The sequence below is a fragment of the Streptomyces sp. NPDC017979 genome (assembly GCF_044328175.1).
Classification (GTDB): Bacteria; Actinomycetota; Actinomycetes; order Streptomycetales; family Streptomycetaceae; genus Streptomyces.
The window spans coordinates 56,097-113,767 of sequence record NZ_JBIRGU010000015.1 but is presented as its reverse complement, the minus strand read 5'-3'; the positions used below and the strand labels follow the sequence as shown (position 1 = coordinate 113,767).

At 72.4% G+C, this 57,671-nt stretch carries 48 protein-coding genes (2 of these 48 cut by a window edge); 19 read left to right on the top strand and 29 right to left on the bottom strand.

Features of this window, described 5'->3' with window-relative positions; genetic code table 11:
• The 6 genes from ACH4E8_RS30115 to ACH4E8_RS30090 all read left to right on the top strand — a co-directional run.
• A protein-coding gene (locus tag ACH4E8_RS30115; RefSeq protein WP_398454179.1) for a cytochrome P450 crosses the window boundary here: on the top strand, window positions 1-1,248 show its 3' portion. 135 nt of this gene lie to the left of the window's left edge; 1,248 of the gene's 1,383 nt are visible here — the last part of the coding sequence; its start codon lies beyond the left edge, outside the window; it ends in the stop codon at window positions 1,246-1,248.
• Window positions 1,245-2,345: a hypothetical protein gene (locus tag ACH4E8_RS30110; RefSeq protein WP_398454176.1), complete on the top strand. Its 1,101-nt coding sequence runs from the start codon at window positions 1,245-1,247 to the stop codon at window positions 2,343-2,345. Before ACH4E8_RS30115 ends, ACH4E8_RS30110 begins: the two co-directional genes overlap by 4 nt.
• A 245-nt stretch (window positions 2,346-2,590) precedes the next feature.
• Window positions 2,591-4,456: a hypothetical protein gene (locus ACH4E8_RS30105; protein ID WP_398454173.1), complete on the top strand. Its 1,866-nt coding sequence runs from the start codon at window positions 2,591-2,593 to the stop codon at window positions 4,454-4,456.
• A complete protein-coding gene (locus tag ACH4E8_RS30100) occupies window positions 4,443-4,868 on the top strand; it encodes a hypothetical protein (protein ID WP_398454171.1) in 426 nt (141 codons plus the stop codon). Before ACH4E8_RS30105 ends, ACH4E8_RS30100 begins: the two co-directional genes overlap by 14 nt.
• A gap of 1 nt (window position 4,869) precedes the next feature.
• Window positions 4,870-5,706: a hypothetical protein gene (locus ACH4E8_RS30095; RefSeq protein ID WP_398454169.1), complete on the top strand. Its 837-nt coding sequence runs from the start codon at window positions 4,870-4,872 to the stop codon at window positions 5,704-5,706.
• 85 nt (window positions 5,707-5,791) lie between these two features.
• Window positions 5,792-7,561 (top strand): serine/threonine-protein kinase, encoded by a 1,770-nt coding sequence (locus ACH4E8_RS30090; protein WP_398454167.1) that lies wholly within the window; start codon window positions 5,792-5,794, stop codon window positions 7,559-7,561.
• Window positions 7,562-7,610: 49 nt separating this feature from the next.
• Here ACH4E8_RS30090 and ACH4E8_RS30085 read toward each other — a convergent pair whose 3' ends face one another.
• The gene (locus tag ACH4E8_RS30085) at window positions 7,611-8,276 is read right to left on the bottom strand and encodes a hypothetical protein (protein WP_398454165.1); all 666 of its coding nucleotides are present in this window, start codon (window positions 8,274-8,276) and stop codon (window positions 7,611-7,613) included.
• 23 nt (window positions 8,277-8,299) lie between these two features.
• Complete coding sequence (locus ACH4E8_RS30080; RefSeq protein ID WP_398454162.1) at window positions 8,300-9,424, bottom strand: MerR family transcriptional regulator; 1,125 nt, start codon at window positions 9,422-9,424, stop codon at window positions 8,300-8,302.
• A gap of 128 nt (window positions 9,425-9,552) precedes the next feature.
• On the opposite strand from ACH4E8_RS30080, the gene bla reads away from it, so the two are divergent.
• Window positions 9,553-10,533 (top strand): class A beta-lactamase, encoded by a 981-nt coding sequence (gene bla, locus ACH4E8_RS30075; protein WP_398454160.1) that lies wholly within the window; start codon window positions 9,553-9,555, stop codon window positions 10,531-10,533.
• On the opposite strand, the gene ACH4E8_RS30070 is transcribed toward bla, so the two are convergent.
• The 5 genes from ACH4E8_RS30070 to ACH4E8_RS30050 form a co-directional block, all read right to left on the bottom strand.
• A complete protein-coding gene (locus tag ACH4E8_RS30070) occupies window positions 10,526-11,716 on the bottom strand; it encodes a sulfite oxidase (RefSeq protein ID WP_398454158.1) in 1,191 nt (396 codons plus the stop codon). The two genes, bla and ACH4E8_RS30070, sit on opposite strands and share 8 nt — an antisense overlap.
• Before the next feature lie 116 nt (window positions 11,717-11,832).
• Entirely contained in the window at window positions 11,833-13,737 is a 1,905-nt protein-coding gene (locus tag ACH4E8_RS30065; RefSeq protein ID WP_398454155.1) for a hypothetical protein, read from the bottom strand.
• 57 nt (window positions 13,738-13,794) lie between these two features.
• Window positions 13,795-14,073 carry a hypothetical protein gene (locus ACH4E8_RS30060; protein WP_398454153.1) on the bottom strand — a complete coding sequence of 93 codons (279 nt, stop codon included), beginning with the start codon at window positions 14,071-14,073 and terminating at the stop codon, window positions 13,795-13,797.
• The gene (locus ACH4E8_RS30055; protein WP_398454150.1) at window positions 14,057-14,326 is read right to left on the bottom strand and encodes a DUF6400 family protein; all 270 of its coding nucleotides are present in this window, start codon (window positions 14,324-14,326) and stop codon (window positions 14,057-14,059) included. Before ACH4E8_RS30055 ends, ACH4E8_RS30060 begins: the two co-directional genes overlap by 17 nt.
• Before the next feature lie 132 nt (window positions 14,327-14,458).
• Window positions 14,459-15,661, bottom strand: a complete 1,203-nt coding sequence (locus ACH4E8_RS30050) for a TetR/AcrR family transcriptional regulator (RefSeq protein WP_398454148.1) — start codon at window positions 15,659-15,661, stop codon at window positions 14,459-14,461.
• A 494-nt stretch (window positions 15,662-16,155) separates the two neighbouring features.
• Here ACH4E8_RS30050 and ACH4E8_RS30045 point away from each other — a divergent pair, with 494 nt between their 5' ends.
• The 8 genes from ACH4E8_RS30045 to ACH4E8_RS30010 all read left to right on the top strand — a co-directional run bounded on the left by ACH4E8_RS30045 (window position 16,156) and on the right by ACH4E8_RS30010 (window position 21,944).
• A complete protein-coding gene (locus ACH4E8_RS30045) occupies window positions 16,156-17,343 on the top strand; it encodes a lipid-transfer protein (RefSeq protein ID WP_398454146.1) in 1,188 nt (395 codons plus the stop codon).
• Between the two features lie 3 nt (window positions 17,344-17,346).
• Window positions 17,347-17,841, top strand: coding sequence for a MaoC family dehydratase N-terminal domain-containing protein (locus ACH4E8_RS30040; protein WP_398454143.1), 495 nt, complete (start codon window positions 17,347-17,349; stop codon window positions 17,839-17,841).
• Window positions 17,838-18,230: a MaoC/PaaZ C-terminal domain-containing protein gene (locus ACH4E8_RS30035; RefSeq protein ID WP_398454140.1), complete on the top strand. Its 393-nt coding sequence runs from the start codon at window positions 17,838-17,840 to the stop codon at window positions 18,228-18,230. The genes ACH4E8_RS30040 and ACH4E8_RS30035 overlap by 4 nt, the downstream gene beginning before the upstream one ends.
• Before the next feature lie 44 nt (window positions 18,231-18,274).
• Window positions 18,275-19,432, top strand: a complete 1,158-nt coding sequence (locus ACH4E8_RS30030) for an acyl-CoA dehydrogenase family protein (RefSeq protein WP_398454137.1) — start codon at window positions 18,275-18,277, stop codon at window positions 19,430-19,432.
• 251 nt (window positions 19,433-19,683) lie between these two features.
• Complete coding sequence (locus ACH4E8_RS30025) at window positions 19,684-19,926, top strand: hypothetical protein (RefSeq protein ID WP_398454134.1); 243 nt, start codon at window positions 19,684-19,686, stop codon at window positions 19,924-19,926.
• Between the two features lie 20 nt (window positions 19,927-19,946).
• Window positions 19,947-20,165 (top strand): hypothetical protein, encoded by a 219-nt coding sequence (locus ACH4E8_RS30020; protein ID WP_398454131.1) that lies wholly within the window; start codon window positions 19,947-19,949, stop codon window positions 20,163-20,165.
• Entirely contained in the window at window positions 20,162-21,073 is a 912-nt protein-coding gene (locus tag ACH4E8_RS30015) for a DUF6895 family protein (RefSeq protein WP_398454128.1), read from the top strand. The genes ACH4E8_RS30020 and ACH4E8_RS30015 overlap by 4 nt, the downstream gene beginning before the upstream one ends.
• A 13-nt stretch (window positions 21,074-21,086) precedes the next feature.
• The gene (locus tag ACH4E8_RS30010; RefSeq protein WP_398454125.1) at window positions 21,087-21,944 is read left to right on the top strand and encodes a hypothetical protein; all 858 of its coding nucleotides are present in this window, start codon (window positions 21,087-21,089) and stop codon (window positions 21,942-21,944) included.
• 293 nt (window positions 21,945-22,237) lie between these two features.
• On the opposite strand, the gene ACH4E8_RS30005 is transcribed toward ACH4E8_RS30010, so the two are convergent.
• The 4 genes from ACH4E8_RS30005 to ACH4E8_RS29990 form a co-directional block, all read right to left on the bottom strand.
• Entirely contained in the window at window positions 22,238-23,314 is a 1,077-nt protein-coding gene (locus tag ACH4E8_RS30005) for a zinc-binding dehydrogenase (RefSeq protein WP_398454123.1), read from the bottom strand.
• 290 nt (window positions 23,315-23,604) lie between these two features.
• Window positions 23,605-25,074 carry an aldehyde dehydrogenase gene (locus tag ACH4E8_RS30000; protein ID WP_398454120.1) on the bottom strand — a complete coding sequence of 490 codons (1,470 nt, stop codon included), beginning with the start codon at window positions 25,072-25,074 and terminating at the stop codon, window positions 23,605-23,607.
• A gap of 111 nt (window positions 25,075-25,185) precedes the next feature.
• Complete coding sequence (locus tag ACH4E8_RS29995; protein ID WP_398454117.1) at window positions 25,186-26,886, bottom strand: class I adenylate-forming enzyme family protein; 1,701 nt, start codon at window positions 26,884-26,886, stop codon at window positions 25,186-25,188.
• A gap of 265 nt (window positions 26,887-27,151) precedes the next feature.
• Window positions 27,152-28,234 (bottom strand): esterase/lipase family protein, encoded by a 1,083-nt coding sequence (locus ACH4E8_RS29990; RefSeq protein ID WP_398454115.1) that lies wholly within the window; start codon window positions 28,232-28,234, stop codon window positions 27,152-27,154.
• A gap of 161 nt (window positions 28,235-28,395) precedes the next feature.
• Between ACH4E8_RS29990 and ACH4E8_RS29985 the strand changes: the two genes are divergently transcribed.
• A complete protein-coding gene (locus tag ACH4E8_RS29985; RefSeq protein WP_398454112.1) occupies window positions 28,396-28,839 on the top strand; it encodes a hypothetical protein in 444 nt (147 codons plus the stop codon).
• Window positions 28,840-29,267: 428 nt separating this feature from the next.
• On the opposite strand, the gene ACH4E8_RS29980 is transcribed toward ACH4E8_RS29985, so the two are convergent.
• Window positions 29,268-31,187: a hypothetical protein gene (locus tag ACH4E8_RS29980; protein WP_398454110.1), complete on the bottom strand. Its 1,920-nt coding sequence runs from the start codon at window positions 31,185-31,187 to the stop codon at window positions 29,268-29,270.
• Between the two features lie 307 nt (window positions 31,188-31,494).
• On the opposite strand from ACH4E8_RS29980, the gene ACH4E8_RS29975 reads away from it, so the two are divergent.
• Window positions 31,495-32,907 (top strand): cellulose binding domain-containing protein, encoded by a 1,413-nt coding sequence (locus tag ACH4E8_RS29975; RefSeq protein ID WP_398454107.1) that lies wholly within the window; start codon window positions 31,495-31,497, stop codon window positions 32,905-32,907.
• A 111-nt stretch (window positions 32,908-33,018) separates the two neighbouring features.
• Here ACH4E8_RS29975 and ACH4E8_RS29970 read toward each other — a convergent pair whose 3' ends face one another.
• From ACH4E8_RS29970 to ACH4E8_RS29915, 12 genes are all read right to left on the bottom strand, one after another.
• Window positions 33,019-33,828, bottom strand: coding sequence for an alpha/beta fold hydrolase (locus ACH4E8_RS29970; protein ID WP_398454105.1), 810 nt, complete (start codon window positions 33,826-33,828; stop codon window positions 33,019-33,021).
• A 113-nt stretch (window positions 33,829-33,941) separates the two neighbouring features.
• On the bottom strand, window positions 33,942-34,916 hold the full coding sequence (locus ACH4E8_RS29965) for an alpha-ketoacid dehydrogenase subunit beta (protein WP_398454102.1): 975 nt from the start codon (window positions 34,914-34,916) through the stop codon (window positions 33,942-33,944).
• Window positions 34,909-35,931, bottom strand: a complete 1,023-nt coding sequence (locus tag ACH4E8_RS29960; RefSeq protein WP_398454100.1) for a thiamine pyrophosphate-dependent dehydrogenase E1 component subunit alpha — start codon at window positions 35,929-35,931, stop codon at window positions 34,909-34,911. The genes ACH4E8_RS29965 and ACH4E8_RS29960 overlap by 8 nt, the downstream gene beginning before the upstream one ends.
• A gap of 190 nt (window positions 35,932-36,121) precedes the next feature.
• Entirely contained in the window at window positions 36,122-42,427 is a 6,306-nt protein-coding gene (locus ACH4E8_RS29955) for an amino acid adenylation domain-containing protein (RefSeq protein WP_398454098.1), read from the bottom strand.
• A gap of 55 nt (window positions 42,428-42,482) precedes the next feature.
• Window positions 42,483-43,418 (bottom strand): amidohydrolase family protein, encoded by a 936-nt coding sequence (locus tag ACH4E8_RS29950; RefSeq protein WP_398454095.1) that lies wholly within the window; start codon window positions 43,416-43,418, stop codon window positions 42,483-42,485.
• On the bottom strand, window positions 43,415-43,663 hold the full coding sequence (locus ACH4E8_RS29945) for a phosphopantetheine-binding protein (RefSeq protein WP_398454093.1): 249 nt from the start codon (window positions 43,661-43,663) through the stop codon (window positions 43,415-43,417). The genes ACH4E8_RS29950 and ACH4E8_RS29945 overlap by 4 nt, the downstream gene beginning before the upstream one ends.
• Window positions 43,660-44,697, bottom strand: a complete 1,038-nt coding sequence (locus tag ACH4E8_RS29940; protein WP_398454091.1) for an amidohydrolase family protein — start codon at window positions 44,695-44,697, stop codon at window positions 43,660-43,662. The genes ACH4E8_RS29945 and ACH4E8_RS29940 overlap by 4 nt, the downstream gene beginning before the upstream one ends.
• Entirely contained in the window at window positions 44,697-46,220 is a 1,524-nt protein-coding gene (locus ACH4E8_RS29935) for an AMP-binding protein (protein WP_398454389.1), read from the bottom strand. Before ACH4E8_RS29935 ends, ACH4E8_RS29940 begins: the two co-directional genes overlap by 1 nt.
• Window positions 46,221-46,222: 2 nt before the next feature.
• Window positions 46,223-48,037: an aspartate aminotransferase family protein gene (locus ACH4E8_RS29930; RefSeq protein ID WP_398454089.1), complete on the bottom strand. Its 1,815-nt coding sequence runs from the start codon at window positions 48,035-48,037 to the stop codon at window positions 46,223-46,225.
• Window positions 48,009-48,665: a GNAT family N-acetyltransferase gene (locus ACH4E8_RS29925; RefSeq protein ID WP_398454086.1), complete on the bottom strand. Its 657-nt coding sequence runs from the start codon at window positions 48,663-48,665 to the stop codon at window positions 48,009-48,011. Before ACH4E8_RS29925 ends, ACH4E8_RS29930 begins: the two co-directional genes overlap by 29 nt.
• Window positions 48,666-48,718: 53 nt before the next feature.
• Window positions 48,719-49,672: a fatty acid desaturase family protein gene (locus tag ACH4E8_RS29920; RefSeq protein WP_398454084.1), complete on the bottom strand. Its 954-nt coding sequence runs from the start codon at window positions 49,670-49,672 to the stop codon at window positions 48,719-48,721.
• 124 nt (window positions 49,673-49,796) lie between these two features.
• Complete coding sequence (locus ACH4E8_RS29915) at window positions 49,797-51,095, bottom strand: condensation domain-containing protein (protein WP_398454081.1); 1,299 nt, start codon at window positions 51,093-51,095, stop codon at window positions 49,797-49,799.
• Window positions 51,096-51,477: 382 nt separating this feature from the next.
• On the opposite strand from ACH4E8_RS29915, the gene ACH4E8_RS29910 reads away from it, so the two are divergent.
• Entirely contained in the window at window positions 51,478-52,704 is a 1,227-nt protein-coding gene (locus ACH4E8_RS29910) for an MFS transporter (RefSeq protein ID WP_398454078.1), read from the top strand.
• 104 nt (window positions 52,705-52,808) lie between these two features.
• Here the strand turns inward: ACH4E8_RS29910 and ACH4E8_RS29905 are convergent, their stop codons facing one another.
• Window positions 52,809-53,240, bottom strand: coding sequence for a PPOX class F420-dependent oxidoreductase (locus ACH4E8_RS29905; protein ID WP_398454075.1), 432 nt, complete (start codon window positions 53,238-53,240; stop codon window positions 52,809-52,811).
• A 154-nt stretch (window positions 53,241-53,394) separates the two neighbouring features.
• Here ACH4E8_RS29905 and ACH4E8_RS29900 point away from each other — a divergent pair, with 154 nt between their 5' ends.
• Window positions 53,395-54,528 (top strand): winged helix DNA-binding domain-containing protein, encoded by a 1,134-nt coding sequence (locus ACH4E8_RS29900; protein WP_398454072.1) that lies wholly within the window; start codon window positions 53,395-53,397, stop codon window positions 54,526-54,528.
• Between the two features lie 105 nt (window positions 54,529-54,633).
• On the opposite strand, the gene lysA is transcribed toward ACH4E8_RS29900, so the two are convergent.
• The 4 genes from lysA to ACH4E8_RS29880 all read right to left on the bottom strand — a co-directional run.
• Complete coding sequence (gene lysA / locus ACH4E8_RS29895) at window positions 54,634-55,977, bottom strand: diaminopimelate decarboxylase (RefSeq protein WP_398454069.1); 1,344 nt, start codon at window positions 55,975-55,977, stop codon at window positions 54,634-54,636.
• A 65-nt stretch (window positions 55,978-56,042) separates the two neighbouring features.
• Window positions 56,043-56,483 (bottom strand): SAV_915 family protein, encoded by a 441-nt coding sequence (locus ACH4E8_RS29890; protein WP_398454066.1) that lies wholly within the window; start codon window positions 56,481-56,483, stop codon window positions 56,043-56,045.
• Between the two features lie 171 nt (window positions 56,484-56,654).
• A complete protein-coding gene (locus tag ACH4E8_RS29885) occupies window positions 56,655-57,347 on the bottom strand; it encodes a LysE family translocator (RefSeq protein ID WP_398454064.1) in 693 nt (230 codons plus the stop codon).
• Window positions 57,348-57,509: 162 nt separating this feature from the next.
• On the bottom strand, window positions 57,510-57,671 hold the final stretch of the coding sequence (locus ACH4E8_RS29880) for a response regulator transcription factor (protein WP_398454061.1). Its footprint extends 663 nt past the window's final position; only the last 162 of its 825 coding nucleotides appear in the window; the start codon falls outside the window, past its right edge; the stop codon is at window positions 57,510-57,512.

The following is a 57,671-nucleotide window of genomic DNA, read 5'->3' as shown; positions in this document are numbered from 1 at the left end:
CCGAGCCTCCGCCACGAGGGGGACCTCGTCAAGGTCAGGGTCGGCGCCACCACGGCGTACTTCGCCTGCACCCACGACGTCGTGCAGGAAGTGCTGCACAACCCGCGGACGTTCGACAAGGGCGGCGAGTTCATCGACACGATGAAGCTGCTGCTCGGCGACGGCGTCGGGACCTGCGGCTCCGCGGCCCACAAGCGACAGCGGCGCTTCATCCAACCCGCCTTCCAGCGGGACCGACTCGTGCGCTACGCCAGCGTGATGCACGACGAGGTCGCCGCCCTCACCGACGCCTGGCGCCCCGGCCGGGTCGTAGACGTCGGCACCGAGATGAGCCGACTCACCACCCGCGTCACCGCCCAACTGATGTTCTCCTCCGGCATCGCCAGCGACGCCGTCGCGGAGGTCCAGCGCTCCTTCCCCGTGGTGTGGAAGGGCGTGTACCGCCGGATGGTGATCCCCTTCCCGCTGCTGCACGCCCTGCCGACCCCCGCCAACCGGCGGTTCACCCGGGCGATGGAGCGGCTGGACGCGGTCATCGCCACCATGGTCGACGCCTACCGCAGGGACACCGCGGACCGCGACGACATCCTCACCGTGCTGCTCGCCGCCCGCGACGAGCACACCGGCCTCGGCATGACCGACACCGAGATCCACGACGAGCTGATGACCGTGCTCGCGGCCGGCGTGGAGACCCCGGCGTCCGGGCTCACCTGGGCCTTCCACCTCATCGGCCAGCACCCCGAGGTGGAGCGGGAACTCCTCGGCGAGGTCGACCGGGTCCTCGGCGGACGCCCCGCGCGCTACGACGACCTGCCCGGGCTGCCCTACACCCAGCGCGTCGTCGCCGAAACCCTGCGGATGTACCCGCCCGTCTGGTTCATCACTCGGCGCGCCGCCGTTGACACCACCCTCGCCGGACACCCGGTGCCGGCCGGCGCCAGCATCATGTTCAGCCCCTACGCGCTCCACCGCGACCCGGACGTCTTCGCCGACGCCGACCGCTTCGACCCCGACCGCTGGCTGCCCGAGAACGCGGCGAAGCTGCCGCGGAACGCCACGATCACCTTCGGCGGCGGTTCCCGCAAGTGCCTCGGCGACGTGCTGGCCAACCACGAGAGCACCATCGCCCTCGCCTCCATCCTCTCCGCCTGGCGGTTGCGACCGGTACCCGGCCACCGGTTGCGTCCGGTGGCCAAGGCCGAACTGACCGCCGGTCCGCTGCCCATGACGACAGAGCCCCGGGCGTGACCGGGCCGCTCGCCCCGCAAGGCGGCACCAACGGAGCGTCACTCGACCTCTGGCCGAGCCCCGGCCACCCCCTGCTGGACCTCGAACCGCGCACCTCGCCGTGGGTCGACCACCTGGAGGACGCGGTCCTGCGCTGGGCCGACGACTACGACCTCCTCGACAGCGCGGCGGCCCGGGACCGATTGGCCCGCAGCCACCTCGGTGAACTCATCGCGCGCTCCTACCCCGCGATGGGCTTCCACCGGGCCGAGGCCATCGCCGGCTGGTTCACCTGGGCGTTCGTCATCGACGACTGCTACGACCGCCAGCCGGAAGGTTTCCTCGACTACGACTCGTCCGCGTTCCGGATGTTGCGACTGCTGACCCCCGACGCCACCGTGCGTCCCAGCCAGGCCAGCCGTCTCGACACCGTGCTCTCCCGGGTCTGGCGGGAACTCGCGCTGGCCCGGAGCGCCGCTTGGCGGATGCGCTTCACCCTGCACATGACGCACTTCCTCGCCGCGTTCAAGTACGAGTCGCTCAACCGCAGGCACCGCCACACCCCCCGACTGCTCGGCTACACCCAACTGCGCCGCGCCTCCGGGGGCATCACCCCCTCGCTCGACCTGCTGGAAGTGGCGTCCGACAGCGAGATCCCCCCGCTGCTCCACGAGACGGACCAGTTCCAGACGATGTTCAACCGCGCGTCGGACGTCGTCGTGTGGGTCAACGACATCGTGTCGCTGCGCAAGGAACTCGTCGCCGGCGAGACGACGAACGGCGTCCTCGTCCTCGCCCGCGAGCACGACTGCGGACTCCAGGACGCCATCGACGAGGTGTACGGCCGCGTCGGGCGGTGGATCGAGGAGTTCTGGCGGGCCCGCGAGGAGTTGCGCACCCTGTCGTACCAGTGGTTCGGGCTGACCACCGCGGAGCGCGAGGCAGTCGAGTCGTACGCCGACGGCATGGAGGCGTGGATGCGCGGCAACCTCGACTGGTCGGAGTCCTCCGACCGGTACCGCCGCGCCGACGGCGTCCGACTGGCCAGCGACACCTCGCTGTTGCGGGGCGCGCGCCACGACCGGCTCGGCCGCCACGAGCACACCGAGGCGTCCTGACCGGTCGCTGACGAGGGGCCGCCCGTGTCGGAGCGGCCCCCGAAAGTGGCGGCCCGTGCCCCTACGGGCCGTCACGACTTGCCCCGAAGGGCACCGGCGAGTTCCCCGGCAGGCACCCGATTGCTCCGGGTGGCCGCCCTCCGTCCGCAGCCGGCGACGTCTTCCGGCCGAGTCCGGCGAAAGCCGTCCGAAAGCCCTCTCGCATCGCCTACGCTCCTGGGCTCGACCTCATGAACGGAGGGCCTGTGACGGGGATCGCGGTACCGGGCCAGGCGGGCGCCGAGCCCGACCGAGGAGGGTCGGGCCGCCCCGCGGAGCCGGCCACGAGCGACGCATGCCGCCTGCTGTGCGTCGGAGCGCACGCCGATCCGCGCTATCGCGCCCAGGTCATCGACGAGTTGTACGTCCACCAGGAACGGTTCACCGCGCCCTCCTTCGGCTACGACGCGGCGCGCGTCCTCGCCCACGCCCTGCTGGCCCGGCGCACCGAACTGGCCTGGGCGCTGGGGATCCTGGCGCTGTGGGTGATCGCGGTGCCGCTCTCCGACGGCTACTTCTTCCTGCTGTTGCTGCCCAGCCTCGTGCTGGCGCTGGTCGGCAGGTTCAACGCGTCCGCCGCCGGTCCGCGCCCGCTGACCCGCGGCGTCGTCCTGCTGGCCCGCTGGTACGCCCGGTTGATGCTGGCCCTGATGTCGGCGAAGCTGGTGGTCGGCGGGGTCACCGGGCTCTTCATCGACCCGCCCAAGACCAAGGGCACCCCCCTGGACGAGGTGGCCATTCCGGACGCCAAACCGTCGTCCGACTCCGTCGACGTCACCGACGGCATCTGGCCCTTCGACGGCGGTGACATGGCCGACGAGTTCAACCCCGTCGGGCACTTCAACGGCTTCGACGGATTCAACGGCTTCGAGGACCCGGCCCCCGCACTGCTGGCCGTCTTCCTCTACGCACTGATCATCTTCCTGGTGGGGCTGCGACGGGCCCAGAGCGCCCGGGTGATCACGGGCCCGCTCTCCGCCGTGCGCTTCCCCGACGTCGCAGGTGACCCCGCGGAAGCCGCCGCCAGCCTGCGCGGCCAACGGATCATGGCCGAAATCCGCAGGGAACAGCACTCGCCGTTGACGATGTACCACTCGGCCAACCCCTTCCGCGGCGCCGGCACCGCCTTCAAGGCGTGGAGCCTCGCGGTCGAGCTGCGGCCCCGCGCCGACGCCGAGCCCGTGCCGCTGAACAACCAGGCCGTGTTGGAGCGCATCCGACCGCTCGTCGAGGCCCTGCGGACACCGGCCCCCGGCTCGGCGGAGACCGCCGAAACGGTTCGCGACCGGCTCCGGGAACTCCGCATCGACGAGTGCGTCTTCCTGCCCGCCGACGGCATCCCCGACCGCGACGGCGCACCGTACGAGGACGAACTGGCGGCGGAGCACCTGGCGGACGCCGTCGAGGAGGGCGGCGAGGCGCGCCGGCACTTCCTGCGGGTGCGGGTCGGCGGCTGGGAGGAGGACGTCGTCGTCACCGTCTTCGTCCGGGTTCACACCCAGGGCGGGATCCTGATGCTGGAGGTCGCCCCGCACGTACTGGCCCCGGTCAAGGAGGGGTTCCGGGAGGCGGAGCGCGACGCGCACCGCTACGCGTACAGCAGCACCGCGGGAAAGCTCGCCTGGGCCGTCACCAACACCCCCGCATCGGTCGGCACGGCCGTCTTCACCCTCTACAGCTCCTGGCTCGGACTGTGGGAGCAGGCCATGGGCGGACACGGAGACGGCCTGCCCGAGGGGCCCGTCCTGTCGGTGCGGGAGCGCGGCTCCAAGAACGACGGCTCGCCCCTCCAAGGGGAGAAGGCGTCCCTCTTCCAGGAGATGGACGTCTCCCGGTACCTGAAGAGCATCCAGGACCGGATCACCGACGGTGTCTCCCAGGCGCTGCGGGAAGCCGGCTGGCAGACCGAGGAGTTCGAGCAGAAGATCGTGCACGTCAGCGGCGGGGTCTACATCGACTCCGCGAGTCACAGCGCCTTCGGCTTCGGCGACCAGAGCACCGCGACGGTGACCAACGTGAGCAAGACCCAGGGCAAGGGCAGGGAACTGGTGGCAGACCATGACAGGGACTGACGGCCTTCCGACACCGGGCGACCCGACGGCCGACCAGCCGGGCACGGGCGGCGGCGAGGGCGCGACCGTACGCATCGGCTCGGTGGCGAACAGCGCGCTGACCTTCGGCGCGCACTCCACCGCGACCACCACCAACGTCAGCCACGGCGAGTCCGACGCCGTCCAGCGCGAACTGCTGGCGGCCGTCCGGGCCCTCCGGGCGGACCTGGCTCGGTTCGTCGCCACCCCCGACACGGAAGTCCTCGACGCCGAACTCGTCGCAGCCGAGGAGGAGATCACCGCCGCCGGCGAAGCCGGCCGGCCCCGGCTGGAGCGGCTGCGCACCTCGCTCGCATCGGCGGGCGAGTGGGTGGGCGCCCTCGGCTCGGGCGTCGCCGTCGCCGAACTCGTCACCGCCCTGCTGGGAGGCTGAGGTGAACGACGACGGCACGGCGCGCTGGGACGCGCGGGCCCAGCGGTGGGCGCGGCACGAGGAGCCCGTGCCGTACACCGCGCCGCCGCCCCCCTTCCCGCTGCTCCCGCCCCAGTGGGACCCCTCCGCCACGGAGACCGCGCTCGCCACGGTGCCGCCGGGCCCCGACGGGGCGGCGCTCCCGGGCCGGCCGGCCCCCGCCCGCCGACGGCGGGGCCGCACCGCAGCCGTCGTGGTCGCCGCGGTGGCGGCCGTGGCGGCCGTCGCCACCACCGTCCGCTACGCGGTCGACGACGACGGCTCCCCGGAGCCGCGCCCGGGCGCCTCCGCCTCGGCGTCCGACGACGGCGAACCGGGCGACGAGGGCGACCCGGTCAGCGGCCTGGACAGCGCGGACTACACGCTCACCTACGTCGACGGCTACACCCTCGCCGTCCCCGACGGATGGCGGCGCGCCAGCGTCCACACCGACCTCGCCTACGCCGATCCCCTCGGCGACGACCAACTGATGGTCCTGGACCTCTCGACCGGAAGCGAGACGCCCCTCTCCGTGGTGACCAAGTCGGACTCCGAACTCAGCGACCAGTCCGGCTACCGCCGGATGAAGCTCGGCCCCGTGCAGAGCGGGCCGGAGAACCCGACGGGCGACGCGGCCGAACTGACCTACCGGTTCCAGCAGTCCGCGTCCGACGAGGTGCGCACCTGCGTCGAACGGGCCTTCACCGCGGACGACGACGGCGTCCACGCCGTCATCATTTGCGCCGCCACCAGCGACATGCCCTTCCAGCGCCGGCTGATGACCACCGTCCTGGAGCACTTCGACACCCCAGGCTACTGACGGGCGCACTGACCGCGGGCGCGCCGCCCGCGGACCGCGTGGACCGGGTGACGCGGTGTCGGTCCCATCTCGTAAGCTCCCGGCCATGAGCGGCGGGGACAACGGGAACGCGGGAAGACGCGTCATCGACGGTCGGTTCGAGTTGGAGGCGCGCCTCGGCGGTGGCGGCATGGGGATGGTCTGGCGGGCCAGGGACCTGCTCCTCGACCGGGCCGTGGCGCTGAAGGAGGTCCGGCCGCCTGACCCGGCGCTGGCCGAGTTCGACCCGGAGGCCGCGCGCCTGCTGCGCGCCCGGGTGCTGCGGGAGGCCCGTGCGCTGGCCCGCGTCGACCATCCCAACGTCGTCACCATCCACCACGTCGTCGACGGCGGCGAGGGCACCTACCCCTGGTTGGTGATGGAGTTGGTCACGGGCGGTTCGCTCGCGGACCGGCTCGCCCGCGGCCCCCTGCCGGCCGTGGCGGCCGCCCGGCTCGGCCGCGAGGTCCTGGCGGCCCTGAGCGCCGCGCACGCGGCGGGCATCCAGCACCGCGACGTCAAGCCGGCGAACGTACTGCTGCGGCCCGACGGCCGCCCCGTCCTCACCGACTTCGGCATCGCCGCCATCCGCGAGTCCACGGTCCTCACCGCCACCGGGTCCATCATCGGCACCCCGGACTACATGGCCCCCGAGCGCATCACCGGGGAGGACGGCGGCCCCGAGTCCGACCTGTGGTCGCTGGCGATGATGCTGTACGTCGCGGTGGAGGGCCGTCATCCGCTGCGGCGGGCCACGACCCTGGCGACCCTCGCGGCCGTGCTCAACGAGCAGTTGCCGCCGCCGCAGCAGGCGGGCCCGCTGACCACGGTGCTCCAGGCCGCGCTGGTCAAGGATCCGGGGGCGCGGCCGGGCCCGGCCGCGCTGGACCGGATGCTCGCCGACGCGGCGGCGGAACCGGGCGCGGTGTCGGCGCCTGCGCCCGGGGGCGGAGCGCCGAGCGCTGCGGCGGGTGCCGCCGCAGTCACCGGGGCGACCTCCGCCGACGCCACGTCGTACCAACTCGCCCCGCCGGGCACGGCGGAAGGTTTCGGCGCCCCCACGCCCACCCCCACCCCCGCGCCCCCGTCTACTGCTTCGTCCACTTCTGCGTCCGGGCAGGGCCCCACCGGCCCGCTGTCCGCCCCCGTGCCGCAGCCGGGTCCCCCCTCGCGCCTCGGCCGCCGCCTCATGATCGGTTCATCACTGCTCTCCACGGCGCTGATCGGCTCCATCGTCTGGCTCCTGCTCCCGCAGGGCCAGGACGACAAGAAGGACTCCCCGGCGTCCACCGGCCCCGGCGCCACCGCATCGCCGAGCCCCGGCGCGAAGACCTCCGGCACCCCCGCAGACAAGGGAAAGGGCGCCGAGAAGGGCGAGGTGAAGGACCTCCTGACGCCCCGAGGCATCCAACTGGCCGTCAAGGAACTGTCGGAAGTCACCGACACCAAGCGGATGGCGCGCCTCACCGTCTATCCGGAGTACGCGGTCGTGCAGGCCATGGTGAAGGGCAGCAACACCAAGTACGACTCGTACATGTACCGCCTCAACGAGGGCGTCACCCAGCTACCCATCAAGGGCGCCCTGTTCCCCGGCCACCAGCCCTTCGACGTCGGCGCCTTCAACTGGGACGCGCTCCCCGCCCTGCTGGACAGGGCGAAACGCGACCTGAACGTCCAGGACGTGACCACCCGGTACCTGGTCGTCAGGGAGCCGAACACCGTCTCCGAACGGAAGTTGGGCATCGGGATCTACGTGTCGAACGAGTACCGCCAGTCCGGCTACCTGGACGCCACCCCGCAGGGCAAGGTGACCCGCCTGATGCCCGCGGAGTCCTGAGGCCCGCCGCCGTCACGGATCTCGCCCGGTCCTCACCCGGCGAGATCCGTCACACGCGCCCCAGCGCGGCGATGACCCGACCGACGTCGGCGCCCGCTTCGGGCGGGAGCCAGCGCGAGGCGTGGACCTGGTGGAGCGCGGTCACCAGGCGGACGCGGTCGTCTTCGCCACCCAGGTCCGTCAAGTACGCGGGCAGCAGGAGTCCGAGCGACTTGAGGTCGCCGCGGGCGCAGAACTCGGCCAGTAGCCGGGCCAACAACGGCTCGGACGGGCGGTCTCGTACCGCGCCCGACCAGCGCAGGCCGTCGGCCACCGCGATGCGGATCCACTGGGCGTAGGGCCCCTCGGGCAGGTCGTCGAGGCGCTCGGCGGCGCGGGCGAAGTGCTCGCGGGCCCGGTCCGGCTCGTCGAGTTCCCGGTACGCGCCGGCGAGGTTCAGGTGCAGCGACGGATAGAAGCCGCGCACGCGTTCGTCGCCGACCCGGTCCGCCCGCTCCAGGCAGACCAGGTTCCAGTGCAGCGTGTCGCGGGGCGTCGGCTGGTGTCGGGCGACGTAGTGCGCGGCGACACAGGCCGCGTAGTCGTCCACGGGGTCGGCGGCTTCGGCCGCCTGCCACGCCTGGCGGAACAGTTCGGACGCGCGCTCGGCGGCGCCGGCCGCTTCGGCCTGCATGCCTTCGGCGCACAGCGCCACGACGGGGTGGTGGGGATCCACGGTTCTCGCCTCTCGGTCCTCGGTCAGTGTTCGGTGTCGGGGGTCAGGCGGACGGGCATCGCGAGGGTGGTGAAGCCGCCCTGGTCGGCGGAGCGGATCACGACGGGCTGCGCCGCGTCGGCGACCTCCAGCAGCACGTCGGGGCCCACGCTCGCCTCCAGGGCCGGCAGCAGGACGTCCGGGGCCATCGCGAAGGGGACCGTCACGCCGGTGGCGATGGCGGGCAGTTCGACCGGCCCCGCCCCGCGTTCGGCGGCGGACGCGACCGTCAAGCCTCGGTCCGTGGCCGCGAGCCGGAGCGGGCCCGGCGGGAGGGCGCCCTCGACGACGGCGGCGCGCAGTGCTCCGCGGTCGACGACGATCCGCTGCCGCACCGGGGGCAGACCCGCCAGCACCGCCCGGTAGTCCGGATACGTGCCCTCCCCGGCGTCCGCGGACCGCAGCGGCCAGGTGGTCCCGTCGTCGCCGGACAACCGGCCGCCCGCCGCATCCGCGGACGCCTCGATCAGGACCTGCGGCTGCCGCAGCGCCCAGGCCGCGACCTCCGGCACCGCCCCGGCCGCCAGCGTCAGCCGGGCCCCACCGCCTTCGACGGAAACGGCGCGCAACTCGCGCACTGCCAGCCGATAGCGGTCCGTGGCCACCACGCGCACCTCGTGGCCGTCGAGTTCGACCAGGACGCGCCCGAGCACGGGGAACTCACGGCGCGCCGCGGCCGGGGCGACCGCGGGCGCCACCTGGCGCAGGGCGCTCGCCCACTGGGCGCCGTCGACCGCCGTCCGTGCCGTCGCGTCCGCCGTCCCGGCCAGTTCGCCCAGCAGGGCCGCGATCGTGGCGTGGGCCGTCGCCGCGGTCCTGCGGACCTTGAGCGCGTGGTCCGCCAGGACCTCGCGGGCCCGCTGCCGGTCGCCGTCGAGGACCACGGTCGCCTCGGTGAGCGGCAGCCCGGCCTCCCGCAGCCGCCGCACCAGCACGGCGCGGGCTTCCTGGTGGGGCGCGTAGGAGCGGTATCCCGTCGCAGCGTCCACGTGTGCGGGCCGCAGCACCCCGCAGTCGTCGTAGAAGCGCAGGGCGCTGGGCGCGAGCCCCACCAGCCGGGCGAAGGGCCCGATGCCCATCAGGTCGTCGTGCGTGTCGTCGTCGTTCATGAACGCGATGGTGCAGGTTCAAGCGGCTCGAAGGTCAAACGCGACCCGCGGCACATCACCGCACCGCGATGGAACCGTCGGCTCGGCCCACCACGTGGTGATCACTGATCGATGCCAGTACCAACGACATGGGGAACGAGATCGTGAAGACGCGAGGAACCCTCAGCCGCCGCACCGCGCTCGCCGTCGGAGCCGGATCGACGCTGGCCGTCGGCCTGGCCGCGGCCCCCGCCGTGGCCGCCCCGGCCCCCGCCCCCGCCGTCGGTCGGCGCGGCGCGGCACTCGGCGCCACCGACCCCGCCGTGGCGGCGCAGTTGCGCGTGTACGAGAAGGAGCACGGCGCACTCCTCGGCGTGGTCGGCCACAACTTCCGCACCGGGGCGACCGTCACGCACAACGCGACCCGGCGCTTCCCGATCTGCTCGGTGTTCAAGACGCTGGGCGTCGCCGCCGTCCTGCGCGACCTGGACCGCAACGGCGAGGTGCTGGCCCGCCGCATCCGGTACACGTACGACGACGTGCTCGCCGCGGGCGGCCCGGACTCCTCCCGGATCACCGCCCTGGAGAAGAACGTCGCGGGCGGCATGACGATCCGCGAGCTCTGCGACGCCAGCATCACCCACAGCGACAACTGCGCCGCGAACCTGCTGCTGCGGCAGATCGGCGGCCCCACGGCGATCACCGACTTCTGCCGTTCCGTCGACGACGACGTCACCCGGCTCGACCGCTGGGAGCCCGACCTCAACACCGCCGAGCCGGGCCGCGTCACCGACACCACGACCCCGAAGGCCATCGCGGTCACCTACGCCCGGCTCGTCCTCGGCACCGAACTCAGCCGCCCGGACCGCCGACTGCTCACCGACTGGCTGCTGGCCAACACCACCAGCGGGGAGCGGCTGCGCGCCGGGCTGCCCGCCGACTGGAAGCTCGGCGACAAGACCGGCGGCGGCGAGTACGGCACCAACAACGACGTCGGCATCGCCTGGACGCCCGAAGGCGCACCGGTGGTGCTGGCCGTCTTCAGCACCAAGCCCGACTCGCCCGAAGGCCCCCGTGACAACGCGCTCATCAAGAAGACCGGCGCACTGTTGGCCGGGGTGCTCAGGTGACGGTCACCGGGTGGCGTACGACGGCGTCGAACAGATAGCCCTGGGTGTTGTGGGCCGTCCGGGCCGGCTGGACGTTCCCGGCCAGGTCGGTCGTGCGTGACAACAGGTGGCCCGGCCCGGTGCGCTCCGGCCGCCAGGGCAGGGCCCACCGCACCCAACCGTCGGGGCGCGGCACGTCGCACAGCCGTGCCGCGCTCCACTGCGCCCCGCCGTCCACGCTGACCTCCACCCGCTGCACGGGGGCCGCGGCCGACCAGGCGCGGCCGGTGAGCAGGTGCTCCCGGCCGGCCGCCAACTGCGCGCCGGGCGCCAGTTCGAAGGCGCTCTTCAGCGTCTGCCGGGTCAGCGGCGCGGACCCCTCGGGCGGGTGGCCGGCGCCGAAGAGCCGGTAGAAGCGGGTCGTCCACGGCGAGTCCAGCGGAGTCTCGCTGACCTCGATGTCCCCGACCCACTTCACCGAGGCGATCCCTATCCACGACGGCACGACGACCCGCACCGGGAACCCGTGGTCGTACGGCAAGGGCTCGCCGTTCATCTCGTACGCGAGGATCACGTCGTCCACCGCCTTCGCCAGCGGCAGCGGCCGGCGCACCCGCCCGAGGTTGACGCCGTCGGTGACGAACTCGTCGTCCAGGCCGCGGGGCATCACCGCCACCGCCGACGGCGAGGCGCCCGCCAGTTCCAGCACGTCCCGCAGCCGCACCCCGCGCCAGCGGGCCGCGCCGATCGCGCCCAGCGTCCACGGGGTGCCGCTGACCTGCTCGCCCTGCTGCGAGGCGAAGTAGCTGCGGCCGTTGCCCGCGCACTCGACGACGGCGGTACGGGTCACCGACGGCAGCGAGCGCAGCCGCCCGTAGTCGAACTCCACCGGGCTGCGGCCCCGCAGCCCGGTGCCCCACACCGTCAACTTCCAGTCCCGCTCGCTCAGCCGGGGCGTGGAGGTGTGGTTGCGGACGAAGAAGCGCTCGGCGGGGGTGAGCAGCCCGGTGCCCCGGAACGCATCCGTACGGGTCTCGGCGTTGGTGCCGCGCACGGTGAACACGTCGGGCGGCAGCGGCTTGACGATGCCCGGCGCGGCCCGGTCGACGGGCGCGGCCGATGCGGCGGCGGTGGTGGCGGGTACGGCCAGGGGACCGGCGGCGAACAGTTTCAGCAGGTCACGGCGGTCGATGGCAGGGGACACAACAGCCTCCCGGCGGCGGGGGAATGCCCTTTGCCGCGATGCTAGTGCCCCTGCCCCGCGTGCCCCGGCAGTTCACCGAGTTGACACGATCGACCCCGGGGGAGCCGGGGCGCGGGTCAGAGCAGCAGCACCGCGGCGGCCCAGACCAGCGTGAAGCCCGCGATGACCGGCCCCAGCGGCGCTCCCTGGTCGCGGGATTCGGCGTCCTCGGTCGGGCGCAGCTCCGGGTAGTGCAGCATCGCCCGCAGCGCCTCGGTGGCGTCCGCAGCGGCCGAGCCCTTGCCCAGGCGCCGCTGGAACCAGCCGGCGCTCACCGGCATCAGTTCGATCTCGTCCCGGCTGCCGGAGATGCTGATCTCGACGGTGTCGTGGGCGTGCCGGACGCCGGCGATCCGCTCCCAGCGCACGTGGCGCACCCGCCAGCCGCCGCGCACCCACACCCCGCCGCGGTCCGCGGTCAGGCGCCAGTTCAGCGCCGTCGCCACGATCGTGATGAAGTACGGCAGCGCGAACAGCGCCAACACCTTGTACCAGGACCAGTCGCCGACCAGGAGCTGGGCCAGCGTGATGCCCTGCACGGCCAGCAGGAACACGCCGACGCCGCGGGAGCCGCCGTCGGCGGTCCAACTGCGCGGGGCCGTGGTCGGCCGCATCCCGTCGGCGACCTCGCGCACCGGGCGGCGGCGCGCTCGACGACGGGCCGGCTGCTGCCCGGGCGCCTTGGCGCGGCCGTACGCCTTGGGGGACAGCGGCCCCAGGGCGTAGGGCCGTACGGGGGTGACGCTGCGTTCCACGTCGACCTGCTCCGTCTTGCCCGTCGGTTCCGGGGCGAGGAAGGCGACTTCGGCGCCCGCGTACGGCGCACCGAGCAGGACCGCTTCGCGCAGCGGCGGGTTCTTGCCGGACGCCAGCAACGCGTCGAACCGCTCCGACTCCTCCTCCGCGGTCTCGACCCGCGCTTCGTCGTCCGGGAGGCGGCCCGCCTCGGTGGCGTAGAGCGAGTGGAAGGTGAGGAGAGGCCGTTCGGCGGCGAGGTCGTCGGCCGCGTACACGTAGGTACGGGCGTCCTCCTCGCCCTCGTGCACCAGGACCCGGAGCGCGGGCAGGGCGCGGCCGTTGAGCGAGCGGGCCCTGAGGTGGCCGGTCGCTCCGTTGAGGAGGAACGCGAGACCCGGGACCGAGCTCAGCACCAGCAGCAGTTCCCAGTCGAAGATGTCGTACGGCTCGGCGACCAGCCGGACCCAGTCGCCGTCGACCACGAGGTCCACCGAGGTGCCCACCGGGTAGTCCTCGGGGAAGACCGTGTCGAGGGTGTGCCGGCGCTGGCCGTCCCGGGCCTCGACGACCAGCGTCGAGACGTCGACGTCGACGGCGTCGACCCCGACGACCTTCGCGCTGACCCGGGTCGCGCCCGCGGCCCGGTCCTCGTATCCGGACACCACGTCCAGGGCGCGCCAGAGGGCGAACGCCGACACCGCGAGCAGGAGCACCCCGACGACCAGCGAGAGCCGGCCGCGCTTGAAGTCGCCCGAGCCGTCGGGGAGTTGGTGCCGGACGTCACCGGCTGCCGCTTCGGCGAGGGTACGTTGGCGCCGGGCGGAGCCGACCCGGTGGACCACCGTCACCACGGCGAAGCCGAGCGCGCCGAGCAGGGCGATTCCCCCGGCGCCGAGGTCGGAGAGGGCGAAGTCCGCTTCGACCAGGACGGCTGCGAAGAGCGTGCCCAGGCCGCCGAGGGCCAGCAGCGGCTGGCGCCAGACCCCGTACAGGCACAGCAGCGCCAGCACCGTCATGGTGATGTTCGGCCACGAACTGGCGCACGGCCGGGCCGTCGTGCACGCCTCCTCCGGTGCGGACACGACGAACCACACCATCCCGACGGCCAGGGCGAGCACCGCCCCCAGCGGATGCGCCCAGCGCCGCGGGGCGGCGGCCGACCACTGCGCGGCGTCGGCGGACCGCCAGGCCACGGTGCCCGCGGGTATGTGCTCGGAAGGGAGGGGGAAGGGAAGTTCGCTCACAAATCGCATTATTGCGTGAGCTGTAAGTACGGCCTGACCAGGGCTGACACCGCATGATCAAGCAGCGGTGTCCGACTGGGGTCGGTGCCCGTGCCGTGCGCCGTCGCCGTCGGGGCGACGGGCCCGGCCGGGCCGGGTGTCCAGCGTCCACAGATGGGTGCAGTTCGGGCACTGGAGGTGGACGACGGGCCCCTTGTTGGCGATCAGGTAGCGCCAGTGGTCCCGGCAGTTGCGGCGCTGCGCACAGGTCGCGCAGGACCGGGCGTCGTCACATGCGGGGCAGGCCACCCAGGCGCGCCGGGCGTCGTCCGCCTGGGGGTCAATGGGCAGCCGCACGGCCCGGCCCTCCACCCGGCAGCACTCCGGCCGCCACCAGCATGTCGTACGTCCTGCGCTGCTCGGCGTCCAGGTCCGCGTACAGCCGCGCGTACGCCTCCTCCTCGTCGCGCAGCGCGGCCACGGGGTCCCAGTGCGGTCCCAGCGCGGCGACGACCTCGGCCCGACGGCGGGCCTCCTCGAAGGTCAGGTCGATCGCGAAGGGCACGAGGTCGGGCGCCTCGTCGCGGCTCAGGTCGTCCGTGGCTTTCATGGCATTGCTTCCGGTGTGGGGGTGTTCCTCCCAGCTGTACCAGAGGCGCCGCCGAACAAGGAAGGGTGACCTAAGTCTCCCCGTCGGTCCGCGCTGCCGACGCCGCCCGCCGGGGTCGACACGTGACGCAGATCACCGATCGACCGACTGGGCGTCCAGCAGGGCCGCGCCGATCTCGGCGAGGCGGTCGGTGAGGTCCGGGCGGCCGCCCAGGCGGCCGGTGCGCACCGCGTTGTCGACCACCGTCAGTACGGCGCTGACGACGATCCGGGCCTCGGCGGCGTCCGCCTCCGGCCGCAGCTCCTGGTAGAGGCGGCCCCACAGGTCCAAGTACTCCCGCTGGCCCTGGCGCGCCGAGCGGCGCTCCTTCTCCGGGAGCTGGTCCAGCTCGCCCAGCAGCAGCCCGATCAGATGGGCGTGCTCCAGGGCGAAGTCGATGTACGCGCCCAGCAGTGCGTGCAGGGTCTCGCGCGGGGTCCCCGGGGCCTCCAGCGCACGTGCCGTGCCCGCCCGGCGGGCCTCGGCGCCGCGCAGAATGCCCGCCACCAGCAGATCCGTCTTGGTGGGGAAGTGCTTGTAGATGCTGGGACCGGACGCGCCCGCGGCCTCCCCGATGTCGTCCGTGCTCACCGACTGGAAGCCCCGCTCGTCGAAGAGGCGCAGGGCGGTGGTGAGGATCTCCTCGCGCCGGGACACGGCGAGGGCGGCGTACGCGCCGGGCGCGCGCTCCTCGGCGGCCGCGTCGGGCGTCGCGTCGGCGGTGCCCAGCTCGCAGTAGGCCACGGCGAACCCCAAGCGGCGCATGACCTCCTCGAAGCGGCGGCGCGGCAGCGAGGTGCGGTGCCAGGAGATGGAGCCGTACACCGACATCAGCGACCAGGCGAGCAGCGTCCGGTCGGCCGGGGACAGCTCGGGGCGACGGGAGCCGATCAGCGCGGCGAGGCGGCCCGCGATGTCGGTCAGGGCGTGCCGGGCCCGCTCGCGGTGCTCCGCCGGCAGGTTGCGCGCCTCCCGCTGCCAGATGACCGCCGCCCCGCGGCGCTCGATGGACTGCCCCGCGACGGTGGCGAGGTAGTCGTCGAGGCCCACCGCTCCGGCCACGGACGCCGACATCGTGTCGAGGGTGCGGTCCACGACGTGCGCCAGCAGGTCGGGCTTGCCGCGGAAGTGCCGGTACAGCGCGGGGGCGGTGATGCCGACCGCGGCGGCCACGTCCGCCACGGCGATGTTGTGGTAGCCGCGGTCGCGGAACAGCTCGTGCGCCGCGTCGACGATCCGCGCCTTGCGGTCCGGGGGCCTGCGGGTGCCCGTGCGCTTGGCGGCTTCGGTGGGCATCGCGGTCCGTCCCTCGCTGTGGGCCGCCCCGGGGCGGGGCGCTTGCCCGGGTCGGCGACGTCGTTCGTACCGCACAAGGTACCGCACCCACCCCGGCGTTGTGATCAAACACTCACCAAGTGGAGTCCCTCCTTCCGGCTGCCGCCGTCCGCGGATCCCTTTGTGCCCCTTCGCTCCCGTACGGCCAAGGCGTCGGGTCAGTGCTCGAAAGTGAACAATCCCTAACGTAGGGGGTGCTCGACAGTGACCTTCGGTCGGACGCTTCGGGGGTGCACCCCCGGCCTTCGCTCGATGGATTCGGGTCGATGCCCCGCCCCTGGTCGGGCCGCTCGTTGAACTTTCTTTGAATCCCTTGGTCGGGCCTTGGCGGGGGAGTGGCCGCCGACCCTCGCGGTGACTGAAGCAAAACCGTTTATCTGGCATGAGAACCCCTTGACACAAGCCAAGACGGCCAAGAAAGTGAAGAAGCGATAACCAAAACAAGGGAGGGTGACATGAGTCGGCGAGCGCTCGTGGCCGGAGTGGGCATGGTCCCGTTCGCAAAACCCAGCGCGGCCCGTACGTACGACGAGATGGGGGCCGGCGCCGTCGACATGGCGCTCCGTGACTCCGGGCTCGACTACGCCGCGGTCCAGCAGGTGTACGCGGGATACGTCTACGGCGACTCCACCTGCGGACAGCGGGTGGTCTACCGCTTCGGGATGACGCGGGTGCCCGTGCTCAACGTCAACAACAACTGCGCCTCCGGCTCCTCCGCGCTGTGGCTCGCCCGGCAGGCCGTCGAGAGCGGCGCGACCGAGTGCGCGCTCGCCGTCGGCTTCGAGCAGATGCCGCCCGGCGCCCTCGGTGCCAAGTGGACCGACCGCCCCGTCCCGCTCACCGACTTCGCCGCCGCGCTGCGCGAGGTGTACGACGTCGACCCCGAACTCCCCATGACCCCGCAGTACTTCGCCGCCGCGGGTGAGGAGTACCTGTCGAAGTACGGCATGCGCGCGGAGACCTTCGCCAAGGTCGCCGTCAAGGCGCGCCGGCACGCCGCGGCCAATCCGTACGCCGTCTTCCGCGACCCCGTCAGCGAGCGCGACGTGCTGGACTCCCCGCGGATCGCCGGCCCGCTGACCCGGCTCCAGTGCTGCCCGCCCACCTGCGGCGCCGCCGCCGCGATCGTCTGCTCCGACGAGTTCGCCCGGGCCCACGGCATCGCGCCGAAGGTCGCCGTCGCCGCCCAGGCCCTCCAGTCGGACGACGCCGGACTCTTCGACGTCAAGAGCGCCATCTCGCTCGTCGGCGCCGACGTGACCCGCGCCGCCGCCACCGAGGTGTATGAGAAGGCCGGCGTCGACCCCCGGGACGTCAAGGTCGTCGAACTGCACGACTGCTTCACCGTCAACGAGGTGCTCAGCTACGAGGCGCTCGGCCTGTGCGACGAGGGCGACGCCGAGCGGTTCGTCCTCGACGGCGACAACACCTACGGCGGACGCGTCGTCACCAACCCCTCCGGCGGACTGCTCTCCAAGGGTCACCCGCTCGGTGCCACCGGGCTCGCCCAGACCGCCGAGATCACCTGGCAACTGCGCGGCGAGGCCGGTGCCCGCCAGGTGGAGGGCGTCACCCTCGGCCTCCAGCACAACCTCGGACTCGGCACCGCCGGAGTCGTCACCCTCTTCGAGAAGGTCTCCTAACCGATGCCCATCGACCGTGCCGTCATCGGCACCCGCACCCCCGACCACACCGTGGAGGTGGAACGGGGCCGGCTGCGCTTCTTCGCCCTCGCCACCGGGCAGACCGACCCCGGCTACCTCGACCCCGCAGCGGCCGAAGCCGCCGGCCGCCGCGACCTGCCCGTCCCGCCGACGTTCTTCTTCTGCCTGGAGATGGAGAACCCGCACCGCGGCGACCTGCTCGCCGGCCTCGGCGTCGACCTGCGCACCATCCTCCACGGCGGCCAGTCCTTCGAGTACCACGCCATGGCGTACGCGGGCGACCGGCTCACCTTCACCACCGAGGTGACCGACGTGTACGCGAAGAAGGGCGGCGCGCTGGAGTTCATCGTGCGCACCACCCGGGTCACCCGTGACGGTGCCCCCGTGGCCACCCTCACCGGCACCGTCGTCGTCCGTGCGAACTCCCACGACTCCAACAACTCCAACAACTCCAACAAGGGGACGGCGGCGGCATGAACACCGGGGACACCTTCACCCTCGTCGCACCCGAGGTCACCCGTACCGTGCTCGCCCTGTACGCGGGTGCTTCCGGCGACCACAACCCGGTGCACATCGACCTCGACGCAGCCCGTGCGGTCGGCATCGACGACGTCTTCGCCCACGGCATGCTCTCCATGGCCTACCTGGGACGGCTCCTCACCGACAACGTCCCGCAGGAGCGCATCCGCTCGTACGAGGTCCGCTTCACCGCGATCACCCCCGTGCGCGCCACCCCCACCTGCACCGGCACCGTCACCCGCGTCGAGGACGGCGCGGCGCACCTCGACCTGACCGTGGCCCTTCCCGACGGCACGGTCACCCTCCGGGGCGGCGCCGTGATCGCGCTCGACCCCGCCACGGCGTAGCCCCGCACCGCCCCGCAGCCCCTCCTCGACCCCAGGGAACCGTCATGAAGCGCAGCATCTACCACCAGGAGCACGAGGACTTCCGCTCCATGATCGCCGACTTCATCACCAGGGAGGTGAAGCCGCACTTCGAGCAGTGGGAGCGGGACAACCTCGTCGACCGCGACCTGTTCCGCAAGCTGGGCGCCCTCGGCGTGATGGGCTTCGACGTCCCCGAGGAGCACGGCGGCAGCGGCGCGACCAGCTACAAGTACCAGGCGGTCATCGCCGAGGAGAGCGCCAAGGCCGCGGTCTCCTTCGGCCACTTCGGCGTCTCCACCGGCATCGTCCTGCCGTATCTGCTCAACCACGCGAGCGAGGAGCAGAAGAAGCGCTGGTTCCCCTCGATCGCCAGCGGCGACACGATGCTGTGCATCGCGATGACGGAGCCCGGCACCGGCTCCGACCTGGCCGGCATCCGCACCACCGCCAAGCTCTCCGCCGACGGCACCCACTACGTCCTCAACGGCGCCAAGACCTTCATCACCGGCGCCCGCAACTCCGAGCTGTGCGTCGTCGTGGCCCGCACCTCGCCCGCCCGCGCCGACGACCGCCGCTTCGGCCTGAGCCTGCTGGTGGTCCCCACCGACAGCGAGGGCTTCGCGTTCGGCCGCAAGCTGGAGAAGATCGGCATGCGTTCCTCCGACACCAACGAACTCTCCTTCACCGACGTCCGCGTCCCGGTCCAGAACCTCCTCGGCGAGCAGGACCGCGGCTTCTCCTACCTGGGCCGCAACCTCGCCCGCGAACGCCTCCAGATCGGCGTCGGCGCCTGCGCCACCGCGACCGCCGCGATCCAGTTCGCCAAGGAGTACACCCAGCAGCGGCAGGTCTTCGGCACCGCCGTGGCGTCCTTCCAGAACACCAAGTTCGTCCTCGCGGAGTGCGCGACCGAGGTCGCGGCCCTCCAGGCGATGGTCGACCAGGGCGTCGAACTCGACGACGCGGGCGAGCTGACCGCCGCCGACGCCGCGAAGATCAAGCTCTTCGGCACCGAGGTCGCCGGCCGCGTCATCGACAAGTGCCTCCAACTGCACGGCGGTTACGGCTACATGCTGGAGTACCCGATCGCCCGGCTGTACGCGGACACCCGGGTCTCCCGGATCTACGGCGGCACCAGCGAGGTCATGAAGACCATCGTGGCCAAGAGCCTCGGGCTGTAGACCGGTGGGGAACCCGCTACCCGGCTCCGCCGCGCGGCGCCCGGGTGGTCGGCCCCCATCGTCAGCGTTTCGCTGTCGCGCCCGCACGGTCGGGCGCTTTCCCATGGTCCGGCGTTCGGGAGATCCCGCAACGTGATCTCCCGGCACGCTTGAAAGGGCTACTACCTCCACTTTCCGCTGAGTTGCGAGGTTCATGGGCTCACGCACACTGGGAGAGGTATGCAGACCGAACCCTTCGGACGGAGGCCGTCATGTCGTCGCAGAATGCCGAGCCAGGAGGCGGGTACGAGCGCGCGGTCGCCGAAGCTCAGGCCGAGATCTATGCGCACGTTCAACATCTTCATGACGAGGGCGTGATCGACCTGGACGCTCCGGCGCGGAACGTCGTCGACGTTCTCGACCAGAAGTATCCGCGACGGGCGGACAAGGCCGCGGCACAGGCCGGCGGCTACTGGCTCGTCGGCGACCAGGGTTGGTGCAACCACCTCCAGTAGTGACGAGAAGGTGAGAACTCATGACTGCCAGCAACCCCCCGTCACGCCCCAGCCGCGACGAGATCCAGCAACAGGTGGAGCGGCTCCAGGAGGCGGGAGTGGTGGACCTCGACGCACCTTTGAGGGACGCCATGCCCGAACTCGCCCGCACCATGGCACGTTATCGGCAGGGAGAGCGTGCGTGGTGGGTCATCGCCTCCGGTGACAATCCGCACGCCGTCTGTGAGTGCGACCTGTGACCTCCCCCACCGTGGTGGAGCAGGTGGTCGAGGGAGCGCTGGGCTGGACCGGCAAGAACCTGTCGCATTTCGACCCGTTCAAGGAGGGGGAGCTGACCGGACTGTGTGAGATCCCGCTGTCGGAGTTGGCGATCCTCACGCTGTCGGCCCAGCGCTCTTCGTGGCCGGTGGACACCGCCGTGATCACGCAGTTCCTGGACTTCCTGGAGAACGCCCATCACCACCCGGTCTACCGGGAACGACCGTTTCGGGAGCCGGAAACGCTGGTGTCCCATCTCATCGTGGCCGCGGCCCTTGAGCGCGGCGGACGGTTGGACGGACACACCCACCGGTCAACGGTCGAAACGCTGGTGGAGGCCAGCACCGTGACGGCGCCCGCACTACCACCGCACCGGACGATGGAGCTCCGGCACGCACTGGATCTGATGGGCGTACGCCACGATCTTCCCTCTTACGCCACGCTGTACCGCAGCACGATGCCGGCGCGGCCGATGAATCCGGTCTACGTGTCCCGGGCAGAGGCGTACGTCCTCACCCACGTCATCTTCTACGCGACGGATCTCGGTTATCGCCTGGCCCAAGGAGTGGACGCAGGCGAACGTCAACGACTCGCGAGACTCGTCGACCGGCTACTCGGCATGTACATCGCCGCTCGGGACTGGGATCTGACGGCGGAGCTCATCCTCTCCGCCCGGTGCCTGCGGCAACCGTCGCCCTTCGAGGCCCCCGGCTGGGAGTGCCTGGCCGCCACCCAACGGGCCGACGGTGCCGTCCCCGGTCTGCGCGCCCGTCTGGCGGAAGCCGACGCGGTCCACGGCGGCCGTGCCGCGACCTCCGACGCGAGCACGTGCTACCACACGACTCTGGTGTCGGCGCTCGCCGGCCTGACGGTCCTGCACGGCGGATGAGGAGGTGAGGACGATGACGCGGTGTCGCGCCAGTTTCGAGCGGGCTGCCGAGTTCGTCTTCGCGGCGGCGCACGCCCCGGACGCCTCCGTGAACCATCAACTCCAGGCGCTGTTCGGCACGTCCCTCGCGGAGAAGGCGGGGGCTCCTCTCGCGGCCGCCCGTGTGGGCGAGATGGCAGGGGAGTTGCGCGGCAGGCTCGACCACGCCTACGACGCCGGTGGATTCGATCCGTTCGCCCACGACGCGAAGCTGCTGCTGCTGTGCCACGGCATCATGCGGAGCCGGGGCGCCGAGTCCCGTGCGCTGGCGTCCTTCACCCGGGAGACCTCGGCCACCCTGCGCGACGTGGGAACCGTTCCGATCGGTCTGACGGGACTGGCGCACCTTCTGACCGCCATGGGGGAGGGCCCGTTCCGGACCAGCCGGGCCGGCGACGGGGGGTCGTTCCCTTCCGTGAGGTCGCTGCTCCTGGCCGAGAACGGCGTCCTCAGACAGCTCTGCAACACCGTCGCCGGGGCCACCCTGTTCGGTGCGCGAAAGGCACCAGGGACGGACCCCGGTCTGCTGCTGGCCCTACCGGTCCTCCTGCTGCAGAAGCTGAGCGAGTACGACCTGATCCTGGGGACGACCCTGCTGCGGACCCTCGCGTACCTCGACGTGCCCGACCCGGAGGCCGTCGACTGGGCCACGCGGTACTTGGAGAGCCAGCAGCAGAGCGATGGCAGGTTCGGCTACTACGCACGGGAGTTGGCCGAGGGCCCTGAGCTACGAACGGTGGACCAGAACCTCCATCTGCCGGTGACCGTGTCCGTGCTGTGGGCCCTAGCGGAGACGTCGGTACCCGGATTTCAGCTCGTGGACCGCGTCTGATGCAGTTCGCTGAGCCGACCGGCCGTCGAGGCGAGGCTCTGCTCGGCCGTGGAGCGAATCCGACCGGGAGGAGTTCCAGGACGGTCGCGTTCGCCGGGCCGCCCGCCCCGCACGGGGACGGGAGGCCGTAGCGGATGCCGTTGTCCCGCACGTGGTGGACGAGGGTGGTCGTCGGCCGGGCCCCGGAGCCGCCTCGGTCGCCGACGGCGGTGCGTGCCGCGTCGACGATCACGGCGTCGCGCATGCAGCTCTCCGGGGCACGTGGGCCGAACGGACGTCGGTAGGGGGGAAGCTCAGGCGATGTCGATGACGGTGCGCAGCGCCTCGCCGGTGTGCATCTGGCGGATGGCCTCGTTGATCCCGCTCAGCGGCACGTGGTGGGTGATCATCGACTCCAGGTCGATCCGGCCCGCGCGCCACAGGTCGATGATCGTGGTGTACGTACGGCGGACGTCGCCGCCGCCGTAGAAGGACGGCAGCACCTTCTTCTCGTTCATCACGAGCTCGGCGAGGTTGAGGTCGGTCAGATCGCCCCGGCCACCCGCGCCGACGAGGCAGACCGTGCCGCCCGGGCGGGTCGCGTCGTACGCGGCGCGCAGCGTGCCGGCCTTGCCGACGGCCTCGAAGGCGTAGTCGAAGCCGATGCCCCCGTTGGACCGCTTCGCGGCGTCCGCGAGTTCGTCGGGGGAGACCGCTTCGGTGGCACCGAACTCCAGTGCCATCCGCCGGCGGTTGGGCGTCGGGTCGACGGCCAGGATCCGCGCGGCGCCGGCGACCTTGGCGCCCTGGAGGATGCTCACCCCCACTCCGCCGAGGCCGATCACCACGACGGAGGAGCCGGGCCGGACCCGCGCCGTGTTCAGCGCCGCGCCGATGCCGGTGGTCACCCCGCAGCCGATGAGGGCGGCGATGTCGTACGGCACGTCGTCGGGGACCGGAACGGCCGCGTACCCCGCTATGACGACCTCCTCGGCGAAGGTCCCGGCGCCCATCATCCCGGGCAGCGCCCGGTCGCCGTGCCGGAAGTTGGGGGTGGCGAGGTTGCCGAAGCCGCTGCGGCACAGGTGGGTGTCGCCGGTCGCACAGACCGCGCAGACGTCGCACGGCGGCATCCAGCAGACGATGACCCGGTCCCCGGGCGCGACGTGGGTGACGCCCTCCCCGACCTCGACGACCTCCCCCGCGCCCTCGTGGCCGGGGACGAAGGGGGCGGGGTGGGCGAGCACCCCGCTCATGGCGGACAGGTCCGAGTGGCAGAGCCCGGCCCGGTGCATCTTCACCCGGACCCGCCCGGGCCCGAACGACGCGGACGCCACCTCGGCGACGTCCAGGTTCTCGTCACCGGTGGCGTGGAGGATGGCTGCGTGCATGAACGTCTCCTGGTGCGTGATGGGTTGCGGGGGGTCGGCCCGGATCGCATCCGGAACCCCTCGTTTGCCTCGGTGGTCGGCGCGGTTTCGCCGTGCGGCGGGCCGTGTTGTCGCGTCTGCGGCCCGGTGGTGGGCTGTTCGCGCAGTGCCGCGCCCTCGGCCCCAGCGGGCCTGGGGGGACGGAACTGCGCGACAAGCCCGCCACCGGGCCGCGCAGACCGACGCTCCCGCAGGGAATCGGCGGCTACGTCCAACGCGCAGGGACGTGCGACGAAGCCTGCGGACGCGGCCTAGTCCGTCGCGGGGCGCGGCAGGTTGAGGGTCTGGTACTCGACGTAGGACTCCAGGCCCTCGGGGCCGAACTCGCGGCCGAGGCCGGAGTGTTTGAAGCCGCCGAAGGGCGCGGCGAGGTCGAGCCGGAAGCCGTTGACGGTGATGGTGCCGGTGCGGACGCGGCGGGCCACGGCCGCCGCCCGCTCCCCGTCCGCGGAGAACACCGCGCCCGACAGGCCGAAGTCGGAGTCGTTGGCGATCTCGACGGCCTCGCCCTCGGTGCCGTACCGGATCAGGCAGACGACGGGGCCGAAGATCTCCTCGCGGGCCACCCGCATGTCGTTGGTGACGTCGCCGAGCAGGGTGGGCTCGACGTACCACCCGCGGGTCAGGCCGTCGGGCACCCCGCCGCCCGTGAGCACCGTGGCGCCCTCGTCCCGTCCGATCCGTACGTACTCCAGGTTCCGCTGCTGCTGGGCCCGGGTCACCAGCGGGCCGACGACGGTCGCGGGGTCGGCCGGGTCGCCGACCGGGAGGGCCGCGAAGGCCCGGGTCAGCGCGGTCGCGACCTCGTCGTAGCGCGCGTCGGGGACCAGGACGCGGGTGAGGGCGACGCACGCCTGACCGCTGTTGGCGCCGCAGGTGCCGGCGACGATCGCGGGCACGGCGGTCGCGAGGTCGGCGTCGTCCAGCAGGATCGCCGCCGACTTGCCGCCGAGCTCCAGCGAGACGCGCGTCAAGTTGTCCGCCGCCGCGGCCATGACGGCCTTCCCGGCGGCCACCGAACCGGTGAAGGCGACCTTGTCGACGTCCGGGTGGCCCACCAGGTGCGCACCGGTGTCCCGGCCGCCCGGCAGCACCGACAGCACGCCGTCGGGCAGCCCCGCCTCCACGCACACGTCGGCCAGCCAGTTGGCGTCCAACGGGGTCTCCGGCGACGGCTTGAGGACCACGCAGCAGCCGGTGAGCAGGGCGGGCGCCAGCTTCGCGGCGATCGTCATCTGCGGCACGTTCCACGGGGTGACCGCGGCCACCACGCCCACCGGCTCCCGGCGGACCAGGACGGGCCCGGCGACGCCGGTGCGCTCCTCCTCCGGTCGGAAACCGGCCGCCACGGCGAGCGCCGCGCCGAACGCGCCGACCGCGGACAGCGCCTGTCCGCGCACGGAGAACGCGAGGGGCGAGCCGTTCTGCAGGGTGATCAGCTCCGCCAACTCCTGGTGGCGCTCGGCGATCAGGTCCTTGATGCGGGTGACGACCGCGATCCGCTCGGCGAGCGGGGTGCGCGGCCAGGGCCCGTGGTCGAAGGCCGCGCGGGCCGCCGCGACCGCCGCGTCCACGTCGGCGGCGGTGGCGTACGGCACCCGGCCGACGACCTGCTCCGTCACGGGCGAGACGACGTCGATGACGTCGCCGCCCGCGGGCTCGGTCCAGCGACCGCCGATGAACAGCTCCTGGTACGAAATGACTTCGCGCTCAGCGGACATGCGGGGCTCCTCTGTGTTGCGGGGTGGTGCACGGGGGTGCGGTGGTACGACGGCGGGGACGCCGCACCGGGTTGCGTTCGGCGGGCAGCGTCAAACGTCCGGGCGTCGCCGTCAGGCGTCCGGGCGCTGCCGCAGGCGCTGGCGCAGCTCGGACTTGAGGACCTTGCCGGTGGGCGTCAGCGGCAGCGCGTCCACCACGTGCACCTCGCGGACCTTCTGGTACGGCGCGACGCGCGCGGCGACGTGCGCCATCAACTCGCCCGGGAACGCCCCGTCGCGCTCCGCCCGCTCCCGGGCGGCGGGCTGGGCGACCACGAACGCGACCGGGACCTCCCCGACGGCCGGCTCGTGCCGCCCGACGACGGACGCCTGCGCCACGTCCGGGTGGGAGCACAGGACGTCCTCCAGCGGCTGCGGATAGACGTTGTAGCCCTTGTAGATGAGCATGTCCTTCGCCCGGCCGACGAGGTGGAGGAAGCCGTCGCCGTCCAGTCGCCCCACGTCGCCGGTGCGCAGCCAGCCGTCGACGAACTGTTCGGCCGTCAGCTCCGGCTCGCCCTGGTACCCGTCGGTGACCTGCGGGCCGCGCACCCACACCTCGCCCGGTTCGCCGGCCGGGCGGACGCCGACCCCGTCCTCCGCGCGGATCTCGACGGTGGTGAGCGGCAGCGCGCGCCCCACGGAACCGTCTCGCGGGGCGGTGCCCGGCGGGGTGATCGTCACCCCCATCGTGGCCTCGCTCAGCCCGTAGCCCTCGGACACCTCCGCCTGCGGCAGCACGGAGCGCAGCCGGGCCAGCGCCTTGCTGTCGATGGGGGCCGCGCCCGAGGTGACCAGGCGCAGCGACGACAGGTCGCGCCGGTCCAGCTCGGGGCTGGCGAGCATGGCGTAGAACATCGCGGGGGAGCCGGAGATGTGGGTGACGCCGTGCGTCTCGATGTCCCCGACGAACTTGTCCGCGTGGAAGCCGCCGCCGGAGATCACGCAGGTGGCGCCCATCAGCGTGTTGCCGTTGTGGCCCACCAGCCCCAGGCCGTGGAAGAGCGGCGCGACGGTCAGGTTGACGCACTCGCCCGGGACGATGCCGAGGTCCGGCGCGTCGGGGGAGCGGCGGGCGCGCAGCCCGCCGTCCTCGTCCAGCTCCGGCCGGGAGAAGGAGCGCCAGCAGGCGGTCTGGAGCACGTTGGCGACGAGGTTGCGGTGCAGTACGCGCACGGCCTTGGTGCGTCCCGTGGTGCCGCCGGTGAGCTGGAGGTGGGCCACCAGCTCCGGGTCGGGCCGGTAGTCCGCCAGCGGCGGGCCGGTCAGCAGGTCGGCCAGCGCGGACCAGCCCTGCGGCAGCGCGGTGTCCGACGGGGCCGGGCCCGCGGCGGTTGCCGGCACGTGCACCACCAGCCGCGCCCGGTCCACGACCGCGACGGCCTCCGGAGTGCGGACGGCAGCGGGGTGGGTGAAGACCGCGGCGGCCCCGCAGTCGTCGAGCTGGCCGCGCAGCGCCTCGGAGGGCTGTGCGGGATTGATCGGCGCGACCGTGAGACCGGCGCAGAGCGCCCCGTAGTACGCCACGACGTACCACAGGGTGTTCGGCATGTGCAGCGCGGCGACGTCGCCCGGCTCGAAGCCGCGGGAGCGCAGCGCGCCGGCCAGCCGCAGCGCGGCCTCGCGCAGCTCTTCGTACGTCAGCGACTCGGCGCCGTCCCGCAGGGCGACGCGCCGCGGGTAGGCGCGGGCGGCGCCGGCGAGGATCGCGTCGACGCCGACCCGGGGGATTTCGAGGGACGACGGGAGGTACGAGGGCCAGGCGTGGGTCACGAGTTCTCCTGGTGACTGGCGGTGGAGGCGGGACGAAAAGCGTCTAGTGAACAGCCAGTAGCTCGTTCTGTTGTCATGTGCGCGACGGCGAAGAGATGTATCCGGCCGTCAAGCGCGGAGTGAGGGGCTTGAGGGGGCGCCCCATGGGAGCGAAGTTAATTCAGGCTAACGTGACTGTCTATGGTTGGGACGGACTTCTTCCGGCGGCCGGGCCACGCCGTGCGGGGGCTGTGAGTCGGCTGTGCGGGGGCTGTGCGCGGAGCGGTCAGCCCCCGGTGGCGGCGTACGGGCGAAGCGCCGGCTCGCGGTGCGTCTTGGCCGCCGTGGCGAGTGCCGTGGCGGCCGCGGGCGCCACCACGGTCGTCGCGTGCAGGACGTCACCCGCGTCGACCCCGGGGACGTACGGATCGCCCCAGCACGCCCCCGCCGGCAGCCGCTTCGGGTCGGCCGGCCCGGCTCGGCCGAGCGCGTCCAGCACCAGCCGGAACGCCACCGAGTCGTACACCAGGCCGATGTGGGTCACCAGCCGGATGCCGCACACCTCCTGGATCCCGATGTTGCGCGCCCCCTCCTTGGCCGCGGTCCGGTACGGCGTGACGACCAGGTCGTCCCGGGTGAAGATCGAGGTGTACGAGACGTCGCCGGGGGTCTGGTCGCCCGAGTTCAGCGCGGTGAGGAAGGCGGAGCCGCGCTTCATCTGGTGCGCGGCGGCGGCACAGGGCAGCGCGCACAGCAGGTCGCCCGCCGCGGTGCCGTGCTCGGGGGTGCCGAGGCTGACGACGTCGTCGACCGCGGCCCGCATGCCCGGCCACCAGGTCAGCCCCCAGCGGACCTGGAGCCCGCCCTGGCTGTGGGCGACGACGTCGGCCTTGCGGCCGGTGGCCGCGTGCAGCGCGGCGACGGCGTGGACGACGTACTCGGCGGACTCCTGGATGTCGCCGGTGGACCGCGCGGGCAGGTCCACGGTGCACACGTCGTACCCCTGCGCGCGCAGTGCGGGTGCGTAGTTCCAGCCCCAGTTGAGCGCCGCGTCCACGCCGGTGCCGTGGACGAGGAGGACCGGCTCGCGCTGTGAGCGCGGGAAGTCGGACGGGCAGTCGAGGGCGGCGGCGAGCCGGTCGGGCGGGGTGTCGAGCGGAGGGCCGTCGACGGTGCCGGAGGTCTTGCGGGCGGCGGCCTGCGCCGCGGCGGGGTCGACGGGCGCGAGGACGGTGGCCGCGGCGACCACGGCGAGCAGCGCACTGAACGCCCCGAGCGCGGCCAGGACGCCGCGGACGCCGCCGATGCCGCGGTGGCGACCTGGTGTCACCGGTCGCTTCGGGTGGTGCGGGTGGTTCTGTCCGGGCACGGTCACCTCCGGGTTCGGGGCGTCCCTTCACGTTAGGGACGAATAACGTCTGGGTCCATGGATGTGTTGAGAAATGGGGTGACGAGCGGTTCTTCTCTTCCCTGGAAGGGGTGTTTCGGATTCACTTGTTCGGGAGTTGACGCAACTTCGGGGAGGGAGTCGTGATGTGGGTGCAGGGGCGCGGCGGTACGAACGCGGGCGCGGGTGCGGAAGCCGGGGTGGTGGCGGGCGTTCCGTACGACGAACTCGCCGAGTTCTACCGGGTGATCGACACCGCGTTGGCGGCCTGCGCCGACTTCCGCGGTGCGCTGGAGCAGATGGAGCACTCCCTCGTTGCGTTGCGCGCCCTGCGCCGCCCCGGTCCACCGCCGGTGGTGCTGGGCGGCGGCGCGACGCGGGAGGCGTGGGCGGAGTTCTCGGCGGCGTTCCAGGCGCTGAACGGCGCGTTGACGCACGCGCGGGTGGAGGGCTACCGGGCGGCGGTCGACGACGGCGGTCTGACGCTGAGCGAACTGGCCCGCATGTCGGGCCACTCCCGCCAACAGGTCACCCGCCTGGTGAACCGCGGCCGCGACGCCCACGTCGCCCCTCCGGGGAGGTCATGAGCCTGGGCCGCTCCAGCACGACGTGACGGACGCGCCGTTGCTCTGGCGGGAGCGTCGGTCTCCGCGCCCTGGTGGCTCCGGCGCCACGTGACGGACGCGCCGTTGCTCCGACAGTGCGTTGGTCTCCGCGGGCCGGTGGTGGGCTGGTCGCGCAGTTCCCCGCGCCCCTCATTGCCCACGCCCCTCTGGCGTAGGGGGCCCGGGTGGTACCCGCAGGGGGTCGACAGTAGGAGCGAAACAGGGGCGCTGGGGGTACCACCACGCCCTCTGAGCGAGCGTAGGGGGCGGAACTGCGCGACCAGCCCACCACCGGCCCGCAGGAATCAATGCTCCCGCAGGGAAGCGGCGGGTAGGTCTGGGGCGCGGAGATGCGCGAGCAGTACGCGGGACCGGGGCGCGGAGGCTGACGCCCCGCAGGGGGGCAGCGGCTAGGGCTGGGGCGCCGCTACCCCCGCGCTGCGCGCGGCGTCGCGGGCGTCGGGCGGGAGGGACGCGTCCAGCCGCCCCCGCCCCTCGCCCCGCACCAGGCGGTTCAGCTCCCACCCGCCCCGGTCCTTCGCCGTCGCCCGCAGGTTCCACGACGACGCCATGCCCGCGTACAGCAGGCCCTTGTCCTCGAAGGGCAGGAACACGCGCACGCCGTGCTGCGAGCGGTTGCCGAAGCCGTCCAGGGTCTCCGGCACCGCCGGCCGGGCCGGGTCGTCCATCCGCCAGACGTCACCGCCGCCGAGCGTCGCCTTCAGGGACGGGCCGACGACCGACTCCAGGCTCCTCTTCGTCGTCCGTGACAGCCCGTTGTTGACCGCGGTGAAGTGCGCGCCCGGGGTGATCAGCCCGGTGCTGTCGAACGTGGCCATGTACAGCCGGTCCTGGAAGACCGTGAAGGTCCAGGCGTACGCGTTGCCGACGTTGCCGTTGAAGCCCGAGGGGCCGAACTTCGGCTTCTGCCCCAGCAGGTTGGCCTTGGCGGTCCACCGCTTGGTGTTCGGGTTGTAGACCGGCAGCTTCTCCTCCCCGTACAGCAGGGTGGTGCGCTGGCGCTCGGTGCCCGGGTCGCTGATCCGGAACACGGTGGTGGGGCGGCTGGCGGAGAGCATGTCCCGCTTGCGCAGCACGTCGCCCTTGGGCTGCCCGTACGCCTGCCACATGGTCTGGACCGCGCCGACGGCGGCCTGGTTGTAGCTGCCGACGTACAACTCGCCGCGCCACTCGGTGAGCGCCCCCCACGCGACGCCCTTGCTGAGCACCGGGTCCGGGTCGTACTCGTCCCACGAGAAGATCGGCTGCCAGGCCGCCGCGCCGTCGAAGGTGAGTCCGGCCGAGGGGATCGGCGGGCTCATCCAGACCTTCGCCGGGCCGCCGCTGACCGCGCCGCGCTCGCCCGGCACCTGGGTGCCCCAGCCGGAGGCGACGAGCCGGTCCTTGAAGGTGGTGAGGTAGCCGGGGTCGTTCGCCAGTTGGGCGACGACCTCGAAGGAGAACGGTGCCTCCTTGTCACCGGTCCACCGCAGCACCCGACCGCCGTTGACGCCGGGCGCCCGGCCCGCCAGGTACAGGTTGCCGTCCGCGGCCACCACGCCGCCGCGCGCGCTGACCAGGTCCGTGTACGCCTTGGAGCCGAGGAACTTCCCGGTGGAGCCCTCGAAGGCGAACATCGACAGGCCCTGGCCCACCGCCTGGCCCTCGTTGACCAACTGGCCGAAGAGGAAGACGACGTCCTCGTGGGCGGCGGCGCCCCGCAGTCCGACGGTGCGCTTGAGCAGCGGATCCGACGCGGGGGTGAGGTCCTCCACCTTCTGGGTGTCGGCGTTGACGCGCAGCACCTGCGGGGTGCGGGCGTCGCCGTAGATCTCGCCCAACTCCCCGGCGCTCGCGCCCTTGCCGAACTCGCACACGTCCGCGTTCTTCACCAGGTACGGCGTGGTGTCTCCGGAGTAGGTGGAGGACGCGTTGCAGGTCACGTTGGAGAGCGTGCCGAAGTACGCGTAGTCGCCGGAGCGGGCCGCGCTCCACACGTACGCACCGTTGATCTTCGGCTGCGAGCCGGACGGGCAGGCGCCGTCCTTCGGCTCGGGGCTCGGTCCGCCGATGGACGTGAAGCACTCGTCGACCTGTGCGCGGGCCGCCTGCTGCACGTCGAGGACCGGCCCCGGATGGGCCGCGGTCGACGAACGCGCGCCCTCCTTGGGGCCGGTGGCCGCGGCGGAGGGCGTGGGCGCGGCCGTGGTCGTGGCCGTGGCGCTGGCGTTCGGCGCGAGCAGCGCCGCGAGGGCCGTCGCGCCGGTGGCCAGCATCGCGACGCGGCGACTGCGGGACGGGCCCGGCCGGCTGGTTCTGGTGGAATTCATGTCAGGGGCACCTCTGTGTCGTCGTCCGCTCACGTTCTGGGACGTGAGCGAGCATCGGGCCGCACGCCGGGGGTGCGTCAACACCTCGGGCCCAAGCGCGCCGAGGGCGAAGACCGGCACGGCGAGCGCAGCCCCGCCGGACGACTCGTACCGGCGCGGACCGTGCCTCTCTAGTCCCCGGACCCGCAGTGGATCTGACGGGGCGTCGTATCTTTCGTCCCCTACCGCACCCCGCCCGTCCTTCTGTAGGTTCTGCGCGATCACCGCCCGGTGATCACTGCTCCCCCCACCTCAGGAGAGACAGCAGATGCGAAGATCCCCCCACCGGCGGCTGCGCACCGCCGCCGTCGGCGTGCTCGCGGCGACCCTCGCCTCCCTCGGGCTCGCGACCCCGGCCGCGAGTGCCGGTACGAGTCCGGGCGGAGCCACCGACGTGCGTCTCGCCGTGCAGTACCGCACCACTGCCGCCGCGGTCGGCGCGCAACAGGCCACCCCTCAGCTCACCGTGCGCAACACCGGTGCCGCGCCCGTCCGGTTGGCCGATGTGAAGCTGCGCTACTACTTCACCGCCGACGCGCCCGGCGCGGTCCACCGCTTCGCCTGCGACTGGGCGGTGCGGGGCTGCGCCAACGTCACGGGCGCCTTCGCCCCCGTGGCGACGCCGACCGCGACCGCCGACCGCTACCTGGAGATCGGCTTCACCGCCGCCGCGGGCTCCCTGGCCCCCGGCGCCGACACCGGCGAGATCCGGCTGCGCGTGCATCGCGCCGACTGGCAGCCCCTGAAGCAGTCCGACGACTACTCCTTCGGCGCCGAGCGGACCACGTACGCCGACTGGCCCAAGGTCACCGCGCACCACGCGGGTGCCGCGGTGTGGGGTACGGCGCCGGGCGGCGGGCCCGTCGATCCGCCCGCACGCGCCCTCTTCGACGACTTCGCGTACACCGGGTCCGCAGACCCCGCGCTCTCCGCCCACGGCTGGAGCCTGCGCAGTTGGCCCGGCGGCCCGGGGGTGCCCGGCGCGACCTGGACGCCCGAGAACGTCTCGTTCGGCACCGCCGACGGCGCCTCCGCGATGACGCTGCGCACCGAGACCGCGGGGAGCGCGGCCAGCACCCGGCAGGCGGAGATATCCACGTCGGCGATGAAGTTCCGCAACGGCACCTACGCGGCCCGGGTGAAGTTCAGCGACGCGCCCGTGAGCGGTCCCGACGGCGATCACGTGATCCAGACGTTCTTCGCCATCAACGACCTCAAGGCGCCGATGGCCGACGACTACGCCGAGTACGACTTCGAGTACCTGCCCAACGGCGGCTGGGGCGAGACGGGCAACACCCTCTTCGCCACCTCCTGGGAGACGTACGACCCGAACACCGGGCAGGTCGTCAACCGGCACACCGCCGACCGCGCCGGCTACGGCGGCTGGCGCGACCTGGTCCTCACCATCGACGACACCGCCGTGCGCTACTACGTCGACGGCCGGCTCTTCGCCACCCACGACGCGGCGTTCCTGCCCGAACGCCCCATGCTGATCGCCTTCAACCAGTGGCTGACGGGCCTGGCCGGGCAGTCGAGCACCGAGCCCCGCGCGTACGAACAGCACGTGGACTACGTGCTGCACGTGAAGGACGAGGTGCTGTCCGCCGCACAGGTCGCCGAGCGGGTCGCGGCGTACCGGGCGGCGGGGACGACCTTCGCGGACACCGTGCCCGCGGCCTGACACCCCCGGGCCCACCCGCCCGGAACCCGTTGGGCACGGCCGCCACACCCGGCGGCCGTGCCCGTGGCTGCACCGTCCAGAGGCACAACAGCGCGCAGCGGGCGGCAGGTGTCAGGGGGCCTTGGTGGTGAGGAACTCCACCATCGCCTTGTTCACCGTCACCGGGTCCTCCAGATAGCCGTAGTGGCCGCAGCCCGCGATCAGTTCGTACTCGGCGCCCGGGATCGCGTCGGCGACCTCCCGGCCCAAGTGGGGCGGGCAGAGCAGGTCGTCAGCGAAGGCGATGACCTGACTGCGGACCCGGATGTCCCGGTACGCGGCGAGCCTGTCGTCCAACCTGCCGACCTCCATCTGGGCGCGCTGTCCTGGCCCCGCCGCGGTCGTCAGCTCGAAGAGGTCGATCCAGTCGGCCATCGCCGCGTCGTCGTCGAGGGTGCGCGGCGACAGCGAAGTGAGGGCGCGCACCACGGAGGCGTACCGGTCCGGGATCCGGACGCCGGCATCGTGCAGTTCGATCTCGGCGCGGGCGAGGGCGGCGCGTACCGCGTCGGTGCGGCCCCGCGTCGCCATGAGGACGACCTGGCTGACCAACTCCGTTCGGGTCAGGGCGAGTTCCTGGGCGACGAACGCGCCCAGGGAGGTGCCGACAACCCGGCAGGGCGCGAGGTCCAGTCGTTCGATGAGCCCGGCCACGTCGTCGACCATGTCCTGGAGGGTGAAGCCCTCGGGACATTCGGAGGTCGGCGGGACCCCCCGACTGTCGAAGGTGATCACGCGGAACCCGACCGCGGTGAGCGCGGGGACCTGGTGCAGTTGCCATGCGGTACGGCTGCCTCCCGTGCCCTGGATCATCACCACCGGGTCGCCCGATCCCACGTCGTCGTAGCAGAGCCGAATTCCGTTCACGGCGATCACCGGCACGGTGCGCTTCCCCTCTTCCTCCCGGCTGAGGACCCGCCGGAGCCCGCCGCGGCCCGGGCCGGGCTTCTCGGACGGGTCTCCCGGCGGTTCACGGCTTGGTACGGCGGCCCCGACTATCGGTGCGCCTTGCAGACCTGCTGGATCGCCGTCGTCAACTGGTCGCGGTGCGGCTGCGCCGCGCGGTCGAGTCCGAGCGCGAACGGCAGCACCGCACCGTCGGGACGTGTGATCCGGCGCGGCGGCGCCACCAGGCGCATCTCCTCGGACGCCGCAGCGACGATCTCGGCGCCCAGGCCGCAGAACCGGTTGGAGTCGTCGATGACGACGAGGCGGCCGGTGCGGTTCACCGACTCGGCGAGGCCGGGCCAGTCGAAGGGGTAGACCGTGCGCGGGTCGAAGACCTCCACCGAGATGTCGTCCGCCAGTTCCTCGGCCACGTCGAGGGCCTGCTCGACGAAGTGGCCCACCGCCACCACCGTGACGTCCGAACCCTCGCGCGCCACGTGGCCCACGCCCAGTGGCAGCGGGGCGAGCTCGCCGAGGTCGACGCTCTCGAAGCTCATCGAGGACGCCGCGGGCGTGAGCACCACCACCGGGTCGTCGTCGCGGATCGCGGAGACCAGCAGGCCGTAGGCGTCGGACGGGCTCGAAGGAACCACGGTCTTGAGGCCGACGTGCGCGAACAGGCTGTACGGCTGGTCCGAGTGCTGGCCCGCCCAGCCGGTGCGGGAGCCGGAACCGGGGACCAGATAGGTGACGGGCACGTTGGCCTGGCCACCGGTCATGAGGGAGAACTTGTGCGCCTGGTTGGCGATCTGCTCGAAGACCAGGAACATCAGCGAGGGGATCTGGAACTCGATCACCGGGCGGTGCCCGGACAGCGCGGCACCGGTCGCGAAGCTGGTGAACGCCTGTTCCGACAGCGGCATGTCCACGATGCGCTCCGGGCCGAAGCGCTGCACCAGCCCCTTGGTGACGTTCGCGACGCCCACCCGGATGTCCTCGCCGAACACGCAGACCCCGGGGTCCCGTTCGAGTTCGTCGGCCAGGGCGCGCGTGAGCGCGGTGAGATAGCCGAGCTTAGGCACTGGTGATCACTCCCGCCCGGGGGCGCAGCCCCGTCGCATAGAGGTACTCAAGGGCGTCGACCGGATCGGGATCGGGGCTGTCGAGGGCGAACCGCACCGCCGACGCCAGGACGGACTCCACCTCGTCGTCGGCGCGGGCGCGGGCCGCGTCCGGGATCCGCTCGCCCTGGATCCGTACGGGGTCACGGCGCCGGCCCTCGTCCACCTGCTCCTTCGTGCGGTAGCGCACGAACGAGCGGTACTCCCAGGTGTGGTGGGCGTCGAACCGGTAGGTGCGGCACTCCAGGAACGCCGGTCCGCCGCCCGCCCTGGCCCGCTCGACGAACACGCGGGTGGCGGCGAGCACGGCCTCGGCGTCCATGCCGTCGACCGACGCCGCCGGCATGCCGAACGCCTCCGCACGGGCGGTGATCGAACCCGCGACCAGGTCCTCGACGGTGGCCGTCGAGGAGTACCCGTTGTTCTCGCAGACGAAGAGGACGGGAAGGCGCCACAGCGACGCCAGGTTGAAGGACTCCAGGACCACGCCCTGGCTGACGGCGCCGTCGCCGAAGAAGCTGACGGCGACCGTGTCCCGGCCGGCGCGCGCCGCGGCCCACGCCGCACCGGTCGCGATGGGCGCCCCGGCGCCGACGATGCCGTTGGCGCCGAGGATGCCGAGGCTGACGTCGGCCGCGTGCATGGAGCCGCCCCGGCCCTTGTTGAGCCCGGTGATCCGCCCCGCGAGCTCCGCCATCATCCGGGCCGGGTCGGCGCCCTTGGCCAGGACGTGGCCGTGGCCGCGGTGGGTGCTGGTGATGACGTCGTCGGCGCGCAGGGCCGCGCACACGCCCGCGGCCACGGCCTCCTGCCCCGTGTAGGGGTGGATGCCGCCGGGGATCTCTCCGGCCTTCACGAGCTCGATGCAGCGTTCCTCGAAGCGGCGGATCAGTCGCATCGTGCGGTACAGCGGCACGGCGGGCGAACCATCGGGGGTCGTTGCGCATGCAGGGGTGTCTTCGTGATGATTCGTCATGCTCTCACTCCCATTCCTTATGGGATTCCGGCTGGGGTCGGTTCTGAGGTTCCGTCGGGGCTGGGGCCTGTCTTACGGATCTTGCTGGGCTCGCGTGCCCTGGCACCGAGCCTCTCCGCGTTGTCGTCGGTCGCCAATACTCCGCATTGACTCCCTCCTCCGCCTTGAGATCCACGGCACCAGACCCCGCTCACTCATCCAGCCTGATCCGTAAGACAGGCCCCAGCCGCAGGGCGAGCGCGGCAACGGTGGGCGCCTCGAACACCGCCCGGATGCCGATGTCCACGGCCAGGGCGGTGCGGATGCGGGTCACGAGCTTGACGGCGAGCAGGGAGTGTCCGCCGAGGTCGAAGAAGCCGTCGTCTATGCCGAGGTCCGACAGTCCGAGCACCTCGGCGAACAGGTCGCACAGGGCCCTCTCCGTCGCGGTGCGCGGCCGTCGTCCGGAAGGCCGCGCCACCGTGTCGTCGGGGGCGGGAAGGGCCCGTCGGTCGAGCTTGCCGCTGGGGTTCAGCGGCATCCGCTCCAGTCGTACGAAGCCGGAGGGGATCATGTACTCGGGCAGCCTGCGGGCCAGGTGATCGCGCAACTCGGCGCCGTCGGGGTGGTGTTCGACGTGGTCGGCGAGCACGTAGTACGCCACGATGCGCGGGTCGCCCGGCCGGTCCTCGCGCACGGCGGCCGCGGTCTGCGCCAGGCCGGGGTGGGTCGCGAGGACGGCCTCCACCTCGCCCAGCTCGATGCGGAAGCCGCGGAGCTTGACCTGGTCGTCGGCGCGCCCGAGGCATTCCAGGTTGCCGTCGGCGCCCCGGCGGGCCAGGTCACCGGTGCGGTACATCCGTTCCCCCGGTGCGCCGAACACGTCGGGCACGAATCGCTCGGCAGTCAGCCCCGCCCTGCCCGCGTAGCCACGGGCCAGTCCTGCGCCAGCGACGTACAACTCGCCCGTCACGCCCGGCGGTACGGGTTGCAGGTGCGCGTCGAGGACGTGGACGCGGGTGTTGCGGACCGGGCGGCCGACGGGCGGGGCCGCGGTGTCGGCGCCGTCCGGGAACCAGGCGGTGGTGTACACCGTCGCCTCGGTGGGGCCGTACACGTTGGCGACGCGGGCCCCGGGCACGGCGGCCCGGATCTCCTTCAAGGTGTGCGCGGACAACGCTTCACCCGCGAGCGCGACCACGTCCGCCCGCAGGTCCACGTCGTGCTGTTGCACCAGCTGGGAAAGGGCCGACGGCACACCGCAGACGAGACTTCCGCTCCACCGCCCGCCCGGGCGTTCGGCGAGCGCGAGCACGTCCGGCACGACCTCGACGGCGCCGCCCGTGAGCAGGGGGCCGAAGATCTCGAAGACGGACACGTCGAAGGTCAGCGGAGTGGCGGCCAGCGCGTGGGCGAACCGTTGGTCCCCCAGGGCCTCGCGTCCCCACAGCACGAGGTTCACCACGTTGGAGTGGGGCACGATGACGCCCTTGGGGCGGCCGGTCGAACCCGAGGTGTACAGCAGGTACGCGGCGTTCGCCGGCGTCAGCGGCAGCGTCCGGTCGACGTCGCGGGGGTCGCCCGGCGCATCGCCGGAGGCGTCGGCACTGCCGTCCAGGTGGACGCGCGGCACCGAGGCGGGCAGCTCGCAGGGGGGTTCGAGGTCCGTCACGACGCAGACGGGCGCGGCGTCCCGGAACGTGAACGCGATCCGTTCCGCGGGGTGGCGGGGGTCGACCGGCAGGTAGGCGGCGCCCGACTTGAGGACGGCGAGCAGCGCCACGACCGTGTCGGCCGACCGGGGCAGCGCCAGAGCCACGATGCCCTCCGGTCCCGCGCCCGCGGCGATGAGCCGGTGGGCGAGGCCGTTCGCGCGGGCGTTGAGCTGCGCGTAGGACAGGCGGACGGCCCCGCTGACGACGGCCGTGGCGTCCGGCGTGCGGGCGGCCTGCCGTTCGAACAGGTCCGGCAGGGTGACGGGCGGGACGGGCCGCGCGGTGTCGTTCCACTCCTCGAACAGCCGCAGCTCCTTGGCGCTGAGGACGTCGAGCCGTCCGATCGGCGTGTGCGGGGCGTCCGCCGCCGCGCCCAGGAGCCGGGCGAGGCGGGTGGCGAGGGCGGCCACGGCCGCCGGGTCGAACAGGTCGGTGCTGTATTCGAAGAAGCCGGTCAGTCCTGCCGGCGCGCCGTCCTCCGAGAAGCGCTCCTCGATGTTCAGGAGCAGGTCGAAGCGGGCCGAACCCGGGTGGAGCAGGCCGGTGGTGACGTCGAGCCCGGGGGTGTCCAGGCGGGGCACGGGCGTGTTCTGCAGGACCAGCGAGACCTGGAAGAGGGGATGGCGGCCGATGACGCGGGGCGGGTTGAGCTCGTCGACGAGGTGCTCGAAGGGCACGTCCTGGTGCTCGTACGCGCTCAGGGCCACGTCGCGCACCCGGTGCAACAGGTCGCGGAAGGAGGGGTTGCCCGAGGTGTCGTTGCGTATGGCCAAGGTGTTGACGAAGAAGCCGACGGAGCGGTCGAGGCCCTGGTCGGTACGGCCCGCGACGGGTGAGCCGATGGGGATGTCCTCGCCCGCGCCGAGCCGGGTCAGAAGTGCCGCGAGACCCGCCTGGAGCACCATGAACATGCTCGTCCCGGTCTCCTGGGCGAGTTCGGACAGGCGTCGGTGCAGGTCGGCGTTCCAGGCGAGGGAGAGGCTCTCGCCGCCGTAGGTCGGTTCGGCGGGGCGCGGGCGGGCCCACGGCAGTTCCAATTGGTCGGGCAGGCCCGTCAGGTGCCGCCGCCAGTAGGAGAGCTGGCGGGCGAGGGGGCTCGCGGGGTCGTCGGGATCACCCAGCACCCGGCGCTGCCACAGGCCGTAGTCGGCGTACTGGACCGCGGCGTCCCGGCCGCCCTCGTCGCCGTCGCGGGGCGCGCCCGTCCTGCGGGCTTCGTAGGCGGACATCAGGTCCTCGGCCAGCGGCGCGAACGACCAGCCGTCGCAGGCGATGTGGTGCACCAGGAGCAGCAGCACGTGCTCGGTCGCGGACACCGCGAACAACCGGGCCCTCAGCGGCAGGCCGGCGGCCAGGTCGAAGCGGTGGCCGCTCGCTTCGGCGAGCGCTCCGGGCAGCGCCGCCTCGGTCGTGCGCGTCTTCGTGAACGGCGGCCGGGCGTCCTGCGGCGGGAGGATCCGCTGGTACGGCTCGCCGTCCCGGTCGGGGAAGAGGGTGCGCAGGGACTCGTGGCGGGCGACGAGGTCACCGACCGCGCCGTGCAGCGCGTCGACGTCCAGGTGGCCGGTGAACCTCAGCGTCCAGGGCACGTTGTAGGCCCGGCTCGTTCCTTCGAGGCGGTGCAGGAACCACAGTCTGCGCTGGGCGAAGGAGAGCGGGAGCGGGTCGGGGCGCTCGACGGCGCGCAGCGCCGGCCGGGCGTCGGCCGGGGCCTGCGCCGGGGTATCGAGCCGCGGCGCCAACTCGGCGACGGTGGGGTGCTCGAAGAGGGTGCGCACGGCGAGTTCCGCGCCGAACCGGGCGCGGACCCGGGAACCGAGCCGGGTGGCGAGCAGCGAGTGGCCGCCGAGCGCGAAGAAGTCGTCGTCGATGCCGACGCCCTCGACGCCGAGGATCTCGGCGAACAGGGCGCACAGCACCTCCTCGCGCTCGGTGCGGGGGCCCCGTCCGGACTGCGCCTCGACGACCGGCGCGGGCAGGGCGGCGCGGTCCAGCTTGCCGTTCACGGTCAGGGGCAGCCGCTCCAGGAGCACCACGGCCGACGGCACCATGTAGTCGGGCTGCCGTTCCTTCAGGTGTGCGCGGAGTGCGGCGGTGAGCTGCGCGGCGCGGCGGGCGGCCACCGGGCTGGTTGCGTACGCCGCGGGGTCGGCGGGCGTGCCGTCGGGCTCGTACGCCGAAAGGACGCGGCCGGCGGTGTTCGCGCCGCGGGCGAAGACCGCGTCGACCGTGTCTGCGGTGCGCGCCGTCGGTGTGACGGCGACGCGATAGCCGAGGCGCTCGCCGAGCAGGTAGAGGTCCTCGGGATCGACGCCTCGGGGCCTTCGCGCGAGGATGCGCCGCACGTCCGCGAGGTCGGCGCCGTTGTCGAACGCCCTTGCCGCGGCGGCCTCTTGGGTGACGCGGCTGTTGGGGACGGACAGCACCCGCAGCCGCTCGGGGCGCTGCTGTTGCAGATACGTCGCCAGCTCGTCCGCGCCGGGCACCTCGTCGCCGAAGCGCAGCCGTGTCCCGCCGCTCGGTACGGTCCGCACGGGCGCCTTGTGCAGGACGACGTCGTAGCGGTACCGCGTCATCTCGTTGTGCAGGGCGCCGCGGCGCACCTGGACGTCGACGGCGCCGACCGCGTTCTCGCGGGCCGCGAAGGCGTGGAAGAAGTCGGGGGCGAGCAGCAGCTCCTCTTCCAGCATGAGGGCGCGCTCGACGGCGTGGCGCACGGTGCCCCGGTCGGCGTCGGGTGCGGCACGGCGTAGCTGGGCCGCGGTGGTGAAGGGGCGCAGGGTCCGCAGGTCGCGCAGGTCGCCGACGAAGACGGCGCCGCCGGGTGCGGTGAGGGCGAGGGCCCTTTCGAGGACGTCGAGGAGGTAACGGCTGCCGGGGAAGTACTGGGCGACCGAGTTGACGACGACCACGTCGAAGTGGCGGGGCGGCAGGCCGGTGGTGTCGTGCGCGGCCTGATGGCGCAGCCGGACCCGCGCGGCCAGGGCGGGCCGCGCGGCGATCTCGGCGGCGAGGGTCTCGACGACGCCTGCGGAGACGTCCGTGCCGTGGTACTCCTCGCACTCGGCGGCCAGTCGGGACAGCAGCAGGCCGGTGCCGACGCCGATCTCCAGGACGCGGCGGGGCCGCAGCTCCCGCAGGCGCCGGACGGTCGTGTCGCGCCACTCGCGCATGTGCGCCGGTGCGATGGGCTCGCGCTCGGTGTAGCTGTCGTACCAACTGGCGAAGTCCTCGCCGAAGTCCGGGCGGGCGGCGCGCCCCGCGTACTGCGCGTCGAACACCTTCTCCCAGTCGTGCACCTGCCGCGCGGCCGTGGCGTCCGCGTCGTCGCCCGCTTCCGGGCTGACCTCCGGGACGACGTACGCGACCAGGCGTTTGTCCCCGGGGACGTCCTCGCGGGCGACGACGGCGGTCCGGCGCACCGCGGGGTGGTCGGTGAGTGCGGCCTCGATCTCGCCCGGTTCGATCCGGAACCCGCGGATCTTGATCTGCTGGTCGGCGCGGCCGATGAACTCGAGCTCGCCCCGCTCGTTGCGGCGGACCACGTCGCCGCTGCGGTACATCCGGTCGCCGGGCCGTCCGAAGGGGTCGGCCACGAAGCGCCGGGCGGTCAGCGCCGGCCGGTTGAGGTAGCCGCGGGTGACGCCGGGTCCGGAGACGTACAGCTCCCCGGCGACTCCGGGCGCAGCCGGGCGCAGCGCCTCGTCGAGGACGTGCAGGGACAGGTCCCGGATGGCGACGCCGATGCGACTGGCGGCGTGCGGCACGGCGTCCTGCGCGGTGAGTCGGGTGATCGTGGTGTGGACGGTGGTCTCGGTGATGCCGTACATGTTCACGAGAACCGGGGCGTCGTCGCGATGCCGCGCGTACCAGGGCGCGAGCCTGCCGAAGTCAAGCGCCTCGCCGGCGAACACCACGGTGCGCAAGGAGAGTTCGCGCGCGGGCTCGGCGTCCCGGTCGGCGTCCATCAACGGGGAGAAGGCGGACGGCGTCTGGCTGAGCACCGTCACGTGTTCCGCGGCGAGCAACGCGCGGAAGCGCTCGGGAGCCCGGCTCGTCTCGTACGGGACGACCACGAGTCGGCCGCCGTGCAGCAGTGCGCCCCAGATCTCCCAGACGGAGACGTCGAAGGCATAGGAGTGGAAGAGGCTCCACACGTCGTGCTCGTCGAAGCGGAACTCCTCGGCCGTCTCGCCGAACAGGCGGACGACGTTGTCGTGCGAGACCACCACCCCCTTGGGGCGGCCGGTGGAGCCCGACGTGTAGATCACGTACGCCGTGCCCGCGGGCCGGACGGGGGCCGGGCGGTCGGCGTCGGTGGGGTTGCCGTCCGGCCGGTCGGCGAGTTCCTCGGCGGTGCTCCGGGCGGACAGGACGAGACGGGGCACCTCGGCGAGGACGTCCATCTGGTCGTGGCTGACCAGCAGCACCGGGCGGGCGTCCGCGAGGGTCCGGTTGATCCGCTCCGGGGGATGGTCCAGGTCCAACGGCAGGTATCCGGCGCCGGTCTTGAGCACGGCGAGGATCGCGACGACGGTGTCGACGGACCGGGGCAGGGCCAGGGCGACGAGCTTCTCCGGGCCCGCGCCCCGGGCGAGGAGCGCGTGGGCCAGGCGGTTGGCCCGCGCGTTGAGCGCGGCGTAGTCGAGGTGTTCGTCGCCCAGGGTCAGGGCCGTGCGGTGCGCGTGCCGGGACACCTGGGCTTCGAACCGGCCCGGGAGGGTGGCGGACGCGCCCGCGGGCGGGACGGCCCGCCGCTGCCGGTGGTCCGTGAAAGTGCTGTTCGGTCCGGTGATAGCCATGGCCAGCCCCCTCGCGTTGCGCTCGTGTGGGTCGGGTACGGATCCGCGGCGGGCCTCACGCCTCGGGGCGGCTGCGCGGCGCCAGGACGCGCAGCAGGTTCTCGTGCAGCAGCAGTGACCGGTCCTTGTGCGACACGCCGGCGAACACCGTCGGGCCGTCGAGGACCTCCGCCATCAGGCCCTTGAACCCGTTCAGGCGGCCGAGCGGCCAGTCGGTGCCGAAGATGATCTTGTGGTTGACGCCCAGCCGGAACAGCCGGTTCAGATGCTCGGGCCAGGCGGGCAGCATCGGCCCGCTCGCGAAACCGCCGGTGTCCACGTACACGTTGGGCCGGTACGACGCCAAGTAGGCGGACGTCTCCACGTGGGTGAGTCCGCCGTGGCCGAGGACGAACTTCACCCGCGGGAAGTCCCGCGCGGCCTTGTCGACGCGCAGCGGGTGCGCCGGTCCGTAGTCGAGGCTGCGGGCGGTGGGGCCCGTGTGCACGAACACCGGCAGGCTGCGCGTCTGGCAGATCTCGTAGTACGGGTACAGCCCCGGGTCGGACGGCGAGTAGCCGCACGGCGGATAGAGCTTCACGCCGTCCAGGCCGTAGCCGTCGACCATCTGCTCGAAGGCGCGCACGCCCTCGGGTCCGCGCCGTGGGTCGACGCCGATGTAGACCCAGAAGCGGCCGGGGTGGCGCAGCCGGATCTCGTGGTGGTGACGCGCCGCCGCAACGGGCTCCGGCGCCCCGGGCATCCGCAGGCTGAAGTCGGGCACGAGCAGCACCGCGCGGTCGATGCCGGCCGCGTCCATCTCGCCGACGAGGCCGTCGGCCAAGTGGTCCTCGTACTGGGCCGCCAGGCCGTCGGCGACGCGGCCGGGGCGCTGTTCCACGCCCCGGGAACCGAGGTAGCAGCACACGTTGCTCGCCACGTCCTCCACGAAGGTCCGCGGGATGAAGTGGGTCGACGCCACGTGGCAGTGGCCGTCGTAGACCGTGGTCATCCGACGCAGTGCTCGATCAGGCCCCGGATGGTGACCCCGGCCATGGGGTCGTACGTCGCGAAGTCGAATTCGGTTTCGGCCTGTTCCTCCAGGTACGAGATGAGCCCGACGATCGCCATGGAGTCGAGGAGTCCGGTGTGGCTGAGGTTGGTCGTCGCGTCGATCGGCGTGTGCGCCTCCCCCTCGATCCACTGTTCGACCCAGTCGACCATCAGTTTCTCCAGCGCTGCGACGTCCGTGCTCATGCCCGGCCTCCCCGATCCATGACGGTGGCGTTGTCCGTGGTGACGTGCTCCGTTGCGTCCTTCGATGCTCCGGCGACCAGGCGCAGGCTGTTGCCGCCCATGATCATGCGACGGTCCGACTCCTTCAGTCCGGCCACCGCGGGCCGGCCCTTGGCGAAGGCGCCCACCAGACCGGGCAGTGACTCCGAGAGCCGGTAGGAGGGCCAGCAGGTGCCGAAGAGGATCTTGTGGCTGATGCCCAGGCGGAACAGGCGGTTGAGATGCGCCTGCCAGCCGTCCGCGGCCAGGACCGAGTGGAACTGGCTGATGTCCAGGTACGTGTTGGGCCGGTGGGCGCACATGTACGTCGCCTCTTCGACGTGGGTGACCCCGCCGTGCCCGAGGATGAAGTTCACCTGCGGGAAGTCGCGCGCCGCCGCGTCGAGCAGCAGCGGTGCGCCGTACTCGAACTCCAGTTGGCCCCAGCCCGGCCCGGTGTGGCTCAGCACGGGCAGGCCGTGCAGCCGGCAGATCTCGAAGTACGGATACAGCCGGCGGTCGCTCGGCGAGTAGCCGCACAGCGGGTAGAGCTTGAGCCCGGCGAAGCCGTACTCGGTGACGCACCGTTCGAACAGGTCGATGCCGTCCTGCCCGCCACGCGGGTCGACGCCCCAGAAGACCTTGAAACGGCCCTCGTGCCGACGGCTCACCTTGTCGACGTGCCGGGCGAGTTCGGCCTGCGTCAGGGCGCACCGTGCCACGTGCGAGTAGTCCGGGATCACCAGGAACGCCTGGTCGACCCCCGCTTCGTCCATCTCCGCCACGAGCCGGTCGGCGTCGTCGTCCTGGTGGACGGAGAGCACCCGGTCGAGCATGCGCCCGCGCCGCACCGGGTGACCGTAGGCGTTCATGCGGTGGTGCGCATTGTCCGCCTGGTACTCCAGGAACGCCCGCGGGATGGCCAGTTGGCTGCCGAGCTGTACCTGGGCGTCGACGACGGGCGGCGCCGGAGCGTCGCGTCCGGCGTCCGCCGTGCGCTCGGGGGGCCGTGCCATCAGCGCCCCGCCCCGGAGTCCGCGGGCGCGGCGGCCCCGTCGGCAGCGGACTCCTCCTTGACCGCGGCCGCGAAGTGCGCCGCCGCGCGGTCCCGGCTGAGCTTCATGTTCGCGGTCATGAAAGCGGGGTCGGACCGCAGCGGCGTGGCGGAGAAGACCAACGACATCACGCGTTCGTGCGCGTCGAGCGTGGCGTTGGTCTCTTCGATCCGCTGCTCGATCCGTCCGTGCAGCAGCGGGTCCGCCGGGTCGGTCGCGGTGACGATGGCGCCGAGCCGGTTCGACTGCGGGGTCGCGACGACGACGATCTCCGAGACGCCCTCGATGCCGGTGAAGGCGGCCTCGATCTCGGCCGGGTGCACCTTGCGGCCGCTGCCGAGCGCGATCACGTCCTTCTTGCGCCCGATCAGCGTCAGGAACCCGTCCTCGTCCAGCCGGCCGTAGTCGCCCGTCAGGATCGTGCCGTCGGCCTTGAAGACCTCCGCGGCGGCAGGGTCGCCGTCCGTGTCGAAATAGCCGCGCCCGAGCGGGGCCGGACGGTTGATGACCAGTTCGCCGTCGTCGAGGAAGGTCACCGCGTCGGGGTCGATGAGGCGGCCCACGGTGCCGACCCGGTGCTCTCCCGGGCTGTTCCAGGCGACCATGCCGGTCTCGGTCAGGCCGTACGCCTCCAGCAGCGGCACGCCCTGCGCCCAGAACGCGTCCAGGGTGTCGCGGCGGATCGGCGCCATGCCCGTGATCAGGAAGCGGATGTGCCCACCCAGGAAGTCGCCCAGCGAGCCCGCGCCTTGGCCCTTCGTGCTGAGCTGGAGCGCGGTGTCGTAGAAGACGGGCGGTCCGATCAGGAACGTCGGGCGCTCCGTGCGCACCGCCTGGAAGACCCGCTGGTACGGGGCGAGGACCAGGTCCGCGCCGAGCCACAGGCACAGGTATACGGACAGCCGCTGCTGGTAGTTGGCGAGGGGCAGGAAGATCAGGTGCCGGTCGCGGGCGGTCACGCCGAAGGCTGCCACGAAGCGGTTGATGACGTACTCGGTGCCCCGGCCGCTGATCTCCAGGCCCTTGAGCCGACCGGAGGTGCCCGAGGAGTAGACCAGGCTGTGGATGTCGTCGGTCTCGACGACGGTGGCGGTGGGCGGCACCACGTCCGGCTCCGGGGCACCGTCGGGCCGGACGACGGCCGGGGCGGTCGGGGGCACGTCGGCGATCAACAGGGCGAGCCGGTGCTCGGCGATGAAGTCGCCCGGGTCGGGGATCTCCGTGGTGTCGGCGAACGCCTTCAACCGCGCGCCCGTGACGAGGGCCGCCAGGTCCCAGGCGAGCCAGTCCAGGCCGTTGGACGCGCGGATGCCGATGAGGTGGCCGGGGCGCACGCCCGCGGCGGTCAGCTGGCGTGCCCGGTCGTGCGCGAGTTCCGTCAGCTCGGCGTGTGTGAGGTCGCGGCGTTTGCCGGTGATGTCGATCTCCGTGACCCGGGCGGTGGTGTGGGTCCTTGAGCGGTCCAAGAGGCCCGCGAGGTTCATGCTCACCTGTCGGCCGACTTCCTTTCCGGGTGCGGTTGAGGTGCGGGTGCGTGCGGTGGGGGGACGGGGGCCGCCTGCGATGGGAGGCCGGCTTCCGCCGCCAGCGCGGATTCCAGCTCGGGAACGAGCTCGGCGAGCCGGCGGGCCGCGAGGAACCCGATCCGGCCGCCGAGCATGTCCTCGTACCCCGCGCTGTCGGTGTTCCAGGCGACGTGGACCTCAAGGACGCTCCCGCCGTCGCCGGGCGCGACCGTCACCCGGCGCTCCAGGGTGTGCCACAGCCAGTCGGGGGCCGCGGTCAGCCGCACGCCGTCGTCGAGGAGTTCGGCGCGGTCCGTCCAGACCACCGCGTCGTCGCCGAGCCGCCCGGCGAACTCCTGGTCCCGGCCCGGTGCGGCCGGCGCCGCGGGCTCGGCCGCGAAGGGGTCGAGCAGCCGCGGCCGGGACCGGAGCAGGTCCAGGACGCGCCCGGCCGGGTACGGCAGCGGGACGGTCCGAGTCAGCGGGGAGAGCTCGGCCGCGGCTTCGCAGCCGTCCGCCCGAACACCGGCCCCGCCGGGTGCGGAGGCACGGTCGCGCCGGTGGGCATCGGTCTCCGCGAGGATCCCTTCGAGCACGGACAGGCCGTGGTCGAGGTCGTCCGCCGATATGACCATGGGCGGTTGGACGCGCAGGACCTTCGGGTCGTAGAGCGAGTACGTGGAGGTGATTCCCGCTTCGAGGAGTCGGCCGAGGACGAGCCCGGCGGTCGCCCCGGTGGTGAACTCCAGGCCGTGCATCATGCCCAGGCCCCGGTGCTCGGCGATGAGCCCGGGATGGTTCGCCGCCGCTGCGGTCAGCCGCTCGTCGATGCACAGCGACCGCTGCTTGACCTCGGCGAGGAACCCTTCGTCGGACGCGATGGCGAGGGACTCAAGGCCGACCCGGCAGGAGAGCGGGTTGCCGCCCAGGCTGGAGCCGAAGGTGGACGGCAGCACCCGCAGGACCTCCCAGACCCGCTCGGTGCCGAGCACCGCCGACAGCGGGAGCACCCCGCCGCCGAACGCCTTGCCCACGCACACCAGGTCCGGGACGACGCCGAACAGCTCGTGGGCGAAGAACGTGCCGCAGCGGCCGAACGCCGTCTGCATCTCGTCCAGGACGAGCAGCGCGCCCGCCTCGGTGCACAGCCTGCGCACCTCCTGGAGATAGCCGGGCGGCGGCACTATCACGCCCGCCTCGGCCTGCACGGGCTCCAGGAGCACGGCGGCGACGGTGTCGTCCAACGCGGCGGCGAGCTGGTCCGCGTCGCCGAAGTCGACCTGTCGGAAGTGCTCCATGAACGGGCCCAGCAGCGCGCGGTGTTCGGGCCGGTCGGAGGCGCTGAGGGTGGCGAAGGTCTTGCCGTGGAAGCAGCCGCGGGCGCTGATGACGCCGGGACGGCCGGTCGCGGCGCGGGCCAGCTTGAGCGCGTTGTCGACGGTCTCGCCGCCGCCATTGGCGAGGTACGAGTACGGCAGGCGCTGCCCGGTGGCCTCCCCGAGCCGTTCGGAGAGTCGGATCTGCACCTCCTCGAACATGATCTTGGTGCTGTTGAGGACGCCGCTGTCGAGCTGTTCGCGCACCGCGGCCACGATCCGCGGGTGGGAGTAGCCGAAGGACTGGTTGCCGTACTGGTCGAACAGCGCGAGGTACGCGGTGCCGTCGTCGGCGTCCAGGACCCGGCTGCCCTCGCCCCTGCCCTGGACGCCGCAGCCCATGACGAACGCCATCTTGGCGTAGGCCGGATGGTTGTGCGCCGCCTTCGCCTCAGCGAGGAGTTGCCGCCGGGTCCGCATCCGCCGCCGCCTCCCGTCGGTAGCTGTCGTACTCGCCGAAGAAGTACTGCAACAGACGGCTCTTCCGTCCTTCCGGGGTGCGCGTCCGGCTCACCGCGTCGGCGACGTCGAGGGCTGCGACCAGGCTGAGGGGCGCTCCCTTGAAGCGGGTGTCCTCGTACGGCTCGTGCAGGGCGACGAAGCCGATCTCCTTGTAGAAGCCGCGCAGCCCTTCGGAGTCGTCGACGAAGAAGTCGCCGAGGATGTGCGTCATGTCGTACTGCCGGGCGCCGTGGATCACGGCTTCCCGCATGAGCGCCATGCCTATGTGGCGGTCGCGCACCTCTGGGAGGGTCATCAGGTGACCGAACTCCACGAGCCGGTTGCCGCGGCGGAGTTCGGTGAGGTCCACCGTGTCGTCGCAGGGCAGCCCGGCCGCCGTGTCGGGGACGACTTTGACGGTGCCCACCGGCTTTCCCCCGTCGTATCCGACGATGTACTCGGCGTAGGGGTCGAAGCGGTCGAAGGTCGCGGCCGTGTCCCCGGCGTCGGCGAGCCGGCCCTGGTCGTCGACGTACACGGCGTCACGAAGCCGTAGGACGTCGGCCCTGTCGGCCTCCGTTCGCGCCACTCGGAAGGTCACGTTCACCTGCTGCTCCTCTCGGTTGCTCACGGGTGACGGGGCGCGGTGCACGCCCGGGTTCACCTGCGGAGCAGCTTTCCGAAGTAGTCGAGATAGCCGCGGTTGAAGTAGCGGATGCGGTCTTGGACCTCGTTGTGCAGATCCGGCAGCCGCTCCAGCGGAAGATTCGGCATCAGATGGTGCTCGACATGGAAATTGTTTCCGTTGGTGAACCACGTCAGGATGCGGTTGGAACGAATGGTCCGGGTGTTGGCGAACGGGTCGCGGTTCAACGTTTCGCAGCCGAAGTGCTCCGGCAGTTCAATGGCGGCGTGCACCGGCCCGGCCACGAGGAAGAGCGGAAGTAGCCATACCCACACGATGACCATCGAATCGAGCGACCAGGACAGTGCGGAAAGGGCGAGCAGTGCGCCGAGCACAAGACGATGGTCGCGGCGTATGCGTCGTGAAACGCGCGCACTCTCCCCGCTGAAGTCCCTGCCGAGGAGGGAGCGACCGAGGTTCGCCACGAACAGCGCGTAGTGGTGGACCATGGTGAACCGCACGCTCCAGTCGACGAAGGCGCCCAATTTCGAGCGTTCCTCCCGGCCGTACTGGTCGCCGTAGTCGAAGAACTCCCGGTTCATGGGGGTGCCGAGATCGCGGTGGTGGCGCATGTGCGCAGCCTTGTAGGCAGCGAAGGAAATCAGCATCGGGAGGCCGAGGGCGATTCCGCTGACTGCGTTCGCCCGACGGCTTCGATAGGCCAAATTGTGCAGCGCCTCGTGCTGGAGTTCCGCGGCATGCGCGAACATGCATCCGATCAGTACGACGCCGGCGACGCGGCACCACCAAACGGGCTGCAACGCCACCAGGACGCCGATCGTGGTGAGCAGCACGCATAAGGAGAACTTGAGGGAGAACAACCACCCTCGGGGTTCCGAACGCAGGTGCTTCATTGCCGCTCTGAGTTCGCTGACCTGCTGATGGTTTTCTATGGCAGGGTCGACGGCGCCGCCCGCTGTCATGTCCATCGTAGTTCCCTCGCTTCCCAGTAGTTTTCCCCGGCGGCGTTGCCCCGTCTTCCTCGTGGCCCTTCGGCGCACACCGGCACACCGGCACACCGGCAGTCGGCGTGCCGCGTCTCGCGGGCGGAGGTCAGGCGCCGACGTCGCGCACGGCGGTGCGCGGGTCGGCCGTTTCGAGAGCGCGCAGCAAGGAGAGCAGGCCCTGCATGTGCCGGTCTGTTTCCTGCGGACCGTAGAGTTCGGGGTGCGCGTCGAGGATGACTTCGGTGGTGCCGTCGGCGGAGGTCTGGAAGAAGTACACGGTCACGTCGACGGTGAGCGGAATCGACATCGTGCGCATGACGGCGTGGGCGCCGGCGAAGTCCAGTTTGTAGTTGAACTTCATGACGTTGACCATCGGCCCCCACAGTCGCGCTCCGCCGCCCTGCTCGACGAGCTCGCGGGAGAGCTCGGCGGTGGGGTATCGGCAGTGCAGCAGGACTTCCCGCACCTCCCGCGACACCTGCCGGGCGAACGCGTCGAGCGGGGATCCGGTGTCCACGGTGAGGCGCAGCGGCAGGATGTTCATCGTCATGCCGGGCACATTGCGGACCTGCGGGCCCAGCCGGCCGCCGGTGGGCAGACCGATCAGCAGTTCGTCGGCGCCGGTGGTGCGGGCCACGTACGCGGCCGTGGTGCTGACGGCCAGGTCGGACCAGGTGACGCCGAGACCGCCCGCCGCCCGCTCCAGGCGGGCAACCGTGTCGGGCGCGAGCTCGGCGGTGCGGCGGTGCCCGATGCCGAGCCCTGCTTTCCGGCCGGCGAGGCTCACCGGCTCGGGACGGCCGGCCATCTTCCGCAGCCAGTGCTGCCGATCGCGGTCGAAGCTCTTTCCGTCCCGGTACGCCGCCTCGCTCTCCAAGAGTCGTGCGTACGGGGGAAATGCGCTCTTCCCGGGAGGGAGCCCCTGGGCGAGCGCGGTGTACACCGCGGCGGTGCGGTTGAAGATGAGCGCGAGGCTGTAGCCGTCGACGACGGCGTGGTGCACCCGCCGGTACAGGATGAAATGCTCGTCGGTGACTTTGATGAGCGCCGCCGTGCACAACCGGTCCGGGTTCACCGGGCGTTGGGCGTCGGATTCCATCCAGGTCTTCGCTGCCGCCTCAGGAAAGGATTCCGCGCTGAGATCCAGGAAATCCAGAGGGGCCGTCCCCTCGGACAGGAACTGACGGTGCTCGCCCCGCGCGGTGACGATGCCCAGCCGCAGCGCCTCAGCTTCTCGCTCGACGTGTTCGTGCGCGGAAATCATGAGATCGGGTTCGACTCGCCCCCGGATGTCGAGGTAGTCGCAGATGCAGTAAACGGGGTTGCTCAAGTCTTCCGATTGGGCTGTCCAGGTGCGCAACTGCGGAGCAAGTAACGGGACTTCTGCATTTTCGAGATTAAGCAAAGTTCACTCCTTACGGGGACACAGCGCTTAACTCGACGCCACATCGCACAGGCGCCACGAACACCATTTCTCGGCTGTACATCCCCGTCGCCGGAGGCAGCGTAAAGAATTGGAGGATCGATCAACGGTTGCACATTACATGTCACTTGGTGGAGCGTCCACACTCTAGAACCAGCCAAATCGAAGCGCTTCGGCCATGTCTTGCCGGCCAGGGTCTACGCTGATCTACGACTGCTCTTCCTGGTCATCCCGGTCATCGCGGAACCGTTCAAACTCGTTGAGCAGCCCTTCTCGATAGGCAGGAACAAGCAAGCTATTACCGAGCTTTGTGCACTACCTGTGTACTCCCTGTGCACTCCCCTTGGACGAAAATGGAGGATGGATGGCGACGGAGAAGTCGACGAACCGGCGTGGTGTGGCGGTGGTCGGTGCGCTCATGCTGGGTGCGTTCGCCTTCAACACCACCGAGAACCTGCCGATCGGCATCCTTGAGCTGATCTCGGACGACTTGGGCCAGTCGCCGTCGGCCGTCGGTCTGCTGGTGTCCGGCTACGGCCTGACCGTCGCCCTCGTCTCGGTGCCGATCGCCAAGGTGACCCGCTCGATCCCACGGCGCCTCGTGCTCTGCGCCCTGCTGGCGGCACTGCTCGTCGCGAGCGTGGTGGCGGCCGTGGTCTCCTCGTACTGGGTGCTGCTGGCCAGTCGTTTGGTCACCGCGGTGGCCCAGGCGTTGTTCTGGGCGGTCATGGGGCCCGTCGCGGTCGGCCTGTTCTCCCCCGACGTGCGGGGGCGCGTCATCGGCGCGCTGTCCGTGGGCGGTTCGCTCGCCCTCGTGCTGGGCGTGCCCGGCGGCACCTGGCTGGGCCAGCACACCAGTTGGCAGGTGCCGTTCCTGGTGGTCGGCGCGCTCGCCATCCCCTCCTTCCTGGTGATCGCCACCGTGCTGCCGACGTCGCCCCCGGAGGAGGGGCACGCCGTGCGCGGCCTCGCGCCGGACACCCGCCGCTTCGCGATCGTGCTGGCCGTCACCGGGCTCACGGTCACCGGAGTCTTCGCCGGGTACACCTACATCTCCACCTTCCTGGTGGACGAGGCCGACTTCAGCGAGTCCTCGGTCAGCACCCTGCTCCTCGTCCTCGGCGTCACCGGCATCACCGGCATCGCGGTGTACGGACGGCTCCTCGACCGCTATCCACGAGCGACCCTCGGCCTCCCCGTGGCGACGCAGGCGGTGGCCCTGCTCGGCCTGTACGCGGCGGGCGACTCGCAGACCGTGGCGGTGATCATGATCGTCTTCCTCGGCGCCTCGCTGGGACCCATCTTCATGGCCACGCAGAGCCGGGTCATGCACTTCGCCCCCGGCCGCACGGAAACGGCCATCGCCGCGAACGGCGCCGCCTACAACTTGGGCGTGGCCGTCGGCGCCCTCGGGGGCGGCCTGTTGCTCCCCCTGGTCGACGTGCGCGGCACCTTCCTGATCGGTGGCCTGATGACGGTCGCCGCCCTGCTGCTCCTGCTCGGGGACTACTTCACGTCCCTGGGGCGCCAGGGAGCGGACCGACACCCCGAGCAGGCGCAGGAGAAGGACGACGCCTGGGCCAAGCCCTGAGCCCACCACCGGGGCGCGGACGCCGTCGTCGCGCACGCGTCACGGCGCCACCGCGCCCGCCGGGGAGGGGGCGCGGGTCCCTGCGGGCGTGTCCTGAGGCGCGGTCAGCGGATGGAGGCGCCGTAGACGTGGTCGACGGTCATCGTGATCAGCACCCGGCGGTCGGAGACCATCACCGCGCGATATTCCGCCCAGTCGGGGTGCTCGCCGGCCGCGGCGCGGTAGTACGCCACCAGCGCCTCGACCTCCGGGCCGTCGGGGTCCGTGCCGGGGCCGGTGATGGTCGCGACGCCCTCGGCGGTCGCCCATGACATGCCGTCGGGTGCGGTCACCTCCAGCGTGGCCCGCGGGTCGCGGAGCAGGTTGACCGTCTTGACCAGGCCGGCGCGGGTGGAGACGTGGATGAGGTCGGCCTCCGGGTCGTAGTAGGGCTGGACGGGGGAGAGTTGCGGACGGCCGTCCGCCTTGATCGTGGCGAGGACGCCGAGTCGGCTGCCCGTGAGCAGCGTGCGGGGGTCGAACGGTGTGGACGTCATGCCCCCGATCATGCACGCATCACGGCGCCGGAGCGCCGGTGACGGTGGCGCGTCGCGGACCCGCAGCCCCGGGCCGAGCGGTCGGCGACCGCGCTCCACACCGCCGCGGCCATCGCGGACCGTTGCTGTCCGCAAGGCTCGCTAGCGTGGGCGCATGGCCACCACGACGACGCCCCCCGTCCTCACCGACCGCGCCCTGAACCGGGCCACGCTCGCCCGTCAGCTGCTGCTGCGGCGCGCGCCCCGGTCCGAGGTCTCCGTGGCGGGAGCCGTACGCCATCTGGTCGGCCTTCAGGCGCAGAACGTGAAGCCGCCGTACGTCGCCGTCGCCGCCCGCCTCGCGGACTTCGACCCCGAGGAGCTGTCGTCGCTGATGTCCGAGCGCGCGGTCGCCCGCATGGTCACCATGCGCTCCACCATCCACGCGCACACCGCCGACGACTGCCTCGCGCTGCGCCCCGTCTTCCAGGCCGGCGGCCCCGACCGGGAGTTGCGGACGTTCCAGGCGCGGGGCGGCCTCGACGGCGTCGACGTCGAGCGGCTGGCGACGATCGCCCGCGAACTGGTCGAGGAGGAGCCGCGGACGATGAAGGAGTTGCGGGAGGCCCTGCTCGTCCACTGGCCGCACGCCGACCCCGCGTCGCTCGCCGTCGCCGCCCGCTGCACCCTGCCGCTGGTGCAGGTCACCCCGCGTGGGCTGTGGGGCCGCAGCGGACAGGTCCGGCTCACCACCGTCGAGCGGTGGTTCGGCCGCCCGGTCGGCCCCGCGGCGAGCGCCGAAGACGCCGTGCTGCGCTATCTGGCCGCCTTCGGGCCCGCGTCCGTCAAGGACATGCAGACGTGGTCCGGGCTGACCCGGATGCGCGACGCCTTCGTACGGCTGCGGCCCCGGCTCCTCGTCTTCCGCGACGAACGCGGCACCGAGCTGTTCGACCTCCCAGACGCCCCGCGCCCCGCCGCGGACGTCCCGGCGCCGCCCCGCTTCCTGCCCGAGTACGACAACCTGCTGCTGTCCCACGCCGACCGGCGGCGCGTCGTGCTCGACCCGGCGCACGCGGCGAGGACGTGGCAGGGCAACCAGTCCTTCCCCGTCTTCCTCCTCGACGGCTTCCTCGCGGGGACCTGGCGGCTGACGGAGGAGAAGGCGGCGGCGACCCTCACCGTGCGCCCGTTCGGCCCGCCCACCGCGGCGCAGCGCACCGAGTTGGCCGCCGAGGCGGAGCGCACGCTCACGACCCTGGCCCCGGCCGCCGCTTCGCACGACGTCCGCTTCGACGACGCCTTCTGACGCACCGGGAGCGCCGGCCGTGCCCGCTAAGACGCCCGGCGCGCACCTTCGACGCGTTCCTCGCCGACCGCGCCTCGCGCGCGGTGTGACCCGCTGCGCGACGGGTCACAGCCCGACGTCGCGTGCCCGGTGGTCGTCGAAGCCCTCCCGGCGCACCAACAGCCGCGACCGCGCCCCGGCCACGGCGACCACCGGAGGGCGGCCCGTCATGTCGTACCCCGACGCCATGGACACGTGGTAGGCACCCGACGCCGGGACCGCCAGGACGTCGCCCGGGCGGACGTCCTCCGGCAGTTCGACGCCCTCCGCGAGCACGTCGCCCGCCTCGCAGTGCCGGCCCACCACCGTGGTCGCGCGCATCGGCGCGGCGGGCGCGCGGCCGATCATCCGCACCGAGTACCGCGCCCCGTACAGCGCGGGCCGCGGGTTGTCGCCCACCCCGCCGTCGACGGCGACGAAGGCGCGCCCGGTCGCGGAGCGCCGCACCGCCAGGACGCGGTAGAGCGCCACCCCGGCCGGGCCCACCACGGAGCGCCCCGGCTCCACCGTCAGCCGCGGCAGCGGCAGGTCGAACTCCGCGCAGCAGCGCACCAGCGCGTCCTGGACGCGTCGGCCGTACGCGGCGGGGCTCGGCGCCGGATCGCCCGGCAGGTACGCCACCGCGAACCCGCCGCCGAGGTCCACCTCCGGCAGGGTCACGCCGAAGCGGTCGCGCACCCGGGCCAGGAACGCCACGGCGCGGCGCACGCCCCGCACGTACGGCTCCGGGGTGGCGATCTGCGTCCCCAAGGAGATCTGCACGCCCACCAGTTGCAACCGCGGCTGGCCCATGATCCGGGCCACGGCGTCCTCGGCGTCGCCCGTCGCGACCGACAACCCGAACGGCAGTTCCGCACCGCCGCCGACCGCGGACCGTTCGCCCGCGGCGACGCCGGGGGAGATCCGCACCATCACCTGCTGCGCCTCCGGGCCCGGGACGCGGGAGGCGAGCCGGGCGATCTCGCACTGCGACTCGATCACCACGCGGCCCACCCCCAGCCGTAGCGCGGTCGCCAGGTCCTGCGGGGACTTGGCGTCGCCGTGCAGCACGACCCGGTCCGCGGGGAAGCCGCGGGACGCCGCCAACTCCAACTCGGCCGCCGAGCACACCCCGAGGCCCAGGCCCTCGTCCGCGATCCAGTCCACCACCGCCCGGCACAGGAACGCCTTCGCCGCGTACACCACGTCGGCGTCCGGCAGCGCCCGCCGCCACGCCCGGGCCCGGGCCCGGACCTCGTCCTCGTCGAGCACGTAGACCGGGGTGCCGTACCGCTCGGCCAACTCCATCAACGGCACCCCGGCCACCGCCACGTCCCCGTCGGGCGCGAGGACGGCGGACGCCGGCCACACCGGGGGCGCGGCGAGAGCGGGGATCGACACCGGGACCGGAACAGCGGGTACCGCCGTCATGCGTACACCTCCACGGGGAGACGGAAGACGGAAGGGGGAAGGGGAAGGCGATGGGGGAGGGGGCTTCAGTCGATGAAGGCGTGCACCGCAGTCACCGCCGACCAGACCGCGGCCGCGGCACCGGTCAACCTGAGCACGCCCACGGCGTCCGGATCCCAGCCGCGGCGCGCGCACGGCTGCGCCACGGCGGCCGGGGCCCGAGGCACGGCCGGCGCCGGTGCGGTGAGCTGCGGGTCGACCGTCAGCACGGTCACCCCGAGGGGTGCGGCGAGGGTGCGCAGCGCCGGTTCCGCGAGCCTGATCCAGCGCGCGTCCGCCCCGAGGGCGTCCGTCAACCGCCGGAGGCTGGTGAAGGCGACCGCGGTGCGCACCCCGCGCGGGGTGCGCATGAAGCGCAGGTGGTGCCCACCGGCAGAGCCGAGCCGAACCGGCACGTACAGCGGCCCCGCCGGGCCGTGTTCGTGGGGGTCGGCGGCGTCGGAGTCCTCAAGGGTGAGGGTGCTCATCGTCTGGTCCTCCAGGGAAGTGGCGTAAGGCTTCTTCGAAGCTATGCCCGAGGAGGGAAGGAACGGACGTTCCATGACGCAGCGCTGATCTTCCGGGCCCCGTCCTTGACGCCGCCTTGGCGCGCGGACGCCCCGGCGCTCACTCTCCGTGCGCAACCGCCCGGGCTGAGCTCAGTCCGCACGGCCCGTCGTCGCGACGGTGAACCCGAGGCCGATCATCGCCACGCCGCCCGCGCCGCCCACCATCGACAGCCGGCGCTCCGAGCGGGCGAACCAGCCGCGGGCCGCTGCCGCGCCCAGCCCCCAGAGCGTGTCCGTGACCATCCCGATGCCGATCGGGACCAGCCCGAGCAGCAGCATCTGCCAGGGGACGTTCCCCGCGGAGTGGTCGACGAACTGCGGCAGCACGGCCGCGAAGAAGACGATGCCCTTCGGGTTGGTGGCCCCGACGACGACGCCCTCCACGACCGTCCGCACGTCGCCGCGCCGCGTCTGCGCCCCCGCCGATTCCTGTGCGCCGGGTGCGCCGGGTGCGCCGGGTGCGCCCGGCGCGTCCATCGCGGACACCTTCAGGTCCTTGCGGTGCCGGAACGCCTGCACGCCCAGGTAGACCAGATAGGCGGCGCCCGCCAGCTTCACCGCGGTGAACGCGGTGGCGGACCGCTCGATCAGCGAGCCCACGCCGAACGCGACCGCGACGACCAGCAGATACGAGCCGAGGATGTTGCCGGCCACGGTGGCCAGCGCGGTGCGTCGGCCGTGCGCGAGGGCCCGGCCGATGACGAAGAGCACGGACGGGCCGGGGATCGCGATGACGAGGAGGGACATGGCGGTGAATGCGAGGACCTTGTCGAGGGACACCATCGGCCCATTACAGCGGCGGCAGCGCTTGGCCGGCGACGTTCTCGCCGTTTTCCTGCGGGAGCGTCGGTCTCCACCGGCCCGGGGGAGACCGACGCTCCCGCAGGAAAACGGCGGCTCCGTCCGGACGCACAGGGAGGCGCACGGGACCTGTCGGGCGTGAACCTACGGCAGCACGCCCGCCCGGCGCGCCGCGACCACCGCCTCCAGCCGGGTGTGCGCCCCCAGCTTCCGCATGGCGTCGCGCAAGTAACCTTTCACCGTCTCCGGCCGCAGCCCGAGCCGTTGGGCCGTCGACGCGTTCGTCGCGCCCGACGCCACGCACGC

Excerpts from the sequence above, each read along its gene's own strand:
- ACH4E8_RS30100 (WP_398454171.1), top strand. The coding sequence starts at position 4,443 with ATGACAGGGACTGACGGCCTTCCGACACCGGGCGACCCGACGGCCGAC.
- ACH4E8_RS30090 (WP_398454167.1), top strand. The coding sequence starts at position 5,792 with ATGAGCGGCGGGGACAACGGGAACGCGGGAAGACGCGTCATCGACGGT.
- ACH4E8_RS30080 (WP_398454162.1), bottom strand. The coding sequence starts at position 9,424 with ATGAACGACGACGACACGCACGACGACCTGATGGGCATCGGGCCCTTC.
- bla (WP_398454160.1), top strand. The coding sequence starts at position 9,553 with ATGGGGAACGAGATCGTGAAGACGCGAGGAACCCTCAGCCGCCGCACC.
- ACH4E8_RS30055 (WP_398454150.1), bottom strand. The coding sequence starts at position 14,326 with ATGAAAGCCACGGACGACCTGAGCCGCGACGAGGCGCCCGACCTCGTG.
- ACH4E8_RS30050 (WP_398454148.1), bottom strand. The coding sequence starts at position 15,661 with ATGCCCACCGAAGCCGCCAAGCGCACGGGCACCCGCAGGCCCCCGGAC.
- ACH4E8_RS30045 (WP_398454146.1), top strand. The coding sequence starts at position 16,156 with ATGAGTCGGCGAGCGCTCGTGGCCGGAGTGGGCATGGTCCCGTTCGCA.
- ACH4E8_RS30040 (WP_398454143.1), top strand. The coding sequence starts at position 17,347 with ATGCCCATCGACCGTGCCGTCATCGGCACCCGCACCCCCGACCACACC.
- ACH4E8_RS30035 (WP_398454140.1), top strand. The coding sequence starts at position 17,838 with ATGAACACCGGGGACACCTTCACCCTCGTCGCACCCGAGGTCACCCGT.
- ACH4E8_RS30030 (WP_398454137.1), top strand. The coding sequence starts at position 18,275 with ATGAAGCGCAGCATCTACCACCAGGAGCACGAGGACTTCCGCTCCATG.
- ACH4E8_RS30025 (WP_398454134.1), top strand. The coding sequence starts at position 19,684 with ATGTCGTCGCAGAATGCCGAGCCAGGAGGCGGGTACGAGCGCGCGGTC.
- ACH4E8_RS30020 (WP_398454131.1), top strand. The coding sequence starts at position 19,947 with ATGACTGCCAGCAACCCCCCGTCACGCCCCAGCCGCGACGAGATCCAG.
- ACH4E8_RS30010 (WP_398454125.1), top strand. The coding sequence starts at position 21,087 with ATGACGCGGTGTCGCGCCAGTTTCGAGCGGGCTGCCGAGTTCGTCTTC.
- ACH4E8_RS30005 (WP_398454123.1), bottom strand. The coding sequence starts at position 23,314 with ATGCACGCAGCCATCCTCCACGCCACCGGTGACGAGAACCTGGACGTC.
- ACH4E8_RS30000 (WP_398454120.1), bottom strand. The coding sequence starts at position 25,074 with ATGTCCGCTGAGCGCGAAGTCATTTCGTACCAGGAGCTGTTCATCGGC.
- ACH4E8_RS29980 (WP_398454110.1), bottom strand. The coding sequence starts at position 31,187 with ATGAATTCCACCAGAACCAGCCGGCCGGGCCCGTCCCGCAGTCGCCGC.
- ACH4E8_RS29975 (WP_398454107.1), top strand. The coding sequence starts at position 31,495 with ATGCGAAGATCCCCCCACCGGCGGCTGCGCACCGCCGCCGTCGGCGTG.
- ACH4E8_RS29960 (WP_398454100.1), bottom strand. The coding sequence starts at position 35,931 with ATGACGAATCATCACGAAGACACCCCTGCATGCGCAACGACCCCCGAT.
- ACH4E8_RS29955 (WP_398454098.1), bottom strand. The coding sequence starts at position 42,427 with ATGGCTATCACCGGACCGAACAGCACTTTCACGGACCACCGGCAGCGG.
- ACH4E8_RS29950 (WP_398454095.1), bottom strand. The coding sequence starts at position 43,418 with ATGACCACGGTCTACGACGGCCACTGCCACGTGGCGTCGACCCACTTC.
- ACH4E8_RS29945 (WP_398454093.1), bottom strand. The coding sequence starts at position 43,663 with ATGAGCACGGACGTCGCAGCGCTGGAGAAACTGATGGTCGACTGGGTC.
- ACH4E8_RS29940 (WP_398454091.1), bottom strand. The coding sequence starts at position 44,697 with ATGGCACGGCCCCCCGAGCGCACGGCGGACGCCGGACGCGACGCTCCG.
- ACH4E8_RS29935 (WP_398454389.1), bottom strand. The coding sequence starts at position 46,220 with ATGAACCTCGCGGGCCTCTTGGACCGCTCAAGGACCCACACCACCGCC.
- ACH4E8_RS29930 (WP_398454089.1), bottom strand. The coding sequence starts at position 48,037 with ATGCGGACCCGGCGGCAACTCCTCGCTGAGGCGAAGGCGGCGCACAAC.
- ACH4E8_RS29920 (WP_398454084.1), bottom strand. The coding sequence starts at position 49,672 with ATGGACATGACAGCGGGCGGCGCCGTCGACCCTGCCATAGAAAACCAT.
- ACH4E8_RS29910 (WP_398454078.1), top strand. The coding sequence starts at position 51,478 with ATGGCGACGGAGAAGTCGACGAACCGGCGTGGTGTGGCGGTGGTCGGT.
- ACH4E8_RS29905 (WP_398454075.1), bottom strand. The coding sequence starts at position 53,240 with ATGACGTCCACACCGTTCGACCCCCGCACGCTGCTCACGGGCAGCCGA.
- ACH4E8_RS29900 (WP_398454072.1), top strand. The coding sequence starts at position 53,395 with ATGGCCACCACGACGACGCCCCCCGTCCTCACCGACCGCGCCCTGAAC.
- lysA (WP_398454069.1), bottom strand. The coding sequence starts at position 55,977 with ATGACGGCGGTACCCGCTGTTCCGGTCCCGGTGTCGATCCCCGCTCTC.
- ACH4E8_RS29890 (WP_398454066.1), bottom strand. The coding sequence starts at position 56,483 with ATGAGCACCCTCACCCTTGAGGACTCCGACGCCGCCGACCCCCACGAA.
- ACH4E8_RS29885 (WP_398454064.1), bottom strand. The coding sequence starts at position 57,347 with ATGGTGTCCCTCGACAAGGTCCTCGCATTCACCGCCATGTCCCTCCTC.